Source organism: Tepidamorphus gemmatus (assembly GCF_004346195.1).
In the GTDB taxonomy this organism is placed as follows: Bacteria; Pseudomonadota; Alphaproteobacteria; order Rhizobiales; family Tepidamorphaceae; genus Tepidamorphus; species Tepidamorphus gemmatus.
On the sequence record NZ_SMAK01000001.1, the window covers coordinates 560,257 to 605,146 of the forward strand.

General features: G+C 66.6%; 43 protein-coding genes and 1 tRNA gene (1 of these 44 cut by a window edge). 25 read left to right on the forward strand and 19 right to left on the reverse strand.

Features of this window, described 5'->3' with window-relative positions; all coding sequences use genetic code 11:
- Positions 1-124 carry the 3' portion of a hypothetical protein gene (locus EDC22_RS02655; RefSeq protein WP_132805035.1) on the forward strand. 71 nt of this gene lie to the left of the window's left edge, so 124 of the gene's 195 nt are visible here — the last part of the coding sequence; its start codon lies beyond the left edge, outside the window; the stop codon is at positions 122-124.
- Positions 125-144: 20 nt separating this feature from the next.
- Here EDC22_RS02655 and EDC22_RS02660 read toward each other — a convergent pair whose 3' ends face one another.
- From EDC22_RS02660 to EDC22_RS02670, 3 genes are all read right to left on the reverse strand, one after another.
- Positions 145-600, reverse strand: coding sequence for a PH domain-containing protein (locus EDC22_RS02660; RefSeq protein ID WP_132805036.1), 456 nt, complete (start codon positions 598-600; stop codon positions 145-147).
- A 122-nt stretch (positions 601-722) separates the two neighbouring features.
- Complete coding sequence (locus tag EDC22_RS02665; protein ID WP_132805037.1) at positions 723-1,643, reverse strand: cupin domain-containing protein; 921 nt, start codon at positions 1,641-1,643, stop codon at positions 723-725.
- 162 nt (positions 1,644-1,805) lie between these two features.
- The gene (locus tag EDC22_RS02670; RefSeq protein ID WP_132805038.1) at positions 1,806-2,351 is read right to left on the reverse strand and encodes an SRPBCC family protein; all 546 of its coding nucleotides are present in this window, start codon (positions 2,349-2,351) and stop codon (positions 1,806-1,808) included.
- Between the two features lie 132 nt (positions 2,352-2,483).
- Here EDC22_RS02670 and EDC22_RS02675 point away from each other — a divergent pair, with 132 nt between their 5' ends.
- Complete coding sequence (locus tag EDC22_RS02675; protein WP_132805039.1) at positions 2,484-3,632, forward strand: PQQ-dependent sugar dehydrogenase; 1,149 nt, start codon at positions 2,484-2,486, stop codon at positions 3,630-3,632.
- A gap of 120 nt (positions 3,633-3,752) precedes the next feature.
- Here EDC22_RS02675 and lysM read toward each other — a convergent pair whose 3' ends face one another.
- From lysM to EDC22_RS02695, 4 genes are all read right to left on the reverse strand, one after another.
- Complete coding sequence (lysM, locus tag EDC22_RS02680) at positions 3,753-4,196, reverse strand: peptidoglycan-binding protein LysM (RefSeq protein ID WP_132805040.1); 444 nt, start codon at positions 4,194-4,196, stop codon at positions 3,753-3,755.
- Positions 4,197-4,311: 115 nt separating this feature from the next.
- The gene (locus EDC22_RS02685; RefSeq protein ID WP_132805041.1) at positions 4,312-5,562 is read right to left on the reverse strand and encodes an MFS transporter; all 1,251 of its coding nucleotides are present in this window, start codon (positions 5,560-5,562) and stop codon (positions 4,312-4,314) included.
- Positions 5,563-5,576: 14 nt separating this feature from the next.
- On the reverse strand, positions 5,577-6,182 hold the full coding sequence (locus tag EDC22_RS02690) for a glutathione S-transferase (RefSeq protein WP_132805042.1): 606 nt from the start codon (positions 6,180-6,182) through the stop codon (positions 5,577-5,579).
- Positions 6,183-6,711: 529 nt separating this feature from the next.
- Entirely contained in the window at positions 6,712-7,569 is an 858-nt protein-coding gene (locus tag EDC22_RS02695; protein ID WP_165926759.1) for a class I SAM-dependent methyltransferase, read from the reverse strand.
- 193 nt (positions 7,570-7,762) lie between these two features.
- Here EDC22_RS02695 and EDC22_RS02700 point away from each other — a divergent pair, with 193 nt between their 5' ends.
- The 3 genes from EDC22_RS02700 to msrP all read left to right on the forward strand — a co-directional run bounded on the left by EDC22_RS02700 (position 7,763) and on the right by msrP (position 11,350).
- The gene (locus EDC22_RS02700; protein WP_132805044.1) at positions 7,763-9,814 is read left to right on the forward strand and encodes an elongation factor G; all 2,052 of its coding nucleotides are present in this window, start codon (positions 7,763-7,765) and stop codon (positions 9,812-9,814) included.
- A 56-nt stretch (positions 9,815-9,870) separates the two neighbouring features.
- Positions 9,871-10,248: a DUF4189 domain-containing protein gene (locus EDC22_RS02705; protein WP_132805045.1), complete on the forward strand. Its 378-nt coding sequence runs from the start codon at positions 9,871-9,873 to the stop codon at positions 10,246-10,248.
- Positions 10,249-10,390: 142 nt separating this feature from the next.
- Positions 10,391-11,350, forward strand: a complete 960-nt coding sequence (msrP, locus tag EDC22_RS02710) for a protein-methionine-sulfoxide reductase catalytic subunit MsrP (RefSeq protein WP_132805046.1) — start codon at positions 10,391-10,393, stop codon at positions 11,348-11,350.
- A 48-nt stretch (positions 11,351-11,398) separates the two neighbouring features.
- On the opposite strand, the gene EDC22_RS02715 is transcribed toward msrP, so the two are convergent.
- The 6 genes from EDC22_RS02715 to EDC22_RS02740 all read right to left on the reverse strand — a co-directional run bounded on the left by EDC22_RS02715 (position 11,399) and on the right by EDC22_RS02740 (position 16,959).
- The gene (locus tag EDC22_RS02715; protein ID WP_207903670.1) at positions 11,399-11,743 is read right to left on the reverse strand and encodes a response regulator; all 345 of its coding nucleotides are present in this window, start codon (positions 11,741-11,743) and stop codon (positions 11,399-11,401) included.
- A gap of 536 nt (positions 11,744-12,279) precedes the next feature.
- Entirely contained in the window at positions 12,280-13,170 is an 891-nt protein-coding gene (locus EDC22_RS02720; protein ID WP_132805048.1) for a LysR family transcriptional regulator, read from the reverse strand.
- Between the two features lie 38 nt (positions 13,171-13,208).
- Complete coding sequence (gene trxB, locus EDC22_RS02725) at positions 13,209-14,168, reverse strand: thioredoxin-disulfide reductase (RefSeq protein WP_132805049.1); 960 nt, start codon at positions 14,166-14,168, stop codon at positions 13,209-13,211.
- Between the two features lie 47 nt (positions 14,169-14,215).
- Positions 14,216-14,854 carry a 2OG-Fe(II) oxygenase family protein gene (locus EDC22_RS02730; protein WP_132805050.1) on the reverse strand — a complete coding sequence of 213 codons (639 nt, stop codon included), beginning with the start codon at positions 14,852-14,854 and terminating at the stop codon, positions 14,216-14,218.
- A gap of 5 nt (positions 14,855-14,859) precedes the next feature.
- Positions 14,860-15,846, reverse strand: a complete 987-nt coding sequence (locus tag EDC22_RS02735; RefSeq protein ID WP_245499591.1) for a mitochondrial fission ELM1 family protein — start codon at positions 15,844-15,846, stop codon at positions 14,860-14,862.
- A gap of 186 nt (positions 15,847-16,032) precedes the next feature.
- Positions 16,033-16,959 (reverse strand): bifunctional helix-turn-helix transcriptional regulator/GNAT family N-acetyltransferase, encoded by a 927-nt coding sequence (locus tag EDC22_RS02740; protein WP_132805051.1) that lies wholly within the window; start codon positions 16,957-16,959, stop codon positions 16,033-16,035.
- 182 nt (positions 16,960-17,141) lie between these two features.
- Between EDC22_RS02740 and EDC22_RS02745 the strand changes: the two genes are divergently transcribed.
- Entirely contained in the window at positions 17,142-17,606 is a 465-nt protein-coding gene (locus EDC22_RS02745; protein WP_132805052.1) for an Lrp/AsnC family transcriptional regulator, read from the forward strand.
- 36 nt (positions 17,607-17,642) lie between these two features.
- Positions 17,643-18,962 (forward strand): UDP-N-acetylglucosamine 1-carboxyvinyltransferase, encoded by a 1,320-nt coding sequence (gene murA / locus EDC22_RS02750; RefSeq protein ID WP_132805053.1) that lies wholly within the window; start codon positions 17,643-17,645, stop codon positions 18,960-18,962.
- Positions 18,963-18,983: 21 nt separating this feature from the next.
- Here the strand turns inward: murA and greA are convergent, their stop codons facing one another.
- Entirely contained in the window at positions 18,984-19,457 is a 474-nt protein-coding gene (gene greA / locus EDC22_RS02755; protein WP_132805054.1) for a transcription elongation factor GreA, read from the reverse strand.
- Between the two features lie 124 nt (positions 19,458-19,581).
- Positions 19,582-22,938, reverse strand: a complete 3,357-nt coding sequence (gene carB, locus EDC22_RS02760; RefSeq protein WP_132805055.1) for a carbamoyl-phosphate synthase large subunit — start codon at positions 22,936-22,938, stop codon at positions 19,582-19,584.
- Positions 22,939-23,299: 361 nt separating this feature from the next.
- Between carB and EDC22_RS02765 the strand changes: the two genes are divergently transcribed.
- Positions 23,300-24,355, forward strand: coding sequence for an HD-GYP domain-containing protein (locus EDC22_RS02765; protein ID WP_132805056.1), 1,056 nt, complete (start codon positions 23,300-23,302; stop codon positions 24,353-24,355).
- A gap of 15 nt (positions 24,356-24,370) precedes the next feature.
- On the opposite strand, the gene EDC22_RS02770 is transcribed toward EDC22_RS02765, so the two are convergent.
- Entirely contained in the window at positions 24,371-24,616 is a 246-nt protein-coding gene (locus tag EDC22_RS02770; RefSeq protein ID WP_132805057.1) for a helix-turn-helix domain-containing protein, read from the reverse strand.
- 218 nt (positions 24,617-24,834) lie between these two features.
- On the opposite strand from EDC22_RS02770, the gene EDC22_RS18170 reads away from it, so the two are divergent.
- The 4 genes from EDC22_RS18170 to EDC22_RS02785 all read left to right on the forward strand — a co-directional run bounded on the left by EDC22_RS18170 (position 24,835) and on the right by EDC22_RS02785 (position 27,181).
- A complete protein-coding gene (locus EDC22_RS18170; protein ID WP_281048255.1) occupies positions 24,835-24,960 on the forward strand; it encodes a hypothetical protein in 126 nt (41 codons plus the stop codon).
- A 140-nt stretch (positions 24,961-25,100) separates the two neighbouring features.
- A complete protein-coding gene (ypfJ, locus tag EDC22_RS02775; RefSeq protein ID WP_132805058.1) occupies positions 25,101-25,985 on the forward strand; it encodes a KPN_02809 family neutral zinc metallopeptidase in 885 nt (294 codons plus the stop codon).
- Positions 25,986-26,085: 100 nt separating this feature from the next.
- Positions 26,086-26,610, forward strand: a complete 525-nt coding sequence (locus EDC22_RS02780) for a cupin domain-containing protein (RefSeq protein ID WP_132805059.1) — start codon at positions 26,086-26,088, stop codon at positions 26,608-26,610.
- A 202-nt stretch (positions 26,611-26,812) separates the two neighbouring features.
- Positions 26,813-27,181, forward strand: a complete 369-nt coding sequence (locus EDC22_RS02785; RefSeq protein WP_132805060.1) for a hypothetical protein — start codon at positions 26,813-26,815, stop codon at positions 27,179-27,181.
- A gap of 81 nt (positions 27,182-27,262) precedes the next feature.
- Here EDC22_RS02785 and carA read toward each other — a convergent pair whose 3' ends face one another.
- Positions 27,263-28,495 carry a glutamine-hydrolyzing carbamoyl-phosphate synthase small subunit gene (carA, locus tag EDC22_RS02790; RefSeq protein ID WP_132805061.1) on the reverse strand — a complete coding sequence of 411 codons (1,233 nt, stop codon included), beginning with the start codon at positions 28,493-28,495 and terminating at the stop codon, positions 27,263-27,265.
- 244 nt (positions 28,496-28,739) lie between these two features.
- Here carA and EDC22_RS02795 point away from each other — a divergent pair, with 244 nt between their 5' ends.
- The 3 genes from EDC22_RS02795 (at position 28,740) to rpoD (ending at position 33,344) form a co-directional block, all read left to right on the forward strand.
- Positions 28,740-29,192: a GatB/YqeY domain-containing protein gene (locus EDC22_RS02795; protein WP_132805062.1), complete on the forward strand. Its 453-nt coding sequence runs from the start codon at positions 28,740-28,742 to the stop codon at positions 29,190-29,192.
- A gap of 104 nt (positions 29,193-29,296) precedes the next feature.
- Positions 29,297-31,204 carry a DNA primase gene (dnaG, locus tag EDC22_RS02800; RefSeq protein ID WP_132805063.1) on the forward strand — a complete coding sequence of 636 codons (1,908 nt, stop codon included), beginning with the start codon at positions 29,297-29,299 and terminating at the stop codon, positions 31,202-31,204.
- 148 nt (positions 31,205-31,352) lie between these two features.
- The gene (gene rpoD, locus EDC22_RS02805) at positions 31,353-33,344 is read left to right on the forward strand and encodes an RNA polymerase sigma factor RpoD (protein ID WP_132805064.1); all 1,992 of its coding nucleotides are present in this window, start codon (positions 31,353-31,355) and stop codon (positions 33,342-33,344) included.
- A gap of 290 nt (positions 33,345-33,634) precedes the next feature.
- On the opposite strand, the gene EDC22_RS02810 is transcribed toward rpoD, so the two are convergent.
- Positions 33,635-34,021 (reverse strand): hypothetical protein, encoded by a 387-nt coding sequence (locus EDC22_RS02810; RefSeq protein WP_132805065.1) that lies wholly within the window; start codon positions 34,019-34,021, stop codon positions 33,635-33,637.
- Between the two features lie 674 nt (positions 34,022-34,695).
- On the opposite strand from EDC22_RS02810, the gene EDC22_RS02815 reads away from it, so the two are divergent.
- The 3 genes from EDC22_RS02815 (at position 34,696) to EDC22_RS02825 (ending at position 36,728) form a co-directional block, all read left to right on the forward strand.
- Positions 34,696-35,565, forward strand: a complete 870-nt coding sequence (locus EDC22_RS02815) for a class I SAM-dependent methyltransferase (RefSeq protein WP_132805066.1) — start codon at positions 34,696-34,698, stop codon at positions 35,563-35,565.
- Between the two features lie 120 nt (positions 35,566-35,685).
- Positions 35,686-36,105, forward strand: coding sequence for a ketosteroid isomerase-related protein (locus tag EDC22_RS02820; RefSeq protein ID WP_132805067.1), 420 nt, complete (start codon positions 35,686-35,688; stop codon positions 36,103-36,105).
- An 8-nt stretch (positions 36,106-36,113) separates the two neighbouring features.
- A complete protein-coding gene (locus EDC22_RS02825) occupies positions 36,114-36,728 on the forward strand; it encodes a GNAT family N-acetyltransferase (protein WP_132805068.1) in 615 nt (204 codons plus the stop codon).
- A 48-nt stretch (positions 36,729-36,776) separates the two neighbouring features.
- Here EDC22_RS02825 and EDC22_RS02830 read toward each other — a convergent pair whose 3' ends face one another.
- On the reverse strand, positions 36,777-37,526 hold the full coding sequence (locus EDC22_RS02830; protein WP_132805069.1) for an SIMPL domain-containing protein: 750 nt from the start codon (positions 37,524-37,526) through the stop codon (positions 36,777-36,779).
- 181 nt (positions 37,527-37,707) lie between these two features.
- On the opposite strand from EDC22_RS02830, the gene EDC22_RS02835 reads away from it, so the two are divergent.
- From EDC22_RS02835 to EDC22_RS02865, 7 genes are all read left to right on the forward strand, one after another.
- Positions 37,708-37,783, forward strand: a tRNA-Ile gene (locus EDC22_RS02835).
- A 118-nt stretch (positions 37,784-37,901) separates the two neighbouring features.
- Positions 37,902-38,813: a LysR family transcriptional regulator gene (locus EDC22_RS02840; protein ID WP_132805070.1), complete on the forward strand. Its 912-nt coding sequence runs from the start codon at positions 37,902-37,904 to the stop codon at positions 38,811-38,813.
- A 95-nt stretch (positions 38,814-38,908) separates the two neighbouring features.
- A complete protein-coding gene (locus EDC22_RS02845; RefSeq protein ID WP_132805071.1) occupies positions 38,909-39,343 on the forward strand; it encodes an NAD(P)H-dependent oxidoreductase subunit E in 435 nt (144 codons plus the stop codon).
- Positions 39,340-40,884, forward strand: a complete 1,545-nt coding sequence (locus EDC22_RS02850; protein ID WP_132805072.1) for a formate dehydrogenase beta subunit — start codon at positions 39,340-39,342, stop codon at positions 40,882-40,884. Before EDC22_RS02845 ends, EDC22_RS02850 begins: the two co-directional genes overlap by 4 nt.
- A 12-nt stretch (positions 40,885-40,896) precedes the next feature.
- Entirely contained in the window at positions 40,897-43,731 is a 2,835-nt protein-coding gene (fdhF, locus tag EDC22_RS02855; RefSeq protein ID WP_132805073.1) for a formate dehydrogenase subunit alpha, read from the forward strand.
- Positions 43,732-43,733: 2 nt separating this feature from the next.
- Positions 43,734-44,543 (forward strand): formate dehydrogenase accessory sulfurtransferase FdhD, encoded by an 810-nt coding sequence (gene fdhD / locus EDC22_RS02860; RefSeq protein ID WP_132805074.1) that lies wholly within the window; start codon positions 43,734-43,736, stop codon positions 44,541-44,543.
- A 1-nt stretch (position 44,544) separates the two neighbouring features.
- Positions 44,545-44,781, forward strand: coding sequence for a formate dehydrogenase subunit delta (locus tag EDC22_RS02865; RefSeq protein ID WP_132805075.1), 237 nt, complete (start codon positions 44,545-44,547; stop codon positions 44,779-44,781).
- Positions 44,782-44,890: the final 109 nt, after the last annotated feature.

Consider the following 44,890-nt stretch of genomic DNA (forward strand, 5'->3'; position numbering starts at 1 on the left):
CGTGCTGGTGGTGATCGGCATCATGCTGATTGCCGACGGCCTCCGGCTCAAGGTACACGAGAGGGACGGATTCGTGTCGCCCGCCCACATGCTCGTGGACGTCAGGCTACGGCCGCACGGCTGAGCCGGTCGCTCCGTAGCCGGTCAGGAGGCGGTCCGCAACTCCTGGGCGAGGTCCTCGACGTCGGCCAGACCGTGTACCGAGATTGTCTCGCCCGAGACGATCGACAGTGACAAGGTCCCCGCACCGAAGCGCCGGCCAATTACCGACGGCTCCGCCGCGATCCCGGCAAGTTCGTCCCACCTCAGGTGGCGCGGTGTCATGGTCGGCCACCCCCGCTCGATCCAGATGCCGTCGAAGGTGCGGGCGATGCGCGTCGTCTGGAAGCGGAGGAAGACGACCAGCAGATGCAGCGGCACCACCACGGCAGCGGCGATGAACGCATACAGTCCCACCGTCCGTCCGCGGCCGCCGACGATCTCTGCGATGCCCCAGACGGCCAGCAGCACCACCGTCAAGATGATCGGCGGCAGGAACACGCTCCAGTGTGCCCGGCCGATGATGCAGGGCTCGATCGCGGGATCTGCGCTCGTGTCCATGTCGGGACTATAGCATCCGGCCGGGGGGTTGCACCCCGGTTCAGAAAGGAACGCCGCCCCGAGGGGCGGCGTCGAAGTCTGCGTTTGGAGCGATCGTCAGAAAGCCTTGATGATGCGTGCGGTCAGCGCGGTACGTCGACGAAACCGCCGGGTGCGGCTGGATCGACGAGAAAGTCGGTGATTCGCGCGTAGCGATGCTTCTTCATCAGCCCGCTGTACTTGACCGCCGCAGCAAGACCCGCCTTGGCCAGGAAGACCGGACCGGACGTTGCGCGCGACGGATTGCGGACGCCGATCCGCCGCAGCAGGCCATTGGCGTAGTTCATGGCATAGGAGGCGCGGATCTCGCTCGTCCAGTGTTCGGTCGTCACCGATACGTTGAGACAGTCGTGATTGACGACGCGGTGGGGGCCATTCAGCGCCCAATGCAGCATCTGGCCCGGCTCGAGATCGTGAATCTCGGCGTAGTCGTCGTACCAGGGCTCGTAGGGTACCTCTTCCTCGGTCAGACCGAGGATCACCCCTTCCATGTCCGCCGGGTTGAGGAAAGGCTCGGCGGCCGGATAGACATAGACCCGCTTGCGGCCGCGGATCTGCCAGAGCATCTGACCGGGTATGTCGCAGTGATAGTAGACCTGCGCATTCGGTGACGAGATCAGCACGCCAAGGCTGCGCCTGAAGGTCGACAGCCCCGGCACATTGGACTCAATCTCGCGGAAAATTCGGTCGAGCAGGGCGCCGTATCGGGCATCGGTGGCGTTGACGCGCTGAAGGTTGATCCAGATGCGGCCGGTCCTGACCGCCTCGATCACCTCGGCGCCGCTGCGGGTGCCCTTGTCGCCGGCGCGCCAGTTGCGGCGGCGATGATCGGTGCCCATCGTGCAGATGTGGTAGTCGGCAGGATCGGCGCGATCGATCAGCTCGGCCAGCGCCTCATCCTCGAACAGGCCGGTCTCGGCCAGCCGGTGCTGCAACTTGATCGTGTGGCGACCGAACAGGCTCGTGTACCTGGGCTGCCAGTCCGCGAAGATCGTCTGAGTCATCTGGCTGTCGGCAGGTGTCTCGGATTGAAGCGCCCGCAGAGCGAGCGGAGCCGACAATACGCAATCCGTTCAGCGAGCGGAAACCTTTCCGTTCCTTTACCTTAAGGAGCGGAAACAGCCTTTTGTCGAATTGCAGTAAGGTCATCGCGGGCGGACAGGCTCTCAGCGGCCCGATGGGGGTTCCGCCAGCTGCTTCAGTCGCTCTAGCCCCGCCTCGTAGTCCTTGCCGACCCATCCGTCGATGAACAGTCCGAGCCACCGTCGCACCGGGTTCATGCCCAGATCGGTGGCGAAGTCCCAGGTGACCTCCGTGCCATGGCCGGCCGGCGTCAGGATGATGTTCGCTTCGGCCTTGCCCAGTTCGCCGAAGCGCAGTTGCGCGGTGACCGAGCGGCCCGGATCGATCTCGGTGATCTCATGGCTGCCCGACCCGACATCCGGGTGCGCGCTGCGCCACACCATACGCTGGCCGACGCCATCCTTCGCACCCTCGTAGTGATAGGTGGTGCCCTCCGGGTCGATCGACGCCCACGGCGACCATTCGTTGAAGCGCCTCAGATCCGACACCAGCGGCCAGATGGCGCCGGACGGCGCGTTAATGACGATGGCGCGGCTCACGTCGACGTGTCGGGGCAGCAGCAGGCCGGCGATCAGCCCCAGCGCCACGACGATGATCACTCCGACGATGTAGCGCACGATCGAACGCATTGTTGCCGATTCTTGGGATTCGCAATGACTCGTTCCGGCCCCGCTCCGGGACGCCCGGGACTTCACGCTTGCGTGAAACCGGCGGCCGACTCGGCCCGAGCCCCTAGATACGATCTCGGCAGGAGAAGGGCCATGTCGAACTGTGATTTTCAACCATATGCCGTCGTCGTTGCAGTGGCGGGTGTGGCGATTGCTGCCGCCATGGCATCAGCCCCAATCGCCGACGCCAGTGCCAGTCAGGTGCGCGTTGAGACGGTCGCGCGCGGTCTCGAGCATCCCTGGGGGCTGACCTTCCTGCCCGACGGGGCGATGCTGGTCACCGAGCGGCCGGGCCGGGTGCGACTTGTGGCAGCCGACGGCAGCATGTCCGACCCGATTGCGGGGGCGCCGCAGACGCGGGCCTTCGGCCAAGGCGGCTTGCTCGATGTTGCACTGCATCCGGACTTCGCCTCCAATGGCCTCGTCTACTTCACCTTCGCCGAACTGGACGGCGGTTCCGCCGGTACCGCGGTGGCGCGGGCACGACTGGTCCGGACCGAGGGCGCACCGCCCCGGTTCGAGGGGCTGCAGACGATTTTCAGGATGAACCGCAAGTCGAGCGGCAACCGGCATTTCGGTTCACGGCTCGCCTTCGCCCCGGACGGGACACTGTTCGTTACCATCGGTGACCGGGGAGAGATGGAGCGGGCCCAGGTTGCCACCGACCATGCCGGCTCGGTACTGAGGATCGCCGATGACGGCGCTGTTCCGCCCGACAACCCCTTTGCCGACGGTGCCGCCGCGGAGCCGGAGATCTGGTCGTTCGGCCACCGCAATCCGCAGGGGGCCGCGATCCACCCCGACACCGGGGCGCTGTGGACGGTCGAACACGGGCCGCGCGGCGGCGACGAGCTGAACATACCGCGGAGGGGGGCGAACCACGGCTGGCCGGTGATCTCCTACGGAGTCCACTACTCGGGCCGGACGGTCGGGGAGGGCACCGAGAAGGAGGGCATGGAGCAGCCGATCCACTACTGGGACCCGTCGGTCTCGCCGTCCGGGCTGATGTTCTATACCGGCGACGTCTTTCCGGACTGGCGCGGCGACCTGTTCACCGGCGGTCTGTCGGGACAGGTGCTGGTCCGGCTTGAACTCGACGGCGAGCGGGTGACGGGCGAGGAGCGGCTGCTTGGCGATCTGGGCATGCGAATCCGCGACGTTCGCCAGGGGCCGGATGGCCACATCTACCTGCTCACCGATTCAGGCGACGGGCGGATCCTTAAGCTCAGCCCCCCGGATTGAGGTCATTGCACGCGGGCTCGCCGGTATCCAGGCTGCGCCATGCAATGGCCAAGCTGTCCGGCAATTCTCCTGCTGAACCCTGATCAGTCCGTGGAGGGGGCGTGACCGCGTGGGCGCCCCTCACATCGGCGGGATGCGCAGCACCTGACCCGGATAGATCTTGTCGGGATGGGTCAGCATCGGCCTGTTCGCCTCGAAGATGACGGTATAGGACGCGCCCTTGCCCTTGCCGTAATGGGTTTCGGCGATCTTCCAGAGCGTGTCGCCCTTCTTCACCTCGTAGAAGATCGCATCCGGCTCCCTGGTCTTCACGGCGATGTCCTCGTCGACGGCGCCGACGCCGGTGACGTTGCCGAGCGCCAGGATGATCTTCTCGCGGACCGAGCTGGAGGGGGCCATGCCGGTCACCTTGACCTTGTCGCCCTCGACCTTGATCTCCAGTCCCTCCGCCTCGAGTCCCAGCTTCTCGACAGACTTCCTCAGATCTTCGGCCGGCGGTGCTGCGTCGGACGATCCGATGCCGAGCTTCTCGCCGACGTCCTTCAGGAACGAGAACAGTCCCATCTTGCTGGCCTCCGTGTGCGCGATCGGGGAAGTTTAGCCGGTCTCACGACCGGGGAAAGGGAAAAGCGCTGCCGAACGGTGGCGAGGGGCCAGCTCGGAGCCGGCTGCGACCGTGTCAGGCCGGCCGCAGCCGTGTGGCCGCCGAATGGCTGCGGAACAGGACGTACAGCATGACCGTCACATTGAGCAGGTTCCAGGCGATGCCGTTCAGAAAGGCCGCCAGATACGAGCCGGTCAGGTCATAGATCCAGCCCGACATCCAGCCGCCGAACGCCATGCCGACGACCGTCGCCATGATCACGGTGCCGACCCGCTGGCCGGCCTCGCGGGCGGGCAGGTATTCGCGCACGATCAGCGCGTAACACGGCACGATGCCGCCCTGCGACAGTCCGAACACCAGCGACACGACATAGAGCGAGGCGAGCCCATTGAAGGGAATGTAGAGTGCCAGCGCCAGACCCTGCAAGACCGAACCGATCAGCAGCGTCTTCACGCCGCCGATGCAGTCGGCGAGGAATCCGGAGGCGAGACGGCTGATCACGCCGGCGCCGAGCATCAGGGCGAGCATCTCGGCGCCGCGTGCGACGCCATAGCCGAGATCGGCGCAATAGGCGACAATGTGCACCTGCGGCATCGACATCGCCACGCAGCAGCCCAGCCCCGCCACGACCAGCAGGATCTGCAGCGCGCGCGGCGACAGATCGATCGGCTTCAGCGGCCCGCCGGAATGGCCCCTCTCGGTGCCGGGGATCACCTCCTCGACGAAGCGACGGCGCAACAGCAGCGACAGCGGCACCATCGCGACGAGGATGACGATGCCGATGACCATGTAGGTCGTCCGCCAGCCGTCGGCCGCCAAGATCGGCTGCATGATGGGCGGCCAGATGGCGCCGGCAAGGTAATTGCCGGTCGCCGCCGCCGCGACCGCGACGCCGCGGCGGCGACGGAACCAGTGCGACAGGTCGGCGATCAGCGGGCCGAAGGTCGCCGCCGTGCCGATGCCGATCAGCGCGCCCTGGGCCAGCGCGAACAGCCAGAGCTGCGGGCTCATCGCGGCGAGGATGAAACCGGCGCCGAGCGCCAGCGCCGAGCCGAGGATCGGCGGCATGATGCCGTAGCGGTCGACGAGGCGGCCGACGAGGGCGTTACCGAGCGCGAAGCCGGCCATGGTCAGCGTATAGGGCAACGAGGCATCGGCGCGGTCGACGCCGAACTCCGCCTGCACCGCCGGCAGCACCACGACTACGGCCCACATGCCGACGCCGCCGATCGTCCCGAGCATCATCGAGATCGCCAGCCGGAACCACGAATAGCCGCTGTCGACGCGGCAAGGACCAGTCGCGACTTTCACCACGTCGAGGATCATCGACCGCGAGCTCCTCAGACGACCGGCGTCGTCTCTCCGTAAGCGGGAACCTGTGCCCCGAAGGCGTCGAGCCAGGCGACGAGCCTTGGATGGCCCGACCGCCAGCGCCCATCGAAGCGCAGGTCGAGATAGCCGAGCGCGCAGGCAAGCGCGATGTGGCCGATATCGACCTTCGGGGTCAGCGGCGGCGGACTCGCGTGGAATGCGAGCAGCGCCCGGGCGATCTTGGCGGATTGGCGGTCGAGCCAGGGCGGGTGATGCATCTCCGGTGGCCTGAACCGGCTCTCGTAGACGATCAGCAGCGCGGCATCCATCAGCCCATCAGCCAAGGCCTGCATCTTCAGGGCGCGGAACCGGGGCTCGCCCGTCGGAATGAGGCGGCCGCCACCCGCAAGGTGGTCGAGATATTCGACGATGACGCGGGAATCGTAGAGCGTGCTGCCATCCTCCAGTACCAGCGTCGGTATCTTTCCGAGCGGGTTCTCGGCGAGAAATCCGTCGGCCGGAGCGACCGTGTCCGTGGTCTCGACGCGTATGCGGTCCTGGAGCCCGAGCAGCTTAGCCGCGATCTTCACCTTCCGGCCGAATGGAGAGGCTGGCGACGAACGCAGGATCATCATGTGCGGGGACTCCGGCCGGGTGTGTGCCCACCGGCTGGGCAGGTTGCCCGAACACTAGCCGCTTTGTGCGGCCGGCGCCAAGTCTGCATGCGGGCCGAGTCGCTCGTGCCCAACAAATCGGGTCATCTAACGCGACGGCAATCCGACCGGCAGGGCGATCGCGATCGCGCCCGAGTGCGGTGTCTACGGCGGTGCCAGGCCGAACGCCGATGCTGCCTTCGCCATTGCCCGGCTCAAATGCCGCGATGCCGGCGCGGGCGGCTGCTATCGCGCCGACTGGTGCGACCCGGGGCGCTGGGGCGCGGTCCATTCGGTGCGCACCGCCGAATTCCGCGGACCCGACGCGCTGTGCGACGCACCGAGTCGCGAGCGAGCCCTCGCCACCGTGGAGACCTGGTGCGGGTCTCAGGCGTTCGTGGTGTCCTGATACGTCTCGAGGATATTGACGCCCGACGGCGTCGAGGAGGACGCCGACCTGGAGTTCAGCGTCGAGCCGTAACCACACGTGATCCGGTCAAGGTCCGCCCGGTCATCTGCGCCTCAGCACCGCCCACATGTTGTCGCTGGTCGGGATCGCCCCGGTAAGGCCGAAATCCGCGGCGAAACCCGCCCGCCCGGCCATGGCCCGCAAGCTTGCCGGCGTGAAGTAGTTGACATGGTCGGGATAGCGGAAGCCGCACCAGCGCCGGCCGGTCACGCGGCGGTTGAGCGAGGCGTAGTTGGGAACCTTGACGATGGCGGCGCCGCCGGGCGCCAGCGCCCGCGCGAGTTCTTGCAGCACCTCGGCCGGCTGCACCTCGTGTTCGAGGTAGGAACGCAGCATGGCGGCCGTGAAGAAGCCGTCGGGAAACTGCTTCAGCCCGTCCAGGGCCGGCGCATGGATGCAGGCGCCGCCGCGGGTCGCGAAGCTGGCATCGGCCGCCCGCGCGAGGTCAGCGGAGATCTCGATGCCGTAGGGGATGTAGCCCTCGGCCAGCGTCATCGCGCGCCCACCCTCCGCGCAGCCGATATCGAGCACGTTGCCGGGCGGCGCGGAGTCCTCGGCCATGCGGGCGATGTCACGGCGCGGGAACAGCCGGTTGCGCTTCCGCAGCGCCTGGCTGACCCTGTAGGAGACCGGCCGCTCGGCGGCGCGGCGGCGGTTCTCTGATTCCCGGCTCTTCTCCCAGGAGAGGGTGGCGTGCAGCGCCTCGTAGCGCGGCACCGGGTCGAGATAGACGAAGCCGCAGGTCCGGCAGTCCTTGATCGACCAGGGCGGGCGCGAAAACGGTCCGGCGGCGCGATCGTCATTGTCGGTGCCGCAGGCCGGGCAGGGCCGGTGCGACACCGGGACGGGCCCCAGTGGCGTGTCGATGGTGTCGGGGGCGGCGGAGGCATGGACAGTCATAGCGCACGACATGCGCCCGAAACGGGACGGCGTCAACCGCCGAGGCGGCATGATCGGCCGTGGTCCCGCCGCCATGCCCCTTGCGCCCCGGCCCAATGCCTGTGACCATGCGATGACAGGCGCGGCCACCGGCACTCGCGCGCAGATATTCGGATGCCCGGCGGTCCGCCCATAACAGAGGGAGGGTTGCTGGATGGCTGAAGCAAGTGGCAAGGCAGGCGGGGCCGCCCGGTGCATCGCGCTGGTCGGCCCGTATCTGAGCGGCAAGACGACACTTCTGGAAAGCATCCTGGCACGCACCGGCGCCATCACCCGGCAGGGCAAGGTGGCGGACGGCAACACCGTGGGCGATGCCTCGCCCGAGGCGCGCAGCCACGGAATGAGCGTCGAGGCGAACATCGCGACTACCGAGTTTCTCGGCGACACCTACACCTTCATCGACTGTCCCGGCTCGATCGAGTTCCTGCACGAGGCGCGCAGCGTGCTGCCGGCGGCAGATCTGGCGGTTGTCGTGGCCGAGCCCGACGAGAAGAAGCTGGCGGCGCTGCAGCTGATCCTTAAGGAACTGGAGGATCTCGGTGTTCCCCGCCTGATCTTCCTCAACAAGGTCGACAAGGCGGAGGCCGGGCTGCGCGCCGCGCTGGAGATGCTGCAGCGGGCGTCCGCCCAGCCGGTCGTGCTGCGGCAGCTGCCGATCTGGGAGAACGGCATCGTCACCGGCTTCATCGACCTGGCGCTGGAGCGGGCCTTCGTCTATCGCGAGCATGCGCCCAGCGAGGTCATCGAGATGCCCGACGCGGCGAAGGCCGACGAGGTCGAGGCGCGCTTCGCCATGCTGGAGAAGCTCGCAGACTACGACGATGAGCTGATGGAGCAACTGCTCAGCGACATCGAGCCGCCGCGCGACCGGGTGTTCGACGATCTCAGGCGCGAGATGCGCGAAGGACTGATCGTGCCGGTGCTGACCGGCTCGGCCGAACACGGCAACGGCATCCTGCGGCTGATGAAGTCGCTCCGCCACGATGCCCCGACCATTGCCCACACCGTGGAGCGCCTCGGCCTGCCGGAGGGAAGCGGAGCGGTCGCCCAGATCCTCAAGACCTTCCACACCCCGCATGGGGGGAAGCTGTCGGTGGCCCGCGTATTGCGGGGCGAGATCGCCGACGGCATGACATTGCGCCGCGCCAATGGCGAAGAGGACCGCATCTCCGGCCTGTTCACGCTGCGCGGTCAGGAGGCAGCGAAGGCCTCGGGCGCGCGGGCCGGCGATACGATCGGGCTCGGCCGTCTCGAGAAGGTCGCGACCGGCGACACGCTCGCAGCCGACCGGCCGATCGCCAATCTGGTGACGATCGCCCCACCCCCGCCGGTCTACGGAAAGGCGGTGGCAGCCAAGGAGCGCAAGGACGAGGTCAAGCTCACGGCCGCGATCGGCAAGATCATCGACGAGGATCCCTCGCTGTCGCTGGTCCACAACCAGGACGCCGGCGAGATGGTGCTGTGGGGGCAGGGCGAGATGCATCTGAGGGTGGCGCTGGCGCGGCTGACCGGAAAGTTCGCCATCGATGTCGCGACCCACGACCCGCATGTCGGCTACAAGGAGACCATCCGCAAGGCGGTGACGGTGCGCGGACGCCACAAGAAGCAGTCCGGCGGCCACGGCCAGTTCGGCGACGTCGTACTCGAGATCAAGCCGTTACCGCGCGGCTCCGGCTTCGAATTCACCGACTCGATCACCGGCGGCGTGGTGCCGAAGCAGTATATTCCCTCGGTCGAGGCGGGCTGCCGCGACTACCTGCGGCAGGGCCCGCTGGGCTTCCCGGTGGTCGATATTGCCGTCAATCTGGCTGACGGCTCCTATCACACGGTCGATTCCTCGGACATGGCGTTTCGCACAGCGGCGCGGATCGGCATGAGCGAAGGCATGGCGCAATGCTCGCCGGTGCTGCTGGAGCCGATCCTGCACGTCGAGATCATGGTGCCGTCCGATGCGACGTCCAAGGTCAACACCATCGTGTCGCAGCGGCGCGGGCAGATCCTCGGCTTCGATGCGCGGCCCGGCTGGCCCGGCTGGGACGTCGTGCAGGCGCAGATGCCCGAAGCTGAGATGCGCGATCTGATCGTCGAGCTGAGATCGGCCACCGCGGGCGTCGGCAGCTATGTCTGCCGATTCGACCATCTGGCCGAACTGACCGGCCGCCTGGCCGACCAGGTGATCGAGTCGCATCGGCGCGAGGCGGCGTGACGGTGCACCCAAGATCGCCGTGCCCGGCTGCGGCGCGTTCGAGGGAGGCTGGAAGGATGCTGCACTCCCATACCGTGCTCGCCGCAGCGGTGGCACTCGCCGTGTCGGTTCCGACCGTTGCGCCGGCGTTCGCCTGGGGGGCGCTGGCGATCGACTCCAACCACGGCAGCCGCTGGGGCTATTCCTATGGCTACACGTCGGAGTCCGCCGCGATCCGGCGCGCTGTCGGCGAATGCGGCCACGGCTGTCGCGCCGTCGTCACCTTCAACGGGGCGTGTGCTGCTTATGCGGTGGACCGGACGGCTGGCAGCACGGTCTACGGCTGGGCGCGTGCGTCGAGCAGGTCGGCGGCGGAAGGGGCGGCGCTCGGCTACTGCCGCTCCCATGGCGGTCGCAACTGTGCAATCCGGGTGTGGGGCTGCGACAACCGCTGAGCTCGACGGCAGCCGGCAGGACGGGCACGCGCTGTGAGGGCGAACGTCTGACCGCCGGGCCTGCGGCGGTCGCCAAGAGGTGATTTGCCCAGTCACGGCGATCCGGGCGAAGCTCTCGGCATCACCATGCGGAGCGGCTGGCATGCTCATCCGACATACGCCGGAATGGTCGATCCCCGAGCGCGAGGCGACACCTGAAGCGGTCTTCCTCAGTCGTCGCGCGGTGATCGCGGCGGGCGGTCTCGCTGTCGCGGGGGCGGTGGTGCCTTGCATCGCGGCACGCGCCGACGAGGAGGATCCGACGTCCGACCTCTATCCCGCAACGCGCAATCCGGGCTACGTGCTGAACCGCGAGATCACCCCCGAGGCGCTCAACCTCGCGTACAACAATTTCTACGAGTTCGGCTCGCACAAGCAGGTCGCCGCTGCCGCGCAGGCGCTGCGAACACGGCCCTGGGAGGTGAGCATCGACGGATTGGTCGAGGCCGAGCGGACGATCGGGATCGACGAACTGATCCGCAGGTTTCCGCTGGAGGAGCGACTTTATCGCCTGCGCTGCGTCGAGGCGTGGGCGATGGCGATACCCTGGACGGGCTTTCCCATGCGCGCGCTTCTCGATTTCGCCCGCCCGCTCGGCTCGGCGAAGTATGTGCGCATGGAAACGTTCCTGGACAGCGCAATGGCGCCGGGCCAGCGGCAGGTCTGGTATCCCTGGCCCTATGTGGAGGGGCTGGCGATCGAGGAGGCGGCGAACGATCTCGCCTTCCTGGTGACGGGTGCCTACGGCAAGCCGCTGGCGCGGCAGATGGGGGCACCGCTGAGGCTCGCCGTCCCGTGGAAATACGGTTTCAAGTCGATCAAGTCGATCGTGCGGTTCACCTTCACCGAGGAGCGGCCGAAAACCTTCTGGGAGACGATCCAGCCCGCCGAATACGGTTTCTGGGCGAACGTCAATCCAGAGGTTCCGCATCCCCGCTGGAGCCAAGCGACGGAGAAGATCCTCGGCACAGGCGAGCGGGTGCCGACGGTGATCTACAATGGCTATGGCGCGCTTGTCGCGGATCTCTACCGCAACATGGGCGGCGAGAAGCTGTTCATGTGAGGCACCGGGAATGCGTGACCGGCAGGCCGCCGTACGCGCAGGCCGCGCTCAGCCGCGCGGCGCCGCCACCGGCGCGACGCGGCGCAGGTCGCACAGGATGCGGATCAGCCGGACCGGCTCGACCGGCTTCACGCACACCGGCCGACCCTCCAGTTCCTTGGGAGGATAGGCAGTGTGGAATATGTACGGGATGCCGCGCTGATCCAGAAGCTCGGCGGCCGGAAAGACGTGCTCGTCGCCAAGGTTCACGTCGAGGATCGCCGCGTCGATATCGCCGTCGCGGGCCAGTGAGCATGCGGCTTCCAGGGACGGCGCCGGTCCGACGACGATTGCCCCGGCGGCCTCCAAGGCCGCCTCGATCTCCATGGCGATGAGGAATTCGTCCTCCACCACCAGGACTCGTGTTCCGTTAAGGTTCGCTCGGTCGTCCATAGCCTTCTACACTTCTCGGCATTCCCGAAGGAATCGTCAACGCCGAGCTTCCCCAAGGTCACTTCGGCGGTCCTCGGTGCGCCGTTGCCGCCGCGGCCAGGGCCGGGCGATCGGATGGGGCAGCCTGTTCCTGAATTGCCGATGCATTCGGCCAACGTCCACCTCCATGCTTGGTTCCGGATGGCGCATATGGCCCGACCAGGGCAAACGACTTCGGTCGATGAAAAAAGAACGGCCGGATCGCTTTCGCGATCCGGCCTTAAGAGTCGATTCCCGCATGGGGGGATATGCGGGAAATCGCCTTCCAGAGGGGAACAGCTGACCGCATCTCGAACGTCACCGGGAGGAGGTAGTGACGTCCTTGCTGCCTACAGCTTGACCAGACATATGCCGTCTCATGCGGCATTGCACAATGTCCGGGGGTGCATGTCAGCCATGTATTGGGCACATGGCTAGCGACAGTGACCAAAGGTTGTGCAGCGCTGGACGCGCGGCGCCTAGAACTTCCAGCCGCGTGCCTTGGCCAGAAGGAAGTCGCGGAACACCTTGATCCGTGCGGTATCCTTCAGTTCCTCGGGGTAGACGAGGTAGGTGTCGAAACTCGGGATCTCCTCGTCGGGCAACAGCAGGACGAGGCTCGAGTTGGCGTCGATCAGGTAGTCCGGCAATACGCCGATGCCGATGCCGGCATCGACCGCCCGCCGGATGCCGTGGGTGGTGTTGACGCGCAGGATTGCCGGTCGCGGATCGCCGGCCGGGCGGCCAGCCGTCTCCAGCCAGTTGATGTCGCGGAAATACGCCGGCGCGGGATCGCCGAACGACACGATCCGGTGCCGGTCGAGGTCGGCGACCGATCGCGGCGTGCCGAACCGCTTGAGGTATTCCGGCGACGCATAGACGTGGAAGTGGACGGTGAACAGCTTGCGCATGATCAGGTCCGGCTGCACCGGATGGCGTAGCCGGATGGCCAGATCGGCCTGCCGCATCGACAGGTCGAGTTCCGTGTCATCCAGGATCATCTGGAGGTGGATGTCCGGATAGAGCTCGATGAATTCCCTGAGCCGCGGCGTCAGCCAGGTGGTGCCGAGCGCGAGCGTGGTGGTGACGCGGAGGTCTCCGCGCGGCTTGTCGCGCGAATCGGTGAGACGGGTGCGCACCGCCTCCAGTTGCATGAAGACTTCGTGTGCAGTGCGGTAGAGAAGCTCGCCCTGCTCGGTCAGTATGAGGCCGCGGGCATGGCGGTGGAACAGCGGTGCCTTGAGCTCCTGCTCCAGTGCGCTCACCTGGCGGCTGACGGCCGACTGGCTGAGGCCCAGGGCCTCTCCGGCATGGGTGAAGCTGCCGGCATCGGCCGCCGCATGGAAGACGCGCAGCTTGTCCCAGTCCATCACAGACAAATCCCCCGATCCGCGTCCGGCACGGTATTCTATTCTGCGGCCGCCCGCTCGTGAATCCCGGCGAGGAAACGCTCGGCGTCGAGAGCGGCCATACAGCCCATGCCGGCAGCCGTAACGGCCTGCCGGTAGGTCTCGTCGGTGACGTCGCCGGCGGCGAAGACGCCGGGCACGCTGGTGTTCACGGTTCCCGGGGCGGTCGCGATATAGCCGTTCGGTCGCATCTCGACCTGGCCCCTGAACACGTCCGTGGCCGGCGCGTGGCCGATCGCGATGAATACCCCGTCCACCGCCCGTTCACTGACGGTGCCGGTCAGCACGTTGCGCAGACGCACACCTGTCACCGACAGCGGCTGCTCCGAGCCAAGGATCTCCTCGACCACCGTGTCCCAGACGACTTCGACCTTGGGATTGCGGAACAGCCGGTCCTGCAGGATGCGCTCGGCGCGGAAGGAATTCCGCCGGTGCACGACCGTGACCTTCGAGGCGAAATTGGTCAGGAACAGAGCCTCCTCGACGGCGGTGTTGCCACCGCCAACCACCACGACCTGCTTGCCGCGGTAGAAGAAGCCGTCGCAGGTGGCGCAGGCGGAGACGCCGAAGCCCTTGAACTTCTGTTCGGAGGGCAGGTTCAGCCACTTCGCCTGCGCACCGGTTGCAATGATGACGCTGTCGGCGAGGTACTCGTCCCCTGAATCGCCTGCCAGCCGGAACGGGCGGCGGGAGAAGTCCACGGCGGTGATGTAGTCGCTGACGATGCGGGTTCCGACATGCTCGGCCTGCTTGCGCATCTGGTCCATGAGCCAGGGGCCCTGGATCACCTCGGCAAAGCCCGGATAGTTCTCCACATCAGTGGTGATGGTGAGCTGGCCGCCGGGCTGCAGGCCCTCGATCAGAATTGGCTCGAGCATGGCGCGGGCGGCATAGATGGCGGCCGTATAGCCAGCGGGTCCAGACCCGATGATGATCAGTGCCGAATGATGCGTGGCCATGGGAGCCTCGGGAAAACCCTCAATCTGACGGGGGCGGGCCGATCGGTTCAGGCGGAGGCGCGCCAGTTGCGCGGATTGAGCTTCTTCAGCGTCGAGGAAATACGGTGCCGGCGCTGCTCGTAGCTGACCACATCGGCGCTCGTCACCCAGTTCATCTGCACGGCGCGCCGCTGGCCCTCGAACGGCTCATGGCCGTGCCAGGAATTGTCGGAGCGGCGGAACACCAGCAGGGTTCCGCCATGCGGGGGGACCTCGGCGACGTAATCGTCGAGATCGGTGCCGTTCCTCAGGATGCGCAGCCGACCGCCGTCGGCATCCCAGCGCTGGTTCATGTAGAGCAGCACCGTGATGATCTTCGTCTCGGAATCGGTGTGGATCTTACCGTCGGACTTCCGGCAGAAGCCACGCACCGTATACATTGTCGGCTTGTCCGACAGGTCGATGCCGAACTTCTGTTCGATCAGTTCGCGGAAGGCGGGCCCATCCAGCTCCGCCATCAGTTCGGCGAACCGACCGCGGATATCGAGTTCGCTCGGCGGATGCGAGCCCGGACCGGGCACGCGCGGGTAGTCGGCAACGATCGATTCGAAGGCATCCGGGCGGATGAAGTCGGGAACGATCAGCCAGTCATATGGCTCGCGCTGGAGCTCGGTCGCGCGCAGCGCGTCGTAATCGAGTAGCGACATCGCAGTCACACCATGATCTGGTCATGCCGGATGCGCACGGCGATCAGTTCGCGTACCGCATCGGCAATTTCCCTTGTTGCATCTAACGGTCGGTAGGTCCAGCTTTCAAGGCCGCCGTCGAACCAGCGGACCGCTCCGTGCTGCGCCAGCGCCTCCTGAAACCGATCGAACTTGGCGGTCCCGCCGGGAAGCCGGTATGCGTAGATCGGCTTCCCGGTAAACGCCGCTTCGCCCAGCATGTTCACCGAGTCGCAGGTGACGATGAAGGCATCGGCAAGACCCATATAGGCAAAGTAGGGGTTTTCGCCAGTGGTGTCCCAGACCACGCCCGGCGTGCCGGCAAGCGCCTGGCGCAGGAGTGCGATCTTGCCCTGACCCGTGCGCCGTGAGGGCGTGACGAGCAGCGAGCAGCCATGGCGGTCGGCGAAGCCGCGCAGATCGGCGGCGAGCGCCTCCGCCTCACGGCTGGTGAAGGTGTAGGCGGCACTGGCGCCGCCGACGAGCACCGTCACCAGCGGACGCGGCAGGCCGTCGACGTCGTTGGCGTGGGCCTTGGCCTCGGCGGCGAGACGGGCATGGGTGAGACGGTGCGGCGAGGTCAGCGTGACCAGCACGTTGTCTCCGCGCAGGCGGTCGTGCTCGGGCACCCAGACAAGATCGAAATTGCGTGGCGACAGCCCAGGGCTCTGGAGAACGACCGTGATCGTCCTGCCTTTCGATCGCCTCCGGATCATGCGCGCATAGGGTATCGACTGGCGGCCAGAGACGACCAGAATGTCGGGCCAGGGCGGTCGTACGTTCGGATGCGGCGCTGCCGGTCCCCACGGTGCGGTGGCACGGAACAGTTTCGAGGGCGCGACACGCTTGGCGACCGGCTCGATGCCAAGCGCCTCCAGAACGCCGAGACACTGTACCTCGTGCCCGGCGCCGCCGGCGGTCAGGCTCCATCCGGTAAGCTGTGAGGGGTCGATTACGGAGTGTGTCGCGCTCAACGGACCCGTCCGGCGATTGTCGTGCTGGCGCGACATAGCCTGTCGCGGTGCCGAAGTCATCCGCCGGTTCGTACCGCAAGGTGCGGCTCGGGCGGCTTTCACTCCAGGCCCGCCGTCGGGAACGGCGTGACGTCGTGCATGTGACGGAAGCGGTCCCGACCGCAGGAACAGGGACACGGATTCCTCCTACAGCTCCAGCTCCCAATACTGCCCGACCAGGTCCTTGCCGAAGGAATGATGCGGCTCCTCCCGCACCAGGCGGAATCCCTCCGCCTGATAGATGCGGCGCGCGGCGTGGAGTATGTCGTTGGTCCACAGCGTCACCCTTCGGTAGCCGCAGGAGCGTGCGAAGGCCAGGCATTCGGCGACCAGCCGGCGCCCCAGACCGAGCCCGCGCGCTGCCGGCTCGACGTAGAGCAGGCGCAGTCTGGCCACCTCGTCGCTCTCGCGGATGAGGAAGATCGAGCCGAGGATCGCGCCGCCGCGTTCGGCGATCCAGCAACGCTCGCGCTTCGGATCGAAGTTGCGGATGAAACTGGCGACGATTTCGGCGACGAGCGCCTCGAACGTCTCGTCCCAGCCGTACTCGCGCGCATAGAGCGCGCCATGGCGGGACACGATGTGACCCATGTCGCCGGGCCGATGCGGCCGCAAGATGTAGGGCTCGCTGATTGCAGCACCGCCGCCGAGCAGGAATTCCACCGTTTCCAGGGCCTCGACCAGGCGGCGTCGGTCGATCGCGTTGAGCGACGACAGGATCTCGGCGACCTGGCGACGGGAGCCTTCGTCGAGCCTGGCGAAGGCGGCCTGACCGGCCGCGGTGAGCCGCAGATCGCGCCGGCGACCGTCGTCTGCGGATGGCCGGCGATCGACCAGCCCGCGCGACTCGAACCGCTTCAGCATGCGGCTGAGATAGCCGGGGTCGAGCCCCAGATCGCTGGTCAAGTCGCTTGCCGAGACCCGATCACGGTTGGCGATCTCGAACAGCACCCGCGCCTCCGACAGGGTGAACGGGCTGTCCAGCAGGCTGCCGTTGAGCAGGCCGATCCGGCGTGTGTAAAAGCGGGTGAAGCGGCGGACCGCGGGGACAGGATCGGGCTCGGCCTCGACCATGGCGCTCTCCCATATTTGCCTACAGCATCAGGATTATTTGTCTTTGTCAAATAAATGCGCGTTCCGATGCGGGTCGGCGGGTCGATCGGCGATGGCCGCGACATATTGTGTCGTGGCCGTGCAACGATTATTCGGAAGTCGCTCCGTGCATCAGACTGCCGGAGTGCCGAGGGGGTGAGGCCGTGAAGGTGCGACTCGATCAGATCGACTGGAAGATCCTGCATGAACTGCAGGCGGACGGCCGCATCACCAATGTGGAGCTGGCGCGCCGCGTTGGCATCTCGGCGCCGCCTTGCCTGCGCCGTGTGCGGGCCCTCGAGGAGGCCGGTATCATCCGTGGCTACCGGGCGATGCTGGATGAGAAGAGTCTCGGCTATGACGTCACCGCGTTCGCCTTCGTCAGCCTCGCCAGCCAGGCCGAGGCCGATCTGATCGCCTTCGAGGAGCAGATCGCCCGCTGGCCGATCGTCCGCGAATGCTACATGCTGTCGGGCGAGGTGGATTTCCTGATGAAATGCGTCTCCGATGACCTGCGCACCTTCCAGACCTTCATCATCGAGCTGACGGGTGCGGCGAACGTGCAGAGCGTGAAGACGTCACTGACGATACGGCAGTCGAAGAACGAGCCGGCTGTCCCCCTCGACTGAGCCGATCCGCCACAACGAGCCAGGGAACACCACGGGATGACAGGGATCCGCTACGTCATCGAGGGGGGGCGTCCGCTCGCCGGGACGATCAGGCCGGCCGGCAACAAGAATGCCGCTTTGCCGATCATCGCGGCGAGCCTGCTGACCGACCGGCCGGTCAGACTCACCAACGTGCCCCGCATCCGCGATGTGGAGGCGCTTGTGCGGCTGTTGCGCTCGCTCGGCGCGGCGGCCGACTGGAGCGGCCCGCACACGCTGGACATCCATGCCCGCGAAATCCAGGTGGTCGATCTCGACGCCGAACTATGCGCCCGCATCCGCGCCTCGATCCTGCTGGCGGGGCCGCTGCTGGCGCGCTGCGGCCATGTCGATCTGCCGCCCCCGGGCGGCGATGTGATCGGCCGGCGGCGGGTCGACACGCATTTCCTCGCCTTCGAGCAGCTCGGCGCGACGGTGGATAGCGGCGATACCTACCGGTTCACCGCCGCCCGGCTGCGGGGCACCGACGTGTTCCTCGACGAACCCAGCGTCACGGCCACCGAGAACGCCCTGATGGCGGCCGTGCTGGCGCAGGGCACGACGATCCTGCGCAATGCCGCATCCGAGCCTCACGTCCAGGACCTAGCCCATTTCCTGGTTGCCCTGGGGGCACGGATCGACGGGATCGGCACCAACACGCTGACTATCCAGGGTGCCGAAAACCTGTCCGGTGCGACCTATCGCATCGGCCCGGATCATATCGAGGTCGGCTCGCTGATCGGCCTTGCGGCTGTGACCGGTTCAGACCTCAGGATCGCCGAGGCCGGCGTCCAGCACCTGCGCATGATCCGCATGGGCTTCGACCGACTCGGCGTCGAATGCCTGGTCGAGGGCGACGATATCCTGGTGCGGCCAGGCCAGCGCCTGCAGATCAAGCCGGATCTCGGCGGGCATGTTCCGAAGATCGAGGATCAGCCATGGCCGGCCTTTCCCGCAGACCTGATGTCGATCGCAGTGGTCACCGCCACCCAGTGCGAGGGAATGGTGCTGATCTTCGAGAAGATGTTCGAGTCGCGGCTGTTCTTCGTTGACAAGCTGATCGCCATGGGGGCGCGCATCGTGCTGTGCGATCCGCACCGGGTGATCGTCTCCGGCCCGACACGGCTGCGCGGCGCGCGGCTGACCTCGCCGGATATCCGCGCTGGGATGGCGCTGCTGATCGCAGCGATGTGCGCGGAGGGGCGCAGCATCATCGACAACGCCGACCAGATCGAGCGCGGCTACGAGAACATCGATACCCGCCTCAATGCGCTCGGCGCGTCGATCGAGCGCATCGATACCGCGGTTGCGCCGGACCGGCGTCAGCGGTCGGGCTAGAACTCGACCGACGCGCGCCGGCTACTGGAACCTGACCTCGAGGATCTCGTACCCGCGGGCGCCGCCGGGGGCGGCGACCTCGACGACGTCACCCGGCTTCTTGCCGATGAGTGCACGGGCGATCGGTGAGGAAATGGAGATCTTGCCGGCCTTCACGTCGGCCTCGAGATCGCCGACGATGCGGTAGACCCTTTCCTCCTCGGTGTCCTCGTCGAGCAGCTTCACGGTGGCGCCAAAGGTCACGGTATCGCCCGCAAGCTTCGAGGTGTCGATGACTTCGGCGCGGCCGAGCTTGTCCTCGATCTCGGCGACGCGGGCCTCGTTCAAACCCTGCTGCTCCTTGGCGGCATGGTATTCGGCGTTCTCGGACAGGTCGCCATGCGCGCGCGCCTCGGCGATCGCCTGGATGATCCTCGGCCGCTCGACCGACTTCAGCCGCTTCAGTTCATTTTCGAGGGCCGCATAGCCCTCGGCGGTCATTGGAATCTTGTTCATCGAACCCTTGCACCAAAGTGCGGACGCCGCGCCCCCCGGCGCGACCGCCGCAATGTCCCTCGCATGTTCAATGACGCGCTCGAAAAGCGCAATGCCCCTGTTCGGTGTGCGCCGAGCGGCCGGATCAGCCGGCGGCTCTATCCACCCCGCCCGACGGTCCGGCGCCGCTCCGAGAGCCGACATAGGCTTGCAGCGGCTCGACTTCAAGGGTGCCGACCTTCATGGCGCGAATGCCTTCCGCAGCGGCGAGGGCGCCAGACACCGTGGTGTAGTAGGGCACACGGTTGAGCAATGCGGTCCGCCGCAGCGAACGCGAATCAGAGAGCGCCTGCGCGCCCTCCGTCGTGTTGAAGACGAGCTGCACGTTGCCGTTCTTGATCGCGTCGACAATGTGCGGGCGGCCTTCCAGAACCTTGTTGATCTTGGTGCAGGCAATGCCCTCGCCTTCGAGGAAGCGCTGCGTGCCGCTGGTGGCGACGATGTCGAAGCCGAGCTCGGTGAGGATCCGCACCGCCTTGAGAATCTTCGGCTTGTCCTTGTCGCGGACTGAGACGAATACCGTGCCGCCCGTCGGGACTCGGGTGCCGCTGCCGAGCTGGGACTTGGCGAAGGCGAGAGGATAGTTGCGGGCAAGTCCCATCACCTCGCCGGTCGAACGCATCTCCGGACCGAGCACCGTATCGACGCCGGGGAAGCGCGCAAAGGGGAACACCGCCTCCTTGACCGCGATATGGTCGATCTCGGCGGGCTTCAGTCCGAACGAGGCGAGTGGCTCGCCAGCCATGATCCGGGCGGCGATCTTGGCGATCGGCCGGCCGATGGTCTTGGCGACGAAGGGCACGGTGCGGCTCGCCCGCGGATTGACCTCCAGCACGTAGATGTCGCCGTTCTGGATCGCGAACTGCACGTTCATCAGTCCACCGACCTCGAGCGCGAGCGCCAGGGCGCGGGTCTGTCGCTCGAGCTCGGCGATGGTTGCGGGCGGCAGGGAATGGGGCGGCAGCGAGCATGCGGAGTCGCCGGAATGGATGCCAGCTTCCTCGATGTGCTCCATGACACCGCAGACGAACACGTCCTTGCCGTCGGAGAGAGCATCGACATCGACCTCGATCGCGTCGGCCAGATAGCTGTCGAACAGCAGCGGGTTCTTGCCCAGTACCGTATTGATCTGGCCGGTCTTGTCGTTGGGATAGCGTGCCTTGATCTCCTCCGGTACCAGCGCCGGCAGCGTGCCGAGCAGGTACTCGTCGAACATCTTCTCGTCATGGATGATCGCCATTGCCCGGCCACCGAGGACATAGGAGGGCCGGACGACCAGCGGAAAGCCGAGTTCGGCGGTGACCAACCGGCTCTGCTCGATCGAATAGGCGATGCCGTTCTTGGGCTGGCGCAGCTTCAGCCGTTCCAGCAGGCGCTTGAAGCGGTCGCGATCCTCCGCGAGGTCGATCATGTCCGGCGAGGTGCCGAGGATCGGCACGTTCGCCGCCTGCAGCGCCTGGGCGAGCTTCAGGGGCGTCTGACCGCCGAACTGGACGATCACCCCGAGCAGCGTGCCGCTCGACTGCTCGACGCGGATGATCTCCAGCACGTCCTCGGCGGTCAGCGGCTCGAAGTAGAGCCGGTCCGAAGTGTCATAGTCGGTCGACACGGTCTCAGGATTGCAGTTGACCATGATCGACTCGAGGCCGATGTCGGCGAGCGCAAAGGCGGCATGGCAACAGCAATAGTCGAACTCGATGCCCTGGCCGATGCGATTCGGGCCACCGCCGAGGATGATGACCTTGCGCCGGTCGCTCGGCGCGGCCTCGTCGGCCGGGGCGCCGAGGAAGGGGGCCTCGTAGGTCGAATACATGTAGGCCGTCGGCGAGGCGAACTCGGCTGCGCAGGTATCGATGCGCTTGTAGGTCGGGTGGACGCCGAGCCGGGCCCGCAGCGCAGCCACCGCAGCCTCGTCGGTGCCGGCGAGCTCGGCCAGTCGGGCATCGGAGAAGCCCATCGCCTTGAGCGATCTCAGCGCGGCGGCCGACTGCGGCAGGCCGAGCCTGCGCACCTTGGCCTCCATGTCGACGATTTCCTGGATGCGTTCGATGAACCAGGGATCGTACCGGCAGGAGGCGTGCACCTGCTCATGGGTGGCGCCGAGGCGCAGCGCCTGGGCGATCTTCAGGATGCGGTCGGGCGTCGGGACCGCCAGCGCGGCGCGGATCGCGTTCTTGTCGTCGCCCTGGCCGAGCCCAGGGATTTCGATCTCGTTGAGGCCGGTGAGGCCGGTCTCGAGCCCGCGCAGCGCCTTCTGCAGGGATTCAGCGAAGGTGCGGCCGATGGCCATCACCTCGCCGACCGACTTCATCGACGTGGTCAGCACCGGCTCTGCGCCGGGGAACTTCTCGAAGGCGAAGCGGGGGATCTTGGTGACGATGTAGTCGATGGCAGGCTCGAAGGACGCCGGCGTGGCGCCGCCGGTGATGTCGTTCTCAAGTTCGTCCAGCGTGTAGCCGACGGCGAGCTTGGCGGCGACCCTGGCGATCGGAAAGCCGGTGGCCTTCGACGCGAGCGCGGAGGAGCGCGACACCCGTGGATTCATTTCGATCACCACCAGCCGCCCGTCGGCCGGGTTCACCGCGAACTGGACGTTGGAGCCGCCTGTCTCCACCCCGATCTCGCGCAGCACCGCGATCGAGGCGTTGCGCATGATCTGGTATTCCTTGTCGGTGAGCGTGAGCGCCGGCGCGACGGTGATCGAATCACCGGTATGAACACCCATCGGGTCGATGTTCTCGATCGAGCAGACGATGATGCAGTTGTCGTCCCTGTCGCGGACGACCTCCATCTCGTACTCCTTCCAGCCGAGCACCGATTCCTCGATGAGGACCTCGTTGGTGGGGGAGGCGTCGATGCCGCGTTCGACGATTTCCAGGAATTCCTCCCGGTTGTAGGCGACGCCGCCGCCTTGACCACCGAGCGTGAAGGAGGGGCGGATGATCGCCGGCAGGCCGATCTCGTCCAGCGCCGGCAGAGCCTCGATCAGCGAGTGGGCGAGCATCGAGCGCGGCGTCTCGAGGCCGATGGCCTTCATCGCCTCGCGGAACAGTTCGCGGTCCTCGGCCTTGTCGATGACCTCGGCCCGCGCGCCGATCATCTCGACACCGAACTTCTCGAGCACGCCGTCGCGATTGAGCGACAGCGCGGTGTTGAGCGCGGTCTGGCCACCCATCGTCGGCAGAAGCGCGTCCGGGCGCTCCTTCTCGATGATGCGGGCCACCACTTCGGGCGTGATCGGCTCGATATAGGTGGCATCGGCGAGATCGGGATCGGTCATGATCGTCGCCGGGTTGGAATTGACCAGGACGACCCGGTAGCCCTCCTCCTTCAGCGCCTTCACCGCCTGGGTGCCGGAATAGTCGAATTCGCAGGCCTGGCCGATGACGATCGGACCGGCGCCGATGATCAGAATGGTTTGGATGTCGGTGCGTTTCGGCATCGTTTCGGGCGCGCGGGCTGCGCGGGCGCTCCACGCTCCGCGACGGCAGCGCGTTTCGCTCGCTGGGGATACGGGTGTCTGTCTGGCCGGCCGCGATACATAGGGGAAAACGCCGGCAGGTGAAAGCCCATCGACAGGCGTTGTTGCCGACCGCTCGACGATCCTGTGTCGCGCCGCCCGGATGGTTGCCGCCGGTTAACGAGCTGGTGCGGAGCAAGTTAACCGCGAAACAATATCGGGCTGCCATAAATCGACGGAAAGCGAGGTTGAGTGCCGGCTCGCTGCTGCCTCGAGGGGCAACCTGGCGACCGCATCTAACCGACCCCTGGCCGGATTCGACGTCTGCGATGAGCCATCTGTCATGAACAAGGTCGCGGTTGTCGCTGACACCAGCGATTTCGCCACCGCCTTGCAGCGCAGCTTGCCAGATCCGATCAGCGTAGATTGGCATCAACCGGCAAGCCTGCCCCGCACCGGACCGGCACCGCTGACCATTGTCGACGTGGATCTGCGCAATCGCTCCACTGTCAAGACCCTCAGACTCTGGCTCAAAGGTGGTATCACCGGGACGCATGTCGCGTTCTTCGTGAATGACCGATCGGCTGCGGAGCCGATCCAGGCCTACGCGCTGGGCGCGACCTGCGTCCTCCCCCGTCCCGTCGAGCCCGAGCGCCTCGCTCGCAGGATCATCGAACAGGCAGGCCGAGTCTGCGACCGGTCGGCGATCGTCGTCGACACCTTCATGAACTGCGTTCTGACGCCCGTCGATGCGCTGGGTGCGGCAATTGGCAATGCCGCCCGCGGTCTGCCCCCGGAATTGGCGTCTATCGAGGCGGCAGGTTCGACCGTCGTCAGCGCGATTGCTGATATCGGTCTGAAGCGATGGCTCGAAGCGGTTGAATCGCACCACAGCAGAACGTTGCGCCACAGCCTTGTCGTCACCGGCGTCATGGTGGCATTCGCGCAGGAACTCGGCGCATCGTTGACGGACCAGAGACTCATGGCGACGGCCGGACTGCTGCATGATATCGGCAAGGTCGTCATACCGATAAGCATCCTCGAGAAGCCGTCTGCGCTGACGCCGGCCGAGCGGGAACGCATGAAGGTTCATCCGCAGGCCGGCTATGACCTGCTGCGCGCGGCAGGCGATGTTCCGGAGGCGGTGCTCGATGTGGTCCTCAGCCATCATGAGCACCTCGATGGATCGGGCTATCCGAACGGGCTGAAGGGCCAGCAGATTTCGGATTACGTGCGATTTGCGACGATCTGCGATGTGTTCGGGGCGCTGATCGAACCGCGATCCTACAAGCGACCGCTCTCCGGCGCCGAGGCCTATGAGACCATCAAGGGCATGCCGACGAAGCTTGATCGCGATCTCGTCCGCGCCTTCGCCCCGATCGCCCGGATGGTGGTCTGAACGGCGCGGCGGGCCTCACGAGCCCATCAGGCTGTTATCGGAAGGCCGAGCCATGGCATCGGTTCCGTCGAAATCGACGATCCCCTGGCTCAGGGCATAGCAGGCGAGGCGGACGGTCTTCGGAATCTCGACGGCCTTCCCGTCGCGCTCGCCCTTCTCGTAGTACTGGATCATGCGCTTCTTGAGGCCCAGCAGCTCGGCCGCCTCCTTCTGCTTCATGCCCAGCGACTTGCGCCAGGCGCGGAACTGGCCCGAGGTCATCGGCGTTTGCGCTTGGTCCTGTTTGGCCATCGTAACCCCGTTAACGCTGTTGACACTCAGTTCACGCAAGATTCATCAAGCTGACATGCACTCCGTGCGTACAATCCTTGACAGACTAGCACGGAGTGAGCATCTTGGGCGCACTGAATGCACTAACACTCGCGGCGTGGGTGTCAAGGCGGGCGCCCCCGCCGCCTCCTTCGAGAAGGGAGGATGCCATGCTGGTCGATCTCCTGATATCCCGCGCGGCACGCGGACCGGGACAGCTCGACATGCATCGCTCCGCAACGCTGAACTGCCGCCTGCGGGCGCTGCTGCGGCGCGCCGGCCGGCTGTTTGGCTGACGGCAGGTCTCATCGACCCATGCTGCAAGGGGCGCGGCAGCGGAACCGCGCCCCCGATGCTTCGCGACAGGCTGGCGCCGGCCGTTGAACGGGCTGCTTCGCCGCCCTACCATTGACCGGAGCAACGGGGCGGATCGGCGATGCAGTGGCGCGGACGCAGGGGCAGCACCAATGTCGAGGATCGCCGAACCGTCGGAGGTGGGCTGCGCATCCCTGCCGGCGGCGCCGGCCGCGCCGGCTTCGGCGGTATCGGGTTCCTCATCGTCATCGTGGTCGTCTCGCTGCTGTTCGGGGTGAACCCGATGACGCTCCTCGAAGGGCTGGATGCGGGTCCGGGCGGTGGGCAGCAAGCGCAGAGCCAGGCGCCGCTGCCGCCGGCAAGCGACGAGATGGCCCAGTTCGTGCGGGTGGTACTGGCCGATACAGAGGACACCTGGTCGAAGGTGTTCGAGCAGGAATTCGGCGAAGCCTATGCCGAACCGCGACTGGTCCTGTTCGCGGGTGGCATCCGCTCCGCCTGCGGTTTTGCGCAGGCGGCGAGCGGCCCGTTCTACTGCCCCGGCGACAGCCGCATCTACATCGACCTGTCCTTCTACGAGGAGCTCAAGCGGCGCTTCAAGGCGCCGGGGGACTTTGCGCAGGCCTATGTCATAGCCCATGAGGTCGGTCACCATGTGCAGAACCTCACCGGCATCCTGACGGAGTTCAACCGGATCCGGCAGCGCGTCTCCCAGGCCAAGGCGAACGAATTGTCGGTGCGGATCGAACTGCAGGCAGATTGCCTTGCCGGTGTCTGGGCCCACGACACCGCCCGGAAAGGCCTTCTCGACGAGGGCGACATCGATGAGGCGCTCAACGCCGCGGCGCAGATCGGCGATGACGCGATCCAGAAGCGGACGCAGGGTTATGTCGTCCCGGAATCCTTCAATCACGGCTCGTCGGCCCAGCGGGTGCGGTGGTTCCGCGCCGGGTACGAGGCGGGCTCGATCGCGGCCTGCGACACCTTTTCGGCTGCGCGGCTTTAGTCGTCGAGGCGCCCGAATTCACCAGGAGCCGCAATCGGTCTGGACATCGCACGTTGTTGCGTCGCAACATGCACCGCCCCATTTCCGAAGGTCGCGTGCAATGGCCGTCGAGGATTTCGTCATCGTACCGCCGATTACCGCCGTTCATCTGGCGGAGGGGCGGGACATCCCCAACAGCCGTCTCCCCGCGCTGATCTATCATGCCGCGATCGAGCCGCGCGTGGCGACGGCCGAGGCATTCGAGGCGCTGTTCCGGCGCAATGGCTGGGAGCCGGCGTGGCGCGCCGGCATCTATCCGTTCCACCATTATCATTCGACGGCCCACGAGGTGCTGGGCGTCGCCTCAGGCCGGGCGAGGGTACTGCTCGGTGGCACCCATGGGCGCGCGTTCGACATCGCGGCCGGCGATGCGCTCGTGCTGCCGGCCGGCGTGGGACACAAGCTGATCGAGGCAAGCGGCAACTTCCTGGTCGTCGGCGCCTATCCACCTGGTCAGCATTGGGATCTCAAGCGCGGCGAGCCTGGCGAACGCCCGGCGGCCGACCACAACATCGCCTCCGTCGCCCGGCCGGACTGCGACCCGGTGCAGGGGCCGAACGGCCCGCTGGCAGAGCTCTGGCGCTAGAACCCCACCCGATCTGTCCAGTTGAATCGAAGTCGGCAATCCTTCCGCAACGGGCCCATGCCACAGCTGTTTGCCCCTCGGCCCATCCGGGGCGATCAGAAGGGAGGAGGATTGCATGCGCGTTGCTCCTGTTGCAGGTCTGGCAATCGCAGCGGCAATAGCGACCATGTCGCCCGCTGCGGCCGTCGAACAGAGGCCGTGTGTGGGGGATGAACTCGCGGGGACCTGGCTGCTGCTCTATCAGTTCCGCGGCTCCGAGCACTGCAGGATCACAGTGGACGCGGACGGCCTGATTACCGCGTCCACCTGCGCCGCACAGAACAAGCGGGTGCTGCGCGAGACGCTCGCGGGGACGCTTGACCTCGACGCAGCCTGCAACATCACCGGCGACCTCGAATTTGCGCCAGCGTCCAAGCGAAGAACCGCTCACCCGGCAGCCGTAAAGGGCAAGTACGGTACCGTCTCCGTCGAAGCCCGTCTGAGCGAGGACCGCTCGACGATCGTCGGCCTGTTCGGCTTTCGTCGTGCCTATGCGAATGTCGTCGGCATGAGGCTTGGCGTCGCCCCCTGAGGCCGCCGTCCCCTGAGGCCGCTGCGCACTGGGCACTGGCGGGCGCTGTACCCGAAGAGGGACGGGTACCTTCTTCGGCCGTCAGCTACCCACCTTCGCCGTCGCGCCCTTCCTTTCGCGGATCAGGTCGACGAAGCGCGTGAACAGGTAGTGGCTGTCCATCGGGCCGGGCGATGCCTCGGGATGGTACTGGACCGAGAACACGGGTCGGTCCTTCAGCCGCAGCCCGCAATTCGATCCGTCGAACAGCGAGACGTGCGTCTCTTCCACATTGTCGGGCAGGGACTCCCGGTCCACGGCAAAGCCGTGATTCATCGAGGTGATCTCGACCTTGCCGGTGGTGTGATCCTTCACCGGATGATTGGCGCCATGATGACCCTGATGCATCTTCTTCGTGGTCGCGCCGAGCGCGAGGCCGAGCATCTGGTGGCCGAGGCAGATGCCGAATACCGGCAATCCGGTGTCGATCAGTCGCCGGATCACCGGGACCGCGTATTCGCCGGTCGCGGCCGGATCACCCGGTCCGTTCGACAGGAATACCCCGTCCGGCGCCATCTCGAGGATGCGATCAGCCTCGGTCGTCGCAGGGACGACGGTAACCTTGCAGCCGAGACCGGCGAACTTGCGCAGGATGTTGCGCTTCACGCCATAGTCGATGGCGACGATGTGCAGCGACGGGTTGGCCAAGCGGCCGTAGCCTTCGCCCCATTCCCAGGGAGTCTCGTCCCAGACGTAGCTCTGCGCGGTCGTTACGTCGGGAACCAGATCCATCCCTTCGAGGCCGGGCCAGGCGGCCGCCTCGGCCTTCAGCGCGGGCAGGTCGAAGACGCCGTCCGGGGCATGGGCGATGACGGCGTTGGGCATGCCCCTGTCGCGGATCATCGCGGTCAGCGCGCGGGTGTCGATGCCGGTCAGGCCGATGATGCCGCGCCGCTTCAGCCACTCGTTGAAGTGGTGCGTGGCGCGCCAGTTGGACGGGCCGGTGACGGGCGCCCGCAGGATGCAGCCGCGTACGCCCGATGCAGCGGCGAGGTTGGCGGTCTCGATGTCCTCCTCGTTCGTGCCGACATTGCCCACATGGGGAAAGGTGAAGGTGATGATCTGGCCTGCATAGGAGGGATCGGTGAGAATCTCCTGATAGCCGGTCATCGCCGTGTTGAAGCAGATCTCGCCGACCGCATGGCCGGTTGCGCCGATGCCCTGGCCATAAAGGACGCTACCGTCAGCCAGCACGACCACCGCGGTCGGGACCGGATCGTTCCAGGCATCAGCAGGGGAGGGGCCGGGACCCTGATCGTGGGCTTGCACTGTCATCGAAAGCTTCCTATATGCCCGCGCCGAGACCGGCCGGATCGAACCTCGTGAGCGGGTTCGACGGCGAATGTCAGGCGATCGGCCGGAGACCAGGCGGAAGCTAGGGTACGCACCTTGCCTCGTCAAGTAACGAGGTGAAGTAATTAATCTAGAAATTTCAATGGGTTGAATCTGTGCCGCCGGTTGCGTGCAGCGGGGCGCGTGCGGTATTGTTCCCATTGGGACCGGAGTGGATGGACAGGACATGCTGCGCGACGAGATCAACGAAGCGTTGAAGGCTGCGGTCAAGTCGCAGGACAGGCGGTCGATGGCGACCCTGCGGCTGGTCAACGCGGCCATCAAGGACCGCGATATCGCCGCCCGGACCAGCGGCAAGGACTGTGTCAGCGACGACGACATCCGGCAGATTCTCGCCAAGATGATTCGCCAGCGCGAGGAGTCGGCCGCCACCTACATGGATGCCGGTCGTCCCGAACTCGCTGCCCAGGAGCGGGAGGAGATCGAGATCATCCAGCGCTTCCTCCCGCGCCAGCTGTCCGACGAGGAGATCCGCTCGGTCTGCGCCAGCGTCGTCAAGGAAATCGGCGCGGCGGGGTTGCGCGACATGGGGCGCACCATGGCGACGCTCAAGGAGCGCTTTCCGGGGCAGCTCGATTTCGGTCGTGCCAGTGCCGTCGTCAAGGGCATGCTGAGCTGACCGGGCCCTGGGCGGCGAACTTTCAGCCGCCAGCAAGCGAATCGATTCGCTTCAAGGAGGTCGCGCCGATATAATTGTCCGGTCCCTGAACCGCCCAAGGCCCCATGCGCTTTCCGCCCTCGTTGCTCGACGAGATAAGAGCCCGTCTGCCGGTTTCCGACGTCGTCGGGCGGCGGGTCAAGCTGCGCCGCCAGGGCCGTGAGTTCATCGGACTCTCGCCGTTCAATGCGGAGAAGACGCCCTCCTTCACGGTCAACGACCAGAAGGGCTTCTATCACTGCTTCTCCTCCGGCAGGCACGGAGACATCTTCCGGTTCCTCATGGAGACCGAGGGGCTCACTTTCCCCGAAGCGGTCGAGCGGCTCGCCGCGGAGGCAGGCGTTCCGCTGCCCAGGCCCGATCCCGCAAGCCTCGAGGGGGAGCGGCAGCGCGACAGCCTGTACGATGTCCTGGAGGCCGCGGCAGCCTATTTCGAGGCCGAACTCGACGGCCCACAGGGCCGCGAGGCGCGCGCCTATGTTGCCTCGCGCGGGCTGGACGAGGGCATGGTCCGGCGGTTCCGCATCGGCTATGCGCCGTCTGCGCGGTACGGACTGAAGGAGCATCTGGGCCAGCTCGGCATCGCCCGGGAGGCGATCGAGCGAGCCGGCCTGCTGGTCACCGGCAGCGACATAGCGGTCCCCTTCGACAGGTTTCGCGACCGGCTGATGTTCCCGATCGCCGACCTGCGCGGGCGGGTCATCGCCTTCGGGGGGCGGGCGCTGCAGTCCGACCAGGCGCCGAAATACCTGAACTCGCCCGAGACGGAGCTGTTCCACAAGGGCAGCGTTCTGTTCAACCTGTCAGCCGCCCGTCAGGCAGCGCGCGAGACCGGCACAGTGATCGTCGCCGAAGGCTACATGGACGTGATCGCGCTGACGCGAGCCGGTTTCGCCAACGCCGTTGCCCCGCTCGGCACGGCACTTACCGCCGACCAGCTCGGCCTGCTGTGGCGAGTCGCCGACGAGCCGATTCTGTGCTTCGACGGCGACAAGGCGGGCCTGCGGGCGGCCAACCGCGCCGTCGACCTCGCCTTGCCGTTGCTAGCGCCGGGCAAGAGCCTGCGTTTCGCCCTGCTGCCCGAGGGCCAGGACCCGGACGACCTCGTCCGCGCCGGCGGCCAGGCAGTGCTCGAGCAGGCATTGGCCCGCGCTCGGCCGCTGTCCGAGATGCTGTGGGCGCGGGAGGTCGAAAGTTCGCCGCTAGATACGCCGGAGCGGCGCGCAGCCTTCGAGGCGCGGTTGGCGCGTACGCTCGCGGCGATCGGCGATGCCCGCGTGCGCAAACACTACGAGGAGCAGTTTCGCGAGCGGCTGGCAGGCCTGTTCGGTCGCGGCGGGGCGCGGCGCGCCATCCGCCAGCGCCGGAGTGGTAGCTGGTCCCGCCGCGGCGATGGCGGTCGGGCAGGGGCGACCGGCGCGGCTTCGGCCAGCGCGTCGCTGGTACGCAGCCTGTCGAGCGGACAGGCGCTGCCGCGGCGCGAGGCGATCATGCTCATGGCGCTGGTCAACCATCCTGCACTGATCCCGGAGCGGGCCGAGACGCTGTGCGGACTCGACCTGTCGAGTGCAGAGCTCGACGCGCTGCGCTCGGCCCTGCTCGACCTTGCCGCCGACGATGTGGTCGACGCCGCATCCGCGCGCGCGCGGCTCGCGACCGGACCGCTGGGTGACCTGATCGGACGCATCGAGCGGATGTGGTCGGCCGGGGGTCGGGCGGAATGGTGGGTGGCGCCGGAGGCCGCGGAGGTTGACGTTTCGCGCGCCTGGGACCATACGGCGGCCTTGCATCACAAGCTCGTCACGTTACATAGAGAGCTGAAGACAGCCGAGATGGCGCTGCAGGCGGAGCCGAGCGACGAAAATCTGGCGCGGCTGTTCGACATCCAGTCACAGCTCTCGAACGCCGATGGTACGGAGGCGTTGATGGAAGGTTTCGGTCAGGCGTCCGGCCGCCCGGTGCGGGCGTTTTAGGGCTCGCGACCGGAGAGCGGCTGGGATCGGGTTAACTTTAATCGCGGATTAAGAGGCGCAAGGTAGCACGGAGCGGGCGAGGTCGACGGCGCAGCAGCCGCAACGCCGCGAACCGAACGGTCCGGAGCCTTTGTCGGGAGATTTGTACATGGCCACCACCGCAACCAAGGCGGATGAGGCTCCGGAGAACCAGCCGGAGGGCCCGGACGGTCCTCTGCTCGATCTGTCCGATGCGGCGGTCAAGAAGATGATCAAGGCCGCAAAGAAGCGCGGCTATGTCACCTACGAGGAGCTGAACGAGGTTCTGCCCTCGGAGGAAGTCACCTCCGAGCAGATCGAGGACACGATGGCGATGCTCTCCGACATGGGCATCAACGTCGTGGAGACCGAGGAGGCGGACGACAGCGCCGACGAAGGTGGCGATGACGAGGACGGCGGTGAACTCGTCGCCGCCTCCCGCAGCCAGATCGCCAAGTCCGAGAAGTCCTCAGAGCCGTCCGACCGGACCGATGATCCGGTCCGCATGTATCTGCGCGAGATGGGGTCGGTCGAGCTACTGTCGCGCGAGGGCGAGATCGCCATTGCCAAGCGGATCGAGGCCGGCCGCGAGGCGATGATCGCCGGGCTGTGCGAAAGCCCGCTGACCTTCCAGGCAATCATCATCTGGCGCGACGAACTGGCGGAAGGCAAGATCCTTCTGCGTGACATCATCGACCTGGAGGCCACCTATGCCGGCCCCGACGCCAAGGCGCCGGCGGTCGGCAATGGTGCAACGGCCGGCGCCGGGGGCGAGCCTGCGGGCCGCGGGGAGGTCGGCCAGGGCGAGGATGCGCCTGAAGGTGACGGCGACGGCGAGGAAGACTACGAATCCAACATCTCCCTCGCGGCGATGGAAGCCGAGCTCAAGCCGAAGGTGGTGGCGACGTTCGACAACATTGCCGAGAACTACAAGAAGCTGCGCCGCCTGCAGGACCAGCATGTCGAGAACCGGCTGAAGAACACCCATCTGTCGCCGAGCCAGGAGCGTCGCTACAAGAAGCTCAAGGAAGACATCGTCGCCGACGTCAAGTCGCTGTCGCTCAACCAGCAGCGCATCGAGGCCCTGGTCGAGCAGCTCTATGACATCAACAAGAAGCTGATGGGTTACGAGGGCCGGTTGCTGCGGCTGGCGGAGTCCTATGGTGTCGACCGCGAGGACTTCCTGCGCCAGTACCGTGACCACGAGCTCGATCCGAACTGGATCCGCCGTGTCGCCAATCTCGGGGGGCGCGGCTGGAAGGAGTTCATCGCCGCGGAGAAGGAGACCGCCAAGGACATCCGCAGCGCGATCCAGCAGCTTGCCACCGAAACGGGTCTCGAGATCGGCGAGTTCCGCCGCATCGTCCAGATGGTACAGAAGGGCGAACGCGAGGCGCGCATCGCCAAGAAGGAGATGGTGGAGGCCAACCTGCGCCTCGTCATCTCGATCGCCAAGAAATACACCAATCGCGGCCTGCAGTTCCTGGATCTGATCCAGGAAGGCAACATCGGCCTGATGAAGGCGGTCGACAAGTTCGAATACCGGCGCGGTTACAAGTTCTCGACCTATGCGACCTGGTGGATCCGGCAGGCGATCACCCGTTCGATCGCCGATCAGGCCCGCACCATCCGCATTCCGGTGCACATGATCGAGACGATCAACAAGATCGTCCGCACGTCACGCCAGATGCTGCACGAGATCGGCCGCGAGCCGACTCCGGAGGAGCTGGCCGAGAAGCTGGCGATGCCACTGGAAAAGGTGCGCAAGGTGCTCAAGATCGCCAAGGAGCCGATCTCGCTGGAGACACCGATAGGCGATGAAGAGGATTCCCACCTCGGCGACTTCATCGAGGACAAGAACGCCATCCTGCCGATCGACGCGGCGATCCAGGCCAATCTGCGCGAGACGACGACCCGGGTGCTTGCCTCGCTCACCCCTCGCGAGGAGCGTGTGCTCAGGATGCGTTTCGGCATCGGCATGAACACCGACCACACGCTGGAGGAGGTCGGCCAGCAGTTCTCGGTGACTCGCGAACGCATCCGGCAGATCGAGGCCAAGGCGCTCCGGAAGCTGAAGCACCCGAGCCGCTCGCGCAAGCTGAGGAGTTTCCTCGACAACTGACGGGGAGGGTGTGCCGGCGCGGGCCAGGCTCGGCACGCCATCTTGTCGCTGGCGGACTTCACTGCGTCGGCCGTCCGGGCGAAGCACAGCTCCGTTCGGACATGGCATCGCAACCACCCGCCAGCCGCCGCTGCGTCGATTCGCGACGAGCCCCTCGCAGGGGGGCGGCGATGGCGCCCAAGCTCTTGCCCAACCATTGTCCCGGAGTTGACCGGAGCTCGGTCGTCGTCGAGGTTACCGCCCTGCGCTGAGCCCAACAGGCGGCAGTCTGATCGCCGCGCCGATCGACTTCAGCGGAGGATCTGCGACGCGCTGCCGGCTGTACCTTCGCGCGAAACCGATGTGGCAGCCACGAGAATGCAGCCGAAGGGTATGACCGCGATTCCCGGTGCCGTTGGTGATTTCCCTTGCAGATGCCACTCGAACTCCCTCGGGAACGCCTCGGCCATGAAGGCATCGAAGTCGGCGCGCTTCACGGCGGCATGGATGCGGGGACAGTCCGAGCGGAGAAAGCCGGGCAGGATTGCAGCGGTCTCAAGCCGCGCGAGCGCGTCCCACATGGTGACGGGAATGCCGATATCCATCGCGCTGCCGGCATTGCCGGAGTGGGGCGTGTCGGGATGGTCAGCCAGGTAGCCGGCTAGCCCGCCGGTTCGGCGTGCCTCTTCGTCGAGCATCGGCGGTCGCCGTCGGGGCGAGCCAGCCTGATGCCGCCGGATGCCAGCCGCCAGGGGTTCCGATCACGCGGATGTTACCCGATCGGCCGGTGCGAGGCGGCGGTGGAAACAATCGAAACAGTATTGGTTGCGGGGTGCCGTTCGTCTGAAACCTCCTGGTCCGATCTTCGTGAATGTCGGTCGCGGTGAAGCGCCGCGAGCGGGAGTGAAGACAGCGCCGGCGGTGCCGGCAGGCGACATCGGTTCCCCCAAGCCGGTCCGCCGCATCTTCTCGGAGCCATGACTCCGGGGCCGGTCGAGCCGGCGCTGACCCTCCCCCTGTCCCCCGCACCTCGCCCGCCGGGGCGCCCGCCGCGACCGACATCCTGACCCTCTCAGGCCATCGGTCGACGACCCAGTCCTCCACCGGCCGGCATGGTTCAATCGGGCGGTGGCTGCATTCCCGCGGCAGCCGCCGCCTTCCTTCTTCCGCGCCGGAATTCCGGTCCGCCCCTCCCCGATCCCATTCGTGGCGTTCCGCTGCGCCAGCGGCCGCCATGTCCGTCGAATTGCATTCCAGTCCGGATCGACTATATCGGGGTGTCACAGCAGATCATCAAAAAGGGAATGTTTCGATCGGTTCGATCATTCCGGTCGGTCGATGGAAATAGACTCAATGCCTGGAGGGTCACGAAATGTCGTCAGAGAGTCTGAGATACGACAATAACGGCAAGATCGTTCTGGGTCAGATTTACAACGAGCCCGATCCGCGCGCGTATTATTCGACACTCAGGCAGCTAGATTATGTCATTCCCGACGAAGCCGCCCCGGTGTTCCGTGAGCTTGTTGCCGCGCGCCGGCAGATGCGCGGATCGCCGGAGCTCTCGCTGCTCGATCTGGGCTGTTCCTACGGCGTCAACGCCGCGATCCTGAAGCACGGGGTGGCGCTCGATACGCTGTACCGGCGCTATGATGACGCGCAACTGCGCGAGGTCGATCCCGGCACGCTCGCCGCCATCGACCACGAGTTCTACGCGGCTCGGGTTGCCGATCCGCATCTCGAGATCAAGGGACTCGACGTCGCCGAGCGCGCGGTCGGTTACGCGGTCGCCGCCAGCATCCTCGACGACGGGCTGGCACGTGACCTGGAGTCCGGCCCGCTGCCGCCCCGAGACGGCGAGGCGATTGCTGGTGCGGACATGGTCATTTCGACTGGCTGCATCGGCTATGTGACGGATCGTACGCTTCAGCGGCTGATCGAACTGGGCGAGGCGGGGGAGGGACCGCCATGGATGGCGCATTTCGTGCTTCGGATGTTTCCGCCCGAGCCGTTCGATGCGATGTTCGAGGCACACGGCTACGTCACCGAGACGCTGCCGGTGACGTTCCGGCAGCGCAGATTCGCGTCCGCGGAGGAGCGTGAGCACGTGCTCGACAACCTGTCGGCGCTGGGACTCGATCCGGTGGGGCGCGAGGCGGACGGCTGGTATCATGCCGAATTCCGGCTGTCGCGGCCGCGCAAGGACGCCGAGGAACTGCCGCTGGCAAGGATCGTCAGGCACTAGCCGGACCCGTGCGCCGCTCGTCGCGGCTGCGGGGCTGGTGCTCCGGGATCACCGGCCGCGTTTCGCAGCCTGACGCACGCCGACCTTGACGGACACGCCCGAATGCGGCCTAACGACCGCATGACCGATACGCGCCAGTCGACGATCAATCTCGTCTCCCGATACTACGCGGCGTTCAACGCCGGCGACGTGGAGGGCATGCTCGCCTGCCTGCGCGAGGATGTCGTGCACGACGTCAACCAGGGTGGCCGGCGGCATGGACGGGAGGCCTTCCGCGCCTTCCTGGAGCACATGAAGCGCTGCTATGCCGAACAGGCGGTCGACCTCGTGGTGATGGCGAACGATGAAGGGACGCGCGCGGCCGCGGAATTCGTCATCCTTGGGGCCTATCATCAGACCGACGAGGGGCTTCCCGAGGCGCGCGGACAGACCTACCGGCTGCCGGTTGGAGCCTTCTTCGAGGTGAAGGGCGGGCGGATCGCACGGGTCACCAACTACTACAACCTTCAGGACTGGATTGCCCAGGTGAAGGGCGTATGAGGGCGGGTATGCCGGACCCGGCCGAAGGCCATCCGGGCAGCATTGCGGTCGAGACGCTTACCGGGCCGGCACTGGCCGGCGTCATCGACGATCTGGCGCGGCTGCGCATCAGCGTGTTCCGCGACTATCCCTATCTCTATGACGGCAGTCTGGTCTACGAGGCCCGCTATCTCGGTGATTTTGCCGCGATAGCCGATGCGGCGGTAATTGCCTTGCGCGATGGCGGCCGGCTCGTGGGCGCGGCAACGGCCGCGCCGCTGGCCGGTGAGGTCGAGGCGTTCCGGCTGCCGTTCGAGCGGGCCGGGCTCGATGTCAGCGACATATGCTATTTTGGCGAATCGGTCCTCGAACCAGCCTATCGCGGGCGCGGCTTCGGGCATGTCTTCTTCGATGGCCGCGAGGCCCATGCCCGCTCGCTCGGTCTGCACAGGGCGGCGTTCTGTGCCGTGGTCCGACCCGACGATCACCCGCTTCGCCCGCCCGCCTATCGCCCGCTTGACGGCTTCTGGCAAAGGCGCGGCTATGCGCCCGTCCCCGGCCTCATCTGCCGCTTCTCATGGCGTGACGTCGGCGACGCAGGCGAGACGAGCAAGGATCTGCAGGTCTGGATGCGGGACCTGTAAGCCAAGGCGGAACCGGCAGTCTGTCCAGACAGACGGGACACGGTGTCCCTACTGGTCGAGCTCCCAGGTCATGTTCACCTGAATGCTGAGGCGCTCCTCGCCGATCTCGACCGGCACCGACGTCGCATCGGCCCGCGCCATCATCATCTCGGCCTTGGGTTGCGGCGGGACGAAGCCGCCGCCTTCGCTGATCGACACCAGGCGGCCAAGCTTCACACCGGCAGCCTCGGCATAGAGTTCGGCCTTGCGACGGGCGTCGCGCACGGCTGCGCCGCGGGCCTCGTCAAGGCGGGCATCGGCATCGGAAACAACGAAGCTGATCCCGTCAATGCGGTTCGCGCCAACGCTCACCACCTGATCCATGACCTGGCCGAGCTTGGCGATGTCGCGGACGCGGACGCTGACCGTGTTGCTGACGGTATAGCCGATGATGCGCGGCGTCTCGCTCTCCTCGCGGCCGTCGTTGCGCGGATAGCGGTAGCGCGGGGTGACCGATATGCCGGCAGTCTGGATGTCGCGGGCCTCGATACCCGCCTCCCTGATCGCGGCGGTCACCCGGGCCATGGCGGCGTTGTTGGCGTCGAGCGCCTCGCGCGCGGTCTTGGCTTCGGTGACGACGCCCGAGGAGATCACCGCCTCGTCGGGGATGATGGCGATCTCGCCGGTCCCGGTCAGACTGATGGTGGCTGGGCGTTGGCGGGGACTGTTGTCGTCGGCGCGGGCGGGCAGGGCCATGAGAGCAATCAGCGCGAGGCCGCCGGCAACCAGGCTGGCCCGCAGTACGATCGGGAGATGCATCGCATCATTCCGTTTCAGCTTCGGATGGCAGCGAGGATCACCACGCAAATGCGTCGGCAATGCGGCCGGCCCCGGCCCGGCAAGACCGTGGCAGCCGACCGACCGGCTCGGCGGCACGTCGGTGCGCCACAGTTGCAGAGGTCCCTTGCTCTTGCGATAAGGACGCCCGCGCCCGCGCGCCGGGCCCGTAGCTCAATGGTCAGAGCCGGCCGCTCATAACGGTCTGGTTGCAGGTTCGAGTCCTGCCGGGCCCACCACCCTTCGAGCTTGACTCGTCGGCGCCGGCTGTCCGCGTTGGTGACGGTATGCAGGGTCGGGCCATGTCCCGACGAAGTGGCGGATGCAGCGGCTATGGATTCGGGCTAAGACGTCGCCATGCAGCTGCGCCATCTGCGCTATTTCATCGCTCTAGGACGTATCGGCCATTTCGGCCGGGCGGCCGAGGCCTGCAATGTCACCCAGTCGACACTCTCCGCCGCGATCCGCCAGCTCGAGCTCGAGATCGGCGCGCCGCTGATCGAACGGGACAAGCGCTTCAAGGGGCTGACGGCGGAAGGCAAGGTGCTGCTCGCCTGGGCAGCCCGGGTCGTGGCCGAACGCGAGGCTCTTGATCAGCAGATCGGGCTGCTGCGTGGGGAACTGTCGGGCGAACTCTCGATCGGCGTCGTACCGACGGCCCTGCCGACGATCGGGCTGGTGACAACGCCGCTCGCCGAGGCCCATCCCAACGTCACATTGCGCATCCTGTCGCGCAGCTCCAACGAGATCCAGCAGATGCTCGACGATTTCATGCTCGACGTCGGCATCACCTATCTCGACAACGAGCCTCTGCATGGGGTGGACGTCTTTCCGCTCTATGCCGAGCACTATATCCTGCTGACGCCGCAGGACGGGCCGTTCCGCGGCCGCCGATCGGTCTCCTGGCGCGAGGCGGCGGATACGCCGCTGTGCCTGCTGACCAGCGACATGCAGAACCGGCGCATCCTCAATGCGATCTTCGCCAGCGTCGGTCGCGTCCCCAATGCTCACGCCGAGACAAATTCGGTGATGACGTTGTGCTCGCACATCCGTGCAGGCGTCTGGTCGAGCGTGCTGCCGCACAACTTTCTGTGGGTATTCGGCACGCCACCCGGCATGATCGCGCTGCCGCTGGTGGAGCCGGAGCGGACGTTCACCATCGGCGTCGTCGTCAGGCGGCAGGATCCGGTCGCGCCGCTGGTCGATGCCTTCGTCAAGGCTGCGCTCGCCTCCGATATCGAGGCGCGGATCAGGTCCGACCCATCCTGATCGAATGATCCGATTACGATATCAGATTATATCGTTTGTTCTCGATGACGCTGTGGCGGATACTCGCCCCTGTAACGTCACGACATGGTCCCCCGATGTCGGAATTGGATGCTGCCGAGGTCCGCGAGATCGCAGAGGCGCTGCGGTCACTTGACGGCGCACTGCTGCCGATCCTGCACGCGATCAACGACCGGTTCGGCTATGTCGACGAAGCGGCCGTCCCGATCATAGCCGATGTCCTCAACCTGTCGCGGGCCGAGGTGCACGGCGTGCTGACGTTCTACCACGATTTTCGCCGAGAGCCGGCGAAGCGCCATATCGTCCGGCTGTGTCGGGCCGAGGCATGCCAGTCATTGGGCGCCGACCGCCTTGCCGAGGAGCTCGACGCAGCGCTCGGCACGGGCACCGACGCGACGGTCGAGACCGTCTATTGCCTCGGCAATTGTGCGCTGTCGCCGGCGGCGCTGGTCGACGGCAAGCTCTACGGCCGGGTCACGACGGACTCCGTGCTTGCGCTGGTGCGTAGATGACCATCCGGTGTGTCTACATCCCCGCAGATGCGGCGGCGCTCTCCGTCGGTGCGGGCGACGTTGCCCGGGCGGTCGAGGCCGAGGTAGCCGCCGGCCGGGCCGATGTTAGTATCGTGCGGACGGGCTCGCGCGGACTGTTCTGGCTGGAACCGCTGCTCGAGATCGAGACGCCCGAAGGTCGGCTTGGATTTGGACCGGTTACCGCCGAGGACGTGACCGGCATTCTCGCTGCCGGTGCGGATCATCCGCTGTGCGTTGGCCTCGTGGAGGAAATCCCCTGGCTGAAGAGCCAGCAGCGGGTGACCTTCGCCCGCTGTGGCGTCATCGACCCGCTGTCGCTGTCCGACTACGAGGCGCATGGCGGCCTGAAGGGTCTGCGACGGGCGCTCGACATGGCGCCCGATGACATCGTTGCTGCAGTGACGGCGTCAGGCCTGCGCGGCCGTGGCGGGGCTGGATTCCCGACCGGCATCAAGTGGCGCACGGTCGCGGGCGCGACCGCCGATCGCAAGTACGTCGTCTGCAACGCGGACGAGGGCGATAGCGGCACCTTCGCCGACCGGATGCTGATGGAAGGCGATCCGTTCCTGCTGATCGAGGGCATGGTGATCGCCGGGCTCGCCGTCGGCGCGACGAAGGGATTCGTCTATGTCCGCTCCGAGTATCCGCACGCCTTTCGCAAGCTTCGCAAGGCGATCGGAATTGCGCAGGCGGCCGGAATGCTCGGCCGCAACATCCTCGGCAGCGGCCGCCGCTTCGATCTCGAGGCGCGACTCGGGGCGGGCGCCTATATCTGCGGCGAGGAGACCTCGCTGCTCGAGAGCCTGGAAGGCAAGCGCGGGCAGGTCCGCCCCAAGCCGCCGCTGCCCGCGCTGCACGGGCTGTTCGGGAGACCGACGGTCGTCAACAACGTGCTGTCGCTAGCCGCCGTCCCCACGATCCTCGCCGAGGGCGCGGAGTACTATCGCGATCTCGGCGTTGGCCGCTCGCGCGGCACCATGCCGATCCAGCTCGCCGGAAACGTCCGGCGCGGCGGCTTGATCGAGCGCGCGTTCGGCCTGACACTGCGGGAGATCGTCGAGGACTATGGCGGCGGTACGCGCACAGGGCGCCCAGTCAGGGCGGTACAGGTCGGCGGGCCGCTCGGCGCCTATTGGCCGACGAGTCTGTTCGACACACCGTTCGATTACGAGGCGTTCGCGAGCCGCGGTGGCATGATCGGGCATGGCGGCGTCGTGGTGTTTGACGACAGCGTCGACCTGTTGCGTCAGGCACGCTTCGCTTTCGCGTTCTGCGCCTTCGAATCCTGCGGCAAGTGCACGCCCTGCCGCATCGGCTCGACCCGAGGAGTCGAGACGATGGACAGGATCGCCCGCGGCGACCGGGTTGCCGACAATCTCGCGCTGGTGCGTGACCTTTGCGAGGTGCTGCGCGACGGATCGCTGTGCGCGCTCGGCGGGCTAACACATGTGCCGGTGCTGAGCGCCCTCGACCATTTCCCGGAAGATTTCGACCGCCAGCCTGCCGTGGCTGCCGAATAGGGGGAGATCGCCATGACCGCGTCCCTGAATCACGATTATGGCACGCCGGCCCGGACCTCAGAGCGGACAGTGACGCTCGAGATCGACGGCTTAACGGTGAGTGTGCCCGAAGGTACCTCGGTGATGCGGGCGGCGGCCCTCGCCGGAATCAAGATCCCGAAGCTGTGCGCCACAGACACGCTGGAGCCGTTCGGCTCCTGCCGGTTGTGCCTCGTGGAGATCGAGGGCCGGCGCGGTACTCCGGCCTCCTGCACCACGCCGGCCGAGGCCGGTATGAAAGTCTCGACCCAGACCGACCGCCTGGCGAGGCTCAGGCGCGGCGTGATGGAGCTCTATATCAGCGATCATCCGCTCGACTGCCTGACCTGTGCGGCCAATGGCGACTGCGAACTGCAGGACATGGCCGGCGCCGTGGGCCTGCGCGAGGTGCGCTTCGGCTATGACGGCGCCAGCCACCTCGGGCAGGCGAAGGACGAATCCAATCCCTATTTCACCTTCGATCCGTCGAAATGCATCGTCTGCTCGCGCTGCGTGCGCGCCTGCGAGGAACAGCAGGGCACCTTCGCACTGACCATCGATGGACGCGGCTTCGCCTCGCATATCGCCGCCGGCATGAGCGAGGATTTCCTCGGCTCGGAATGTGTCTCCTGCGGGGCCTGTGTTGCCGCCTGCCCGACCGCAACCCTGACCGAGAAGTCGGTCATCGCGCTCGGTCAGCCGCAGCGCGAGGTGCTGACGACCTGTGCCTATTGCGGGGTCGGCTGCTCGTTCGTCGCCGAACTGCAGGGCGACCGGGTGGTGCGCATGACGCCCTACAAGGACGGCAAGGCCAATCACGGCCATTCCTGCGTGAAGGGTCGTTTCGCATGGGGCTATGCCACCCACAGGGACCGCATCACGACGCCAATGATCCGCGCCTCGATCGACGAGCCCTGGCGCGAGGTGACGTGGGAGGAAGCGATCGCCCACGCCGCCTCCGAGTTCAAGCGAATCCAGGCGAAATACGGGCGCGGGGCGATCGGCGGCATCACCAGCTCGCGCTGCACGAACGAGGAAACATACCTCGTCCAGAAGCTGATCCGGGCCGGCTTCGGCAACAACAACACCGACACCTGCGCCCGCGTCTGCCATTCGCCGACCGGCTATGGGCTGAAGACCGCGTTCGGCACCTCGGCCGGCACGCAGGACTTCGATTCGGTGATGCAGGCCGACGTCATCATGGTGATCGGCGCCAATCCGACCGACGCCCATCCGGTGTTTGCCTCGCAGATGAAGCGGCGCCTGCGCCAGGGCGCCCGGCTGATCGTCGTCGATCCGCGCCGCATCGACCTGGTGCGCACGCCACATGTCGAGGCCGCGCACCATCTGCAACTGCGTCCCGGCACCAACGTGGCGCTGATCAACGCGCTCGCCCACGTGGTGGTGACGGAGGGCCTGGTCAACGAGGCCTTTGTCGCCGAGCGCTGCGACCCGGTCGATTTCGGCATCTGGCGCGAATTCATCCTGCGGCCGGAGAATGCGCCGGAGGCCGTTGCGGCCATCACCGGGGTGCCGGCGGCGGAGATCCGGGCGGCGGCCCGGCTATACGCGACGGGCGGCAATGCCGCGATCTACTACGGCCTCGGCGTCACCGAGCACAGCCAGGGGTCGACCATGGTGATGGGCATGGCGAACCTCGCCATGATCACCGGCAATCTCGGCCGGCCCGGCGTCGGGATCAACCCGCTGCGCGGCCAGAACAACGTCCAGGGGTCGTGCGACATGGGATCCTTCCCGCACGAATTCCCTGGCTACCGGCACGTGTCCGACGACGCGGTGCGCCGCGCCTTCGAGGCAGAGTGGGGCGTGCCCCTCGATCCGGAGCCGGGCCTGCGCATCCCCAACATGTTCGATGCCGCGCTCGACGGCTCGTTCAAGGGGCTCTACGTGCAGGGCGAGGACATTGCCCAGTCCGATCCCAACACGCAGCACGTGACGGCGGCCCTGAGGGCGATGGAATGTGTCGTGGTGCAGGACCTGTTCCTCAACGAGACCGCGTCCTTTGCCCATGTGTTTCTGCCCGGCGCCTCGTTCCTCGAGAAGGACGGCACCTTCACCAACGCCGAGCGGCGCATCAACCGGGTGCGCCAGGCGATGAAGCCGCTGTCGGGCATGGCCGACTGGGAGGTGACCATGGCGCTGTCGAACGCCATGGGCTACCCGATGCACTACAGCCACCCCTCGGAAATCATGGACGAGATCGCCAGGCTGACGCCGACCTTTGCCGGTGTCAGCTACGAACTGCTCGACCGGGTGGGCAGCGTCCAGTGGCCGTGCAACGAGGCGGCGCCCGAGGGAACCCCGGTCATGCACATGGGCGGGTTCGTCCGCGGCAAGGGCAGGCTGATGGTTACCGCCTACGTGCCGACGGAGGAACGGACCGGACCGCGCTTCCCGCTACTGCTGACAACGGGGCGCATCCTGACGCAGTACAATGTCGGCGCCCAGACACGCCGCACCGCAAATGTCACCTGGCACGACGAAGACGTTCTCGAGATCCATCCGCATGATGCGGAGCAACGCGGCATCCGCGACGGCGACCTTGTGGCGCTGAGCAGCCGCATCGGCGAGACCAGCCTGCGCGCCCGGATTTCGGAACGTGTTCAGCCGGGCGTCGTCTACACCACGTTTCATCATCCCGAGAGCGGTGCCAACGTGGTCACGACCGAATTCTCAGACTGGGCGACGAACTGTCCGGAGTACAAGGTAACGGCGGTCGAGGTGCGACCGACCAATCGCTGGTCGGACTGGCAGATGGACCACGAGGACTTCCGCGCCCGCACCACTCACATCGAGGCTGCGGAATAGCGATGGGCGCGATCCTCGAACGGCCGGCCGTGGCCACCGCGGTCATTGACCGCATCGAGGATGGTCTGTGGTTGGGTGCCGACGATCAGGTCGCCGTCGAGGTGCCGGTCGCGCTGGTCTACAACGGACACAGCCATGCGGTGATGATGGCGACGCCGCGCGACCTGGAGGATTTCGCCTGTGGCTTCTCGATCGCCGAGGGGCTCGTCGATGCGGTCGAGGAGGTGCTCTCGGTCCGCGCGATCCCCAGGGGCGCCGGCTACAGTCTCGCGATCGACATTCCGGAAGAGCGCGGCAAGGCGATCGCCGGCCGCGCCCGCAACATGTCGGGTCGCACGGGCTGCGGCCTGTGCGGCATCGCCGACATCGCCCAGGCCCTGCGACCGCTGCCGGCGGCCCCCGATACCGAGCCCGTGCGGCTCGCGGCATTGACGCAGGCGCTGTCCGACCTGCCGGCCGCACAAATCCTGAACCGCGCGACGGGCGCGCTGCATGCGGCGGCCTTCGCGTCTCGCGACGGGGACCTGCTCGTCGTGCGCGAGGATGTCGGCCGCCACAACGCACTCGACAAGGTGATCGGCGCGGCCGCGCGCGCAGGATTCGACCCTGTCTCGGGGTTCATCGTCGTCACCAGCCGCTGCAGCATGGAGATGGTGCAGAAGGCGGCGACCTTCGGCTGCCCGATGATCGTCGCCATCTCGGCTCCCACATCGCTGGCGATCGAGCTTGCCGCGCACAGCAACCTGACGATCGCCGCATTCGCGCGCCGCAACCGCATCAATCTCTACACCCATCCGCAACGGGTTGCCTGACATGGAAGCCGCCAATCTGGTCCGCATGGCCAACCAGATCGCCGCCTTCTTCGCCGCCTATCCCGAGGCCCAGGCGGTGGCGGCCACGGCTGACCATTTCCGCCAGTTCTGGGATCCGCGCATGCGCCGACAACTGATGGAGATCTTGGAGTCGGGCGGGGCAGGGTTGAGCCAGGTCGCTCGCGCGGCGGCCCAGCTGCTCCGCGACGAGGCTGAGGCTCGGGCGCGCGCCGGATAGCAGATGGAGCCATGATCCGCTGCGCGGCGGCGTTGGAAGCGGCTAACGGCTTTCCGCCGCGTGCGCCGGCGGCCTGATCTGACCGGCCAGCTGAATCAGCCGGATCGGG

Excerpts from the sequence above, each read along its gene's own strand:
- EDC22_RS02660 (WP_132805036.1), bottom strand. The coding sequence starts at position 600 with ATGGACACGAGCGCAGATCCCGCGATCGAGCCCTGCATCATCGGCCGG.
- EDC22_RS02665 (WP_132805037.1), bottom strand. The coding sequence starts at position 1,643 with ATGACTCAGACGATCTTCGCGGACTGGCAGCCCAGGTACACGAGCCTG.
- EDC22_RS02670 (WP_132805038.1), bottom strand. The coding sequence starts at position 2,351 with ATGCGTTCGATCGTGCGCTACATCGTCGGAGTGATCATCGTCGTGGCG.
- EDC22_RS02675 (WP_132805039.1), top strand. The coding sequence starts at position 2,484 with ATGTCGAACTGTGATTTTCAACCATATGCCGTCGTCGTTGCAGTGGCG.
- lysM (WP_132805040.1), bottom strand. The coding sequence starts at position 4,196 with ATGGGACTGTTCTCGTTCCTGAAGGACGTCGGCGAGAAGCTCGGCATC.
- EDC22_RS02685 (WP_132805041.1), bottom strand. The coding sequence starts at position 5,562 with ATGATCCTCGACGTGGTGAAAGTCGCGACTGGTCCTTGCCGCGTCGAC.
- EDC22_RS02690 (WP_132805042.1), bottom strand. The coding sequence starts at position 6,182 with ATGATGATCCTGCGTTCGTCGCCAGCCTCTCCATTCGGCCGGAAGGTG.
- EDC22_RS02695 (WP_165926759.1), bottom strand. The coding sequence starts at position 7,569 with ATGACTGTCCATGCCTCCGCCGCCCCCGACACCATCGACACGCCACTG.
- EDC22_RS02700 (WP_132805044.1), top strand. The coding sequence starts at position 7,763 with ATGGCTGAAGCAAGTGGCAAGGCAGGCGGGGCCGCCCGGTGCATCGCG.
- EDC22_RS02705 (WP_132805045.1), top strand. The coding sequence starts at position 9,871 with ATGCTGCACTCCCATACCGTGCTCGCCGCAGCGGTGGCACTCGCCGTG.
- msrP (WP_132805046.1), top strand. The coding sequence starts at position 10,391 with ATGCTCATCCGACATACGCCGGAATGGTCGATCCCCGAGCGCGAGGCG.
- EDC22_RS02720 (WP_132805048.1), bottom strand. The coding sequence starts at position 13,170 with ATGGACTGGGACAAGCTGCGCGTCTTCCATGCGGCGGCCGATGCCGGC.
- trxB (WP_132805049.1), bottom strand. The coding sequence starts at position 14,168 with ATGGCCACGCATCATTCGGCACTGATCATCATCGGGTCTGGACCCGCT.
- EDC22_RS02730 (WP_132805050.1), bottom strand. The coding sequence starts at position 14,854 with ATGTCGCTACTCGATTACGACGCGCTGCGCGCGACCGAGCTCCAGCGC.
- EDC22_RS02740 (WP_132805051.1), bottom strand. The coding sequence starts at position 16,959 with ATGGTCGAGGCCGAGCCCGATCCTGTCCCCGCGGTCCGCCGCTTCACC.
- murA (WP_132805053.1), top strand. The coding sequence starts at position 17,643 with ATGACAGGGATCCGCTACGTCATCGAGGGGGGGCGTCCGCTCGCCGGG.
- greA (WP_132805054.1), bottom strand. The coding sequence starts at position 19,457 with ATGAACAAGATTCCAATGACCGCCGAGGGCTATGCGGCCCTCGAAAAT.
- carB (WP_132805055.1), bottom strand. The coding sequence starts at position 22,938 with ATGCCGAAACGCACCGACATCCAAACCATTCTGATCATCGGCGCCGGT.
- EDC22_RS02765 (WP_132805056.1), top strand. The coding sequence starts at position 23,300 with ATGAACAAGGTCGCGGTTGTCGCTGACACCAGCGATTTCGCCACCGCC.
- EDC22_RS02770 (WP_132805057.1), bottom strand. The coding sequence starts at position 24,616 with ATGACCTCGGGCCAGTTCCGCGCCTGGCGCAAGTCGCTGGGCATGAAG.
- EDC22_RS18170 (WP_281048255.1), top strand. The coding sequence starts at position 24,835 with ATGCTGGTCGATCTCCTGATATCCCGCGCGGCACGCGGACCGGGACAG.
- ypfJ (WP_132805058.1), top strand. The coding sequence starts at position 25,101 with ATGCAGTGGCGCGGACGCAGGGGCAGCACCAATGTCGAGGATCGCCGA.
- EDC22_RS02780 (WP_132805059.1), top strand. The coding sequence starts at position 26,086 with ATGGCCGTCGAGGATTTCGTCATCGTACCGCCGATTACCGCCGTTCAT.
- carA (WP_132805061.1), bottom strand. The coding sequence starts at position 28,495 with ATGACAGTGCAAGCCCACGATCAGGGTCCCGGCCCCTCCCCTGCTGAT.
- EDC22_RS02795 (WP_132805062.1), top strand. The coding sequence starts at position 28,740 with ATGCTGCGCGACGAGATCAACGAAGCGTTGAAGGCTGCGGTCAAGTCG.
- dnaG (WP_132805063.1), top strand. The coding sequence starts at position 29,297 with ATGCGCTTTCCGCCCTCGTTGCTCGACGAGATAAGAGCCCGTCTGCCG.
- rpoD (WP_132805064.1), top strand. The coding sequence starts at position 31,353 with ATGGCCACCACCGCAACCAAGGCGGATGAGGCTCCGGAGAACCAGCCG.
- EDC22_RS02810 (WP_132805065.1), bottom strand. The coding sequence starts at position 34,021 with ATGCTCGACGAAGAGGCACGCCGAACCGGCGGGCTAGCCGGCTACCTG.
- EDC22_RS02815 (WP_132805066.1), top strand. The coding sequence starts at position 34,696 with ATGTCGTCAGAGAGTCTGAGATACGACAATAACGGCAAGATCGTTCTG.
- EDC22_RS02820 (WP_132805067.1), top strand. The coding sequence starts at position 35,686 with ATGACCGATACGCGCCAGTCGACGATCAATCTCGTCTCCCGATACTAC.
- EDC22_RS02825 (WP_132805068.1), top strand. The coding sequence starts at position 36,114 with ATGCCGGACCCGGCCGAAGGCCATCCGGGCAGCATTGCGGTCGAGACG.
- EDC22_RS02830 (WP_132805069.1), bottom strand. The coding sequence starts at position 37,526 with ATGCATCTCCCGATCGTACTGCGGGCCAGCCTGGTTGCCGGCGGCCTC.
- EDC22_RS02840 (WP_132805070.1), top strand. The coding sequence starts at position 37,902 with ATGCAGCTGCGCCATCTGCGCTATTTCATCGCTCTAGGACGTATCGGC.
- EDC22_RS02845 (WP_132805071.1), top strand. The coding sequence starts at position 38,909 with ATGTCGGAATTGGATGCTGCCGAGGTCCGCGAGATCGCAGAGGCGCTG.
- EDC22_RS02850 (WP_132805072.1), top strand. The coding sequence starts at position 39,340 with ATGACCATCCGGTGTGTCTACATCCCCGCAGATGCGGCGGCGCTCTCC.
- fdhF (WP_132805073.1), top strand. The coding sequence starts at position 40,897 with ATGACCGCGTCCCTGAATCACGATTATGGCACGCCGGCCCGGACCTCA.
- fdhD (WP_132805074.1), top strand. The coding sequence starts at position 43,734 with ATGGGCGCGATCCTCGAACGGCCGGCCGTGGCCACCGCGGTCATTGAC.
- EDC22_RS02865 (WP_132805075.1), top strand. The coding sequence starts at position 44,545 with ATGGAAGCCGCCAATCTGGTCCGCATGGCCAACCAGATCGCCGCCTTC.